The organism is Clostridium akagii DSM 12554 (genome assembly GCF_000686725.1).
GTDB lineage: Bacteria > Bacillota > Clostridia > Clostridiales > Clostridiaceae > Clostridium_I > Clostridium_I akagii.
The window spans coordinates 1-57,671 of sequence record NZ_JMLK01000020.1 but is presented as its reverse complement, the minus strand read 5'-3'; the positions used below and the strand labels follow the sequence as shown (position 1 = coordinate 57,671).

Here is a 57,671-nt window from a genome sequence, read left to right as displayed (position 1 = left end):
TATTGTGAGGTTATATTTAAAAGATATAAAGATAAAGTAAAGTATTGGTTGACCTTTAATGAAATTAACTGCCTAACACTACCATTTGGAACATTTATGGCTGGTGGAATAATAGCAGAGAAAGATGAAAATACAGACAAAATAAGATTTCAAGCTTTACATCATCAATTTATTGCCAGTGCAGAAGCAGTGAAACTAGGTCATGAGATCAATCCAAATTTTAAAATAGGATGTATGATTGCATATATGTGTTCCTATCCAAATACATGTAATCCAGATGACATATTATTAGCACAGAATAAAGATCAAATAAGTAATATGTTATGTGGTGATGTTCAGGTAAGAGGATACTACCCCAAATTTGCAGCACGTTATTTTGATGAGAAGAAGATTAAAATTGTAATGGAAGAAGGGGACACAGAGATACTAAAAGAAGGATGTGTAGACTTTTATTCATTCAGTTATTATATGTCTTCAGTTGTAAGCTCAGATCCTAATGTAGAAGAGGGTGAAGGTAATATATTTGGGGGAGTTAAAAATCCATATTTAAAAGTTTCTGACTGGGGATGGGCAATCGACCCTAAGGGGTTAAGATGGACCTTAAATAATATTTATGACAGATATCAAATTCCAGTTATGGTAGTTGAAAATGGATTAGGCGCTGCAGATATAGTTAACAAAGATGGAACAATAAGTGATGATTATCGCATAGATTACCTAAGAGATCATATAGTTCAAATGGAGGAAGCCGTTAAAGATGGTGTTGAACTTATGGGATATACTATGTGGGGATGTATAGATTTAGTAAGTGCTTCCACAGGGGAAATGAAGAAGCGTTATGGATTTATATATGTGGATAAAGACAATGATGGTAACGGAGATCTTAGCAGAACACCGAAGAAGAGCTTTTATTGGTACAAAAAAGTTATTGCAACAAATGGAGAAAATTTAGAATAAATACTTAAATAAAAAAGAAGATTTAAAAGAAAGGCACTGATAAGGTTAGCTTTCTCAACAATATTTTAAAATATGAAACAAAATGGAAGAAATATTTAATTCCTTAATTAAAGTAGCGCCATTAATTAAGGAACTTTTTGAAGAGGATACAGCTATTACTGTTGAAGATAATAAAGAGTTTTTGTATATTTTGCGTGGTAAAGATTTGGATATGCCACATAAGGTTAGAGATAAAAGTGAAGACAATGTATCTAGAGATACAATTAGAAAGAATAAAAAGACAGTTAAGATAGTTAATTTCTTCTTGATTCATATTTATAGGCATTCCCATTTCCACCCATTCATCTTTACTTTTAATATTATTCATAGCTGGGGTCTCACTAGCTAAAGCGACAAAACCCACGCTAAGGATATAGGAAGAACTAATTAAGAAAACAGAAGCTTTTATTAATGATTGGGTGAAGTGCTAATTTTTGCAGTAAGAAAAAAATAAAGGGTGAATTGGATAGTAAGGAGCAAGCCATATTTTTTGCATAAAAAAGATGTACTTAATAGCACATCTAATAAATAAGGAGTATTTAAGTATTCATATCTACACCATTCTAATATTATACGCTTTCAAATATAATAATAAAAAATTGAATATTATTCAGATAAACCGTCTACAGCAAGTGCAGTAATAGTGGCATTCGTTATCGTTACGCCAATACCAGCTGTCAAAGTAGTTGGTGCAAGTTGAACTGTGTAAGTACAACATCTTTCACAACAACCAAAATCGCATAACTGAAAATCAAAAGATACAGATTCAATTACTCCAACAGCCAATGAATAAGTGTACGTACCTCCAATTTGTTGAGGTGCACCTCCATCACAGGATTTAATTATAGTAAAGTTTAATGTAACAGCTACAGCTACAGGAATATTAATTTGAGAAGTAAAAATCAATCTTACTGCAGGATTGCATAATTTTGCAGTGTCCACAGTAACACTCACTATAGGTATAGGCGCTGTTAAACTGCCTAATGTAATAAGGGGTAAAGGTCCAGCACCACCTGTTGCACATTTTAGAATAGCTTTACCTGGTTCCGTATGTGAACAACATATTTTGGATCTGTCAGTGCAATTGTAATCATTTATTGAATTCATAAAATTAATTCATCCTCCTATGAGCATCAAAAATAAAATCTGTAAAATGCTCATACCTTATCATATGCTTATACATATTGAATGTGATATTTTGCAATAGATAATGTTTGTCAAACACATACTATGATTACTTTTTCATTCCTATTATTATATATTACGATTTAACTAGTCTGACTCCTAAATTAAATGATTTTTGCAAATTCTCAGCTGCTATTTTTTCGACGCGATTTGATTTTTCTTCTATATCCGGCATCTCATAAACGTACTTTGAATAATCGTCAAACATAACGGTATTAGTCAAATTTAGTAATTCACAATTACCCAATGTATGACTAAATATTTCTGTTAAAACATTTAAAGTATCTTTAACACCTCTCTCAATACAATCCTCATCACTCCCATTCATTGTTGTTATCAGCGCTGTTTTAAAGTTTTTGGGTTTAGGACCTGTACCTCTAGCCCCATAATCAAGATATTGGAAAAGCAATCTATCTGTAAATGAACGCATTTGGCCTGATAGATTTCCATAATAAATAGGGGAGCCAATAACAATTGCATCTGATTGTTCAATACGTTCAAATAAGGGCTTAAGTTCATCATTTTGCATACAATGTCCATAAGATTTACTGTTTTTCAATTTACAAGCATAACAACTGGTACAGCCTTTGTAGTTAAGATCAAAAAGATTTACAAATTCAGTTTCAGCTCCTACTGATTTTGCGCCTTCAATTACTTGATGTAACATTTTTGAGGTATTACCTTGTTTTCTTGCACTACCACATATAGCTATAAGTTTCATAAATTATATCCTTCTCTCTATACTTTATTTAATAACTAAATTATATTCCTTTTTTGTTTCCTAGTCAACAATATATATTGCTAAAGCTAACAGTTTGATTCTTCAGCTTTTATAGTTAGTTTCGATATAAGAGGATTACCTCCATATGGTTTTAATATGTGATTTGCTCCATCATTTGCTACTTCATCAATTTTAAGCCTTCTCCATCAAAAGCATCAATCTGAGAAAAACTATCTTTTACTTCATATCTATTTTCATTCAAAATTTCTTATTTTAAATACGTTAAAAATCAAGTTTATACGTATTTTTAACACAAAGCATATATAAAGTTTACATTAACATAATATAATATAAGCGAAGTACTATATTTTTTAGAATTCCAATATATTAATTTAATATTAAAGGGGGTGAGTCTTTATTAAGCTTGTTTTAATATTTTAAGGCTTAATGGAGATACTAAAATGATTAAAAATTATATAATTGACACTAACGTTATGGTGCACGATCCTAATTTCGTATATAATTTTCAAGATAATAATATAATCATTCCAATAATATGTATTGAAGAGCTGGATAATCTCAAAAAAAGAGAAGGTATTGTTGGTTATCATGCACGAATTGCTGCAAGAGAACTAAACAATATAAGAAAACTAGGTAATCTACATGAAGGCGTAAAATTGCCGTCAGGAGGAACCTTAAAAATAGAATTGAATCATAGTGATACTACTTGCTTACCTAATGGCTTTGAATTTTCCAAAAATGATACTAAGATACTAGCAATAGCAAAAAATATAGCTTCCGATGATGATAAAATCCAGACGATTTTGGTTACCAAGGATCTATATATGGCCATTAAAAGTGATGCATTAGGAATAATAACTCAGGATTATGAAAATGATAAAATTAACATAGATGAATTATATAAAGGCAATACTGAAATGATTTTAAGTGAAGAAGAAATATCTGAAATATATTCAGGCGGATTGTTTCTACCTAAAGATATGACTAATTCAATATACCCCAATGAATTTATTACAATAAAAACAAAGGATGATTCAGAATTAGATGTTTTGGCTAAATTCGATGGAAAGAAAATAATTCCCTTAAAATATGAGAATGACCTTGCATGGGGACTTAGACCTATAAATAAAGAGCAAAGAATGGCATTTGAATTACTCATGGACCCAGATATAAACTTTGTGACTATTTCTGGCGGAGCAGGTTCAGGAAAAACAATTCTTTCAACTGCGGTTGCACTACAAAGTGTAATTGAACAAGGATTATACAGAAGAATTATTTTTGTAAAACCAGTTGTACCTGCTGGTGATGATATTGGATATTTACCTGGAACTGAAGAGGAAAAATTGCGTCCGTGGATGGGTAGTTTTTATGATGCAATTGAAAGTTTAATGGATTTTAAAGATTTTAATAAAAAAGAAAAAACAAAGACTAAAAAGCCTAAAAAAAGTGATAATATTGAATTAAATAAACCTGAAATTTCAGTGGATGATTTTATTGACCAATTCAAGAAAAGTGGTGTTATTGAAACTAAAACTTTTACCTATATGAGAGGAAGAACGTTAACAGATGCTTTAGTTATTGTAGATGAAGCTCAGCAAACTACTCCTCATTTAGCAAAACTTATGCTTACAAGAGCGGGTTTTGGGTCTAAATTTGTTTTTATTGGTGATCCAACGGATAATCAGATTGATAACATTCTTGTAGACGAGAAATCAAATGGATTGGTATATGCTATTGAAAAAATGAAACCATTTGATATAACTGGACACGTTACATTAGAACAAGTAGAGAGAAGTCCTCTTGCTGAAATTGCCGAAAAGAATATGTAATCAGTAGGGAGAGTTTAGATTCTTTGTAAGAGTAAAAATAAATGTAGAGATATCAAGGCATAATGGCCTTGGCATCTCTACATTTTTTTCATTAACAAAAATATTATTACACTTTATAAGAGTATCTCTATTTTTCATATAAATCATGGTCCATTTAAGTCAAAAATTTATTTGATCACATCCTAAAATTTAGTTGACAAAGTTAAAGTTATTAATTACAATATAAACATACCAAACGTAGAGGAATACTTTGAATATGCTATTTAGGAGGTTATATGGAGATAAACAATACTTTTGATCTAGTTGGTATATTTGCAAAAGCCTCATTGATAACAATAGAGGTGGCATTTATATCTATTATAATAGCTTTTATTATAGGACTTACATGTAGCACTGCCTTATTTTATAAAATACCTGTTGTAAAAACCATTATCTATATTTATGTTGAATTTTTTAGGAATACACCTTCATTAATACAAGCTTACTTTATTTTTTACGGATTACCTAAAATATTTGTGCAGTTAGATAGTTTTGCTTGTTCAGTAATAGTACTTTCTCTCTTAGGAGGAGCATACATGTGTGAAGCTATTTATTCTGGTATGAAAGCAATTTCAAAAAATGAAAAAGAACTGGCAATGGCAATAGGGTTATCAAGATTTGATACAATAAGATATCTTATTTTTCCTCAATCCATCTCCATTTCAATCGCCGCTATAAACAACAATTCTATATTTTTAACTAAAGAAGTTTCTACTATGAAAATAATTTTGCTACCAGAAATAGTTTATCAAGCTTTTGACATTATAAGTTTACGTGCAGACCTTATTGTTCCTGTTATTATACTGATGACTATTTCCTATTTAGTTATTTTAATACCAATGACACATGTATTTTCTATGTTAGAAAGGAAGGTGCGCTTTGCAGAATTCGGGCATTGATTACATAATAAAAGCCTTTCCGATGCTAATGGATGGTTATGCAATAACTATAAAAATATCCATTATTGCGTTGATATTATCTATCTTTTTAGGATTTATAATTGGTGTAATGATGACTTCTAAAAATAAATTAATAAATGTTCCATTAAAAATATTATTAGAAGCATTTAGATTAATCCATCCCCTAATTTGGTTGTTTGTATTCTTTTTCGGAGTGTCTTATATATTTAATATACAAACTGATAATATAGTTATATCAATTGTAGTTTTCACATTATGGGGTACATTTGAAATAGCTGATTTAGTAAGAAGTTATTTGCAGAGTTTACCAAAAAGTCAGTATGAATCAAGTGCAGCTTTAGGACTTACAAAAATACAAATGTACATATATGTACTTTTGCCGCAAATAATAATAAGGATTACACCATCTATAGTTAATTTGGCAACTCGTCTTATAAAAACTACTACCTTGGTTTTTTTAATAGGTGTGCCAGAAGTATTAAAAGTATCGCAAAATATTATACAGGTTGTATATAACAGCAACCCTAATAGTTATATATCTTTAACTATGTACCTTTTCCTTCTAGTTATATATTTTATTACTTGTTATCCTTTATCATTACTTTCAAAATATTTAGAGAAAAAAGTTTCAGTATTATAAAAAATATTCACACCAGGGGGGAAGATATGCTGCTAAGTGTAAAAAATCTAAAAAAATCATTTAAAGAGAATCTTGTACTTGATGACATTAGCTATGATGTAGAAAAAGGCGAAGTAATTGCTATATTAGGTCGTTCTGGTTGTGGAAAATCAACACTTTTAAGATGTATTAACGGATTAGAACAAATTCAAGGTGGAGAAATTTATTTAAATGAAACCTTAATTACAAAACCTAATGCTAAATATAAGCATTGGAGTGAGGTAAGAAAAAAAATAGGAATGGTATTTCAAAGCTACGATTTGTTTCCACATATGAATGTTTTAAATAATATCATTTTAGGTCCTATGAAAGTAGAAAAAAAAAGCAAAGAGGATGCCACAAAAGAGGCTTTAAAACTTTTAGAAAGAGTAAGTCTATTAGAAAAGAAATTAGCTTATCCCCGGGAACTATCTGGTGGACAAAAACAAAGAGTAGCTATTTGTAGAGCTCTTTCCATGAATCCCGAAATAATCTTGTTTGATGAAGTTACTGCTGCATTAGATCCGGAAATGGTAAGAGAAGTTCTAGACGTAATTAAAGGAGTAAAAGAAGAAGGGCTTACTATGATTGTGGTTACACATGAAATGGCATTTGCAGAAAAAGTAGCTGATAAAATAATATTTATGGAAAAAGGAAAAATTCTAGAAATAAATACGCCAGATAAATTTTTCCATTCGCCAAGAACTATAGAAGCAAGAAGATTTCTAAATTTAGATGATACTGATGCTTATGTACTATAATAAAATGTTTTAAATATTTTTATATAAATTTATAATAGGGGAGACTAAAAAATGAAAAAATTTATTATGGCAATTTCACTTATAATGCTGGTAGGATTTACAGGATGTTCTTCAAATACAAGCAAAACAACAAATGATGCACCTAGTTCATTATCGGCAATTAAGAAAGCAGGTACAATAAAAATAGGTATTTTTTCAGACGATGCACCTTTTTGCTATCAAGATGCTGATGGAAGTTTTAAAGGCTATGATGTAGACCTTGGTAAAAGAATTGCAAAAGAATTGCTTGGCAGTGAAAGTAAAATCACATGGGTATCTATGACCCCAGCTAACAGAGTACCATATTTGCAAACAGGCAAAGTAGACTTAATGCTTGCAGATTTTACAGTTACAGATGAAAGAGCTAAAAATGTAGATTTTACATTACCTTATGAAAAAGTTTCTCTAGGCGTGGTTTCAAGTGAAAAAGCACCTATAAATTCTGTGGATGATTTAAAGGGTAAAACATTAGCTGTTAATACAGGAACTACGGGGGATACATATTTCTCCAAAAATGCACCAGATGTAAAATTGGTAAAAATAGATGCTATTACAGATGGTTATCAAGCTTTAATTTCTGGTAGAACCGCTGCCTTTGCACAAGATAATACATTACTACTTTCATGGGCAAAAAAGAATCCTGGTTATGTAGTTGGTATAAAAGAATTAGGTAGCAAAGATTATATAGCTGGTGCTGTTAAAAAGGGTAATAAAGAATTATTAAGCTATGTAAATGGATTAATTAAAGGTAAATTAAATGATGAACAATTCTTCCATAAAGATTTTAATGATACATTAAAGTCAAGTTTCCCAGCAAATGTTACCGCTGATCAAATTGTAATTGAAGGCGGAAAAACAAAATAATACAAACCTTGTTTTTAGATGCTATAGAAAAAATTGCATAAATCACATTAAAGTACTTTTTATCATAAAAATTTGGAAATTTAATACCAAATTATTATGATAAGAAGTTTTTTTATTTAATATATAAAGCTACATTTCCAATCTGTTCAGTATATGTTTTAGAAAATACGTGCTGGTTAGTCTTGCTATTCAGCACATAATAAAGATAATCAGTTTTTGCAGGATAGATGGCAGCATTTATTGACTTAGTTCCTGGATTGCATATTGGTGATGGTGGCAATCCTTTATTTATATAGGTGTTATATGGGGATTTTATTGTTAAGTCTTTATTATAAAGTTTAGCCTTATGGCCAATTACATAAAGGATAGTTGCATCTATTTGTAATGGCATTTTTTTAGCTAGTCTATTATAAATAACACTTGCTATCTTTGGTCTATCCACATCCTTTGAGGCTTCTTTCTCTATCAAAGAAGCTGTGACTACAATACTTCTTATATTTAGGTTATTCTTAATTATATAATTTTTATCGGGTTGTATATTTGAGTCAAAAGCTTTGAGCATTTCATTTATAATCATTTTACTAGATTCATTTTTTGAAAAAGAATAGGTAGCAGGATATAAGAAACCATCCAATTTGTGTGTGTCATTGGGCACACCATTTAGAAACCAGTAATTATTGTTTGTCCAGCTAGTAACTTCTTTCATAAAATCTTTTTCTGTAACTAATCCTGATTTTTGTAAAGCTTGACCAATTTGTTCACTAGTATATCCCTCAGGTATTGTAATCTTAACGGTAGCACTATTATTTATTGATGAAGGATTCAATTGGTGAAACATTCCAAATAATATTAAAGCTATAACAATAATTATAAATATGATTTTTTTTAATTTCATAATAATAAGGTTCATATTTATACTAACTTATTAGTTTCATAAGAACCAATTTCAACTCCTTTTTATTGCTAAATGTATTTAATGTATATTTAATGTTATATTAATGTTATTAGATTAAAATAACATTAAAGTTTTTATGAATGGATTACTTTGCTTAAAAATATAAGAATAGATTGCTTATTTTATTTATGCAATATAAAGTACTGTAACTTTCAGTATAAATAACATAATAATAACATAATTATTTCATAACTATTTAACATTTGTTTGATATTATATAAATATAGCAATTTAGAAGGAAAGGGATGAAATATATGACTATGATTAAGAATGTGTATAATACATTTTTAAATAATCCAAAACATAAACGTATTATAAGGTTTGGATGTGTTGGATGCTTAAATACTATGTTTGACTTTGGAATATTCTCTTTGCTAAATAGTTTACTCGGAATTAATTATATTATAAGTCAGATAGTATCCTATTCCAGCGGTACTTTAAATAGTTTCCTTTTTAATAAATTTTGGACTTTTGATGATGCGAAAACTGGTAAAAAAACAACAATGGAAATGGTTCAATTTATTGTTGTGAATTCATTGTCACTTGGAGTCAGTTTAATAGGTTTACGAATATTCATGAAAGATAATGCTATGAATGCTTTTTTTGCGAAAATTATCTCAATGGTATTAGCCCAAGTAGTTAATTTTGTAGGATACAGATTTTGGGTCTTTGGTGGAGTTGTAAAATCAGTAGAGGGTAAGAAAAACATAGCTTGAAACTCACAAAACATGACAAAATGTATAAAAAATACAAGAATAAGACAAAATGATAGGTAAACTTAATAAATGATTTGTTTAGCGAAAAATTCAAACACCTAGGTGTTTTTATATTATAGTTATATATCCAAGTTTATTCCATGAAAATCATGGATAGTTACCATGGAGGTTGTAAATTGAAAGAAAAAATAAGGTTTACAAGAGAGAAACTTTTACTAACACTAATTTTAATTTTATCTGCCATATTAAATTTTGCTAATATAGGTATAGAAGGCTATGCAAATACCTTTTATGCTGCTGGTGTAAAAAGCATGATGATGAACTTTAAAAATTTCTTTTTTGCATCATTTGACCCAACGGGATTTGTAACTATTGATAAACCACCGTTGGGTTTTTGGATACAAACTATATTTGCAAAAATATTTGGATTTAATGGATGGAGCCTAATACTTCCACAGGCTCTGGCAGGAGTATTATCGGTTTGGATACTATATTATCTTGTGAAAAGGTCTTTTGGGGGTTATGCAGGACTAATTGCGGCACTATGTCTTGCGGTAACACCTATATTTGTAGCAGCAAGCAGAAATAATACAATTGATAATTTACTGGTGTTATCCTTATTACTCGCTTGTTGGTCACTTTTTATTGCAGCAGAAAAAGGGAAATTCAAATACCTGGTATTAAGCCTCGTAATTGTAGGTATAGGGTTTAATATTAAAATGGTAGAAGCATATATGGTAGCACCTGCTATATATATTACATACCTCATGTCATCAGCTCTGCCTTTGAAAAAAAGGATAAAACATCTTATTTTAGGAACAATTGTTCTTCTCGTTGTATCACTATCCTGGGCTTTAATTGCTGATGCTGTACCATCAGAAGATAGACCGTTTATAGGAAGTAGTACGAACAATACAGTGATAGAACTCATAATAGGTCACAATGGACTGGATAGAATTGGCCTAGGTTCAAAAAATAATGGTAGAGATCAAGGCAAGCAAGGAAAACTTAAAAACTCAGGGAATAGAACTAATTCCCAAAAACCACAGATGGGTACAGTCAATAAGGGAGTTACTAACGGAAAGCTAGTGCAATATGGCACTGCAGGTCAGAGTTCAAATGCTAGTATACTGAGATTATTCTCTAAAAATAATATGTCAGATCAAATATCTTGGCTTCTTCCACTTGCTCTAATAGGATTCATTGTAGCAGCAATGGAGGAAAAATTCAGATTACCCTTTGATAATAAAAGAAAAGTATCTTTATTACTATGGTTCATGTGGCTATTACCTGAATTTATATATTTTAGTTTTTCCAAAAGTATAACTCATACATACTATTTAACTACAATGGCACCATCTATTGCAGCTTTGGTTGGAATAGGATTAACGGCTATGTGGAAGGTCTTTAAAGAAAATGGGTGGAAAAAATGGATTCTAATAGCTGCATTTATTGTAAATGGGATGGCTCAGATCCTTATTTTATCCTATAACTATAGCGCCTCAAATGGATATAAGATTCTAATTTTAATAATAGGAATTCTAGTCATTTTGTTTTCAATAATATTAGGTATAGCTAATATTAATAGAAGTGTAGAAAATCATGGGGATACAAAATTAAATAAAATATTAATTAGTATTGTAGCGGTAGGGCTTTTAGTAGCTCCAACGGTTTGGTCATTTACACCTATTTTCCACAAAATGAATGGAGGTAGTCCTTCTGCTGGATTAGAACTTTTCTCAAAAAAACAGCAAGTGTCAGGAGCTACAACTGTAACTAATAGTTCGAAACTTATAAAATTTTTAAAAGCTAACAGGAAAGATGAAAAATATCTTGTTGAAGTTCCTTCAGCCACCACTTATGGCTCCGATTTAATACTTAAAACTGGTGAACCTGTATTGACACTTGGAGGGTTTAGCGGATCAGATCCAATCCTTACATTAGATCAGTTCAAGCAGTTAGTTAACAAGGGTGAAATAAGATACGCCATGGCAAGCGTAAGTAATAGTAAGGGAATGATGGGTTCTGGAGCAAGGGTAGGAGGTAATGCAAACAGTGCTATTATGAACTGGATTAAAGCAAATGGTAAGTTAGTCCCATATAGTAAATGGAATGCTTCTAAAGCTCCCCAAAAACATAGTTCAAATAAAAAGAGTTCAAATAAAGCATTTTCAGGTGGGGAAAATTCTACTGAATTATATGATTTAAAAGCTCAATAGAGATAAAACCTAAGAAGATATCACTTCTTAGGTTTTAAATATTCCATTGAATCTAAAACGTCTTTAAGTTTAAATTGTGCATATGCCATGGAATCATCAGATACTCCATAATACATGTGAATAACACCATGGTTAACAATTGTACCACAAGAAAAAACAACGTTACCAAAAAATCCTTTTGTTTCATATTCCATAATAGGTTCCAAAATAGGTTCACTGCTTCTTGCGAGGATTTTAGACGGATCGTTTATATCCAAAAGTAAGGCACCCATGCAATATCTATCATTGTCATCCACACCATGGTAAAATTCAAGCCATCCTAAATCAGTTTTTAAAGGAGGCGAACCTGCACCTATTTTTTTACAATCCCATTTTCCATCTCTTGTTTCAATAAGGACCTTATGATTGCCCCAATGCAGAAGATTTGTAGACTCAGAAATCCATATCACAGCATTGCCTATACTTGGGGAAATTGGTCTGTTTAATGCATAATAATTCTCGTTTATTTTTTCTGGAAAAAGGGCAACATCTTTATTTTCCGTTGCAAATATCGCACCTAAATTATTGAATGTTTTAAAATCATCAGTGCTGGAAAGCATAACAACAATTCCAAATTTTGAAACAGCACTGTAAGTAATATAGTAAGAATCATCTATCTTCGTAACTCTTGGATCCTCAATTCCAAAGGATTCATACTTGTTAGCTGGAAATATAAATGGTTTTTCATCAACTTTAAAGTGCTCCCCGTCCGTACTTCTTGCAAGTCTGAAATGAGATATAGAAGTCAAATATTCAAAAGCGGCAACATTTCCTTTTTTATGTATAGCTCTTGAATCACCAAAATCATAATTTTCGTCATTTTTATTAAAAGTTTTTACCTTTAAATTAAGGTTATCATCTAAAAATGGAACCTTGATACTTTTATCATCGCTGTTAATAGGACGTTCAGCTACTCTAAGAATCAGAATGGTTTCACCATTGAATACAGTTACGCCTGCATTAAAGGCACCTATAACCTGAAAATCTTTTCTTGAGGCTAGGACAGTTCCAGGAGTTATTATTGGGTTATCACAATATCTGTTAATATTCATTATAAACTTCCTTTCATACAATTTTTAGTAAAATCAATAAATGGATTGTTTATTTCAATAATTTGTGATTCTGCATCACTTACACCCGTATAAAGAAAAGCTTTTTCGTCATTAAGTATCATACCACCACTAAATATAACGTCATTAAGGTCAGGTCTTTTGCTTTCTCCTGGTAAGAAGTCACTCCTTTCTGCCAATATTTTAACATCTGAATATTTAGACGTTTCAGTGTCAAAAATAAATGACATGGAATAATAGTGACGGTTGTTATTTTCATCTGAGCAGGCTATGTGACCGAGAACACCAACATAATTATCAAATAGAGGATATATTGCATTAGCGCCTCCCCACTCAGAGTCTTCAAATAAGTCGTTAAGAAGAGATGCATTATTTATGATTCCAATACTTAAATGATCAATGGTATCAACCTTTGTAAAACCAATTTTACCTTTTCCACCTTTAATACCTTGAGGTCTTGAAAAAATACCAATTTCACCACTGTTTAGCTCTACTATCCTTAAATCTTTCATGTCATCAGGTCCTATAAAAAACAATTTTAGATTAAAGATATCTTTACCTTTATACATAACGGTTCTCCAAGATTCTATTTTACCATTGATATTATTTGGGAAAATCTGCACACCGCCAATAATAAGGTCACCTTTAATTTTTGTAAAGAAAGGGTCTTGGAGATTAAAAACAGGAGAATTTACTACATGGCACCAATTATTATCATGTCTTTGAAAAAACATTACCTTAGAAAGTTCGCTGTTTCTGTCTTCAACTCTACCTGCTAGAGTTTCAATATCATTATCAAAAAATGGAGCAGTTATATTATATATATCTTTAATGGATACGCCTTTGAATGCAAGTTTTTTAGGGATTTTTTCATAATTATTTTCCCTATAATTTTTAAGAAGTTCTTTACAAGATAAAGCCATTACAATTACACCTCATAATTTTAATTTTATTCATGGTTCATTGTCCCATTAACTATAGTTTAAGTCAACCAAATAATGTAATTATTTTTAAAAATAATTATATTTAATATTGCTAAAAATAATAAGTGAAATAATGTAATCCTTAGCAATAACAAATTTATATCTATATATTATTATAAATGTAGAGAAACGCTTTTTTATTGCCACATTACAATGAAAGATTATAATCTTGTGTAAACTCATGAATATATTATAATGAGATTGTAACCAAAAGAAATATATTAATATTAAAGGGAGAATGATGGTACAACTATGCTGAATAAACGTTGTTCAAAGTTATTATATGAAATTATGAATGCCGACGGGTATATAAGTATTTTACAGTTATCCAAAGTCTTTGGGGTGAGTAATAGAACCATTAGGTACGACCTTGATAGGATAGATGATTTCTTAGAAAGTAGTAATTTGCCACAATTAATAAGAAAACCAAATGAAGGAATAGCTTATGAATGTAGTGAAGTAGAAAAAAGCAAAGTTTTAGATTTGCTTGGTGAAATCGATTTAAATCAATATGTATTATCACAGGATGAAAGAATCACTATGATTCTTACTGAATTACTGGAAAGTAGAAATTATATAACAATGGAAAGGCTCGCAGAAATCATACTTGTAAGCAGAAGTACAATTATAAAAGATATGGAAAAGGTAAAGCAATGGCTTATAAATAGAAATTTGGAACTTAAAGCATGTAAAAATCATGGAGTAAGAATTATTGGAGAAGAAAAATATCTAAGGAAAGCAGCACTTGTTTTACTTACAGACAATGTAGACGTTTATAAGGCACTTAGTCTGATTAAGGCTTCTAAAATTTCAAAATCAGAATATGGGCTAGATAAGTATAAAAAACAGTTTTTTAAAGATATTGATCTTTCTTATATTGAAAATTGTTTGCATATTGCAGAAAAACAATTGGAAACAAAATTCACAGATGAGGCGTATTCAGGATTAGTTATACACATAGCTATTGCTATAAAAAGGATAAAAGAAAATAAAGATATTGTAATGGAAGAAAATGAACTGAAAGCTCTTGAAATCACAAATGAGTTTGTTGTTGCATCAAGTATCGCAAAAATACTTGAAAATAGGTTCCAAGTTGTTATACCAATTGATGAAATAGGATATATGGCAATTCATTTATTAGGAAGTAATGTTTCAATATCAAATAATAATGACGTGGATTGGGGGAGTATTGAATTTATTACTAATAATTTTATCAATAATGTTGGTTCAATTCTTGGCGTTGATTTATTTGATGATAAGCAATTATTTGATGGTTTAATCCAGCACATAAGGCCTACAATATATAGGCTAAAACATGATCTTACATTAAAAAATCCTTTGTTAAGGGAAATAAAAGAATCATATGAAAAAGTATTTTGTGCCATTAAAGGATCAAATTTTGGCATAGAAGAATATGCTGGCAATAAATTAAGTGATGAGGAAATAGGATATCTAACTTTACATTTTGCCGCAGCAATAGAGAGAAAGAAGGGTACTAATAAGAAAATTGTAAACGTTATAGTAGTATGTGCTACAGGAATAGGAACATCAAAACTTGTATCATCAAAAATACAATCCCTTTTTAATATAAATATAATTGATACTATAGCATACCACCACGTAGATGATGTGCTTAAAAATGGGAATGTTGATTTAATCATTACAACGGTACCAATTAAATCAGATACTAACAATATTCCGTGTATTGAGGTAAATCCTTTTTTAACAGAAAAAAATATAAATGATATTAGTACAGCCTTAAGAAAATACAATGGGGGATATGCAAGTAAACGTAATGTTTCATTAGAAAAAATAATTCAAATAATAGGTCATAGTTGCACAATTTTAAATAGTGAAACATTATCACAGGAATTAGCAAGCTATCTTTCAATAGCTAATGACATTAAGAAGGGAGTGTTTGAACCAATGCTAGATGATTTATTGACAAATAAGTTTATAAGATTAAATGTAGATGCAGAAAATTGGGAACAAGCAGTAAGAGTTGGAGGAGAGATTTTAAAAAATAATGATGTAATAGAACAAAAGTATATTGAAGGGATGATTAATAGCGTTAAAACTTTAGGGCCATATATTGTAATTGCTCCGGGAATCGCAATGCCTCATGCAAGACCAGATGAAAGCGTTAAAAAAATAGGTATGAGTCTTATAACTTTGAATAAACCAATTAACTTTGGTAACAAAGATAATGATCCAGTTACTATAGTAGTATGTTTATGTGCAGTAGATCATTCAAGTCATTTGAAGGCATTATCTGAGTTAGTTACATTTTTGGGAGATGAAAAGTTTATAACTATTGTTTCAAATGCAAAGGATTCTAGTGAAATAATAAATTATATTAAAAACAAAGGGGATATGTAAAAATGAATATTGTAACGGTTTGTGGGATGGGAATGGGAACAAGCTTAATACTTAAAATGAATATGGATGATATATTGAAGAAAAATGGAATAAAGGGCGAGGTTGAAGCATGTGATTTAGGATCTTTGGTTGGAAAAGTTGCAGATTTAGTTGTAACAACTTATGAACTAAAATCTCAAATTGAAGATAAAGGATACAATACTGTTTATGTCAAAAATGTTATTGACAAAAAGGCCATAGAGGAAAAAGTTATGGAAGCAATTAATAATTTAAATAAATAACAGGGTTTATCAAATTTAAAGTATACATTTAACAAAAAACGAGGGGGAAAAAAGATGAATTTTATTATTAGTTTTTTCAATGAACCTGCAATTATTGTAGGGATTATGGCACTAATAGGTCTAATTGCACTAAAAAAGCCAGTATCTAAGATAGTTACTGGAACATTTAAAACTATTATTGGTTTTATAATATTCCAAATTGGGTCAAGTGCAATTGCAGATGCTCTTGGAATATTAGGACCAGCGTTTGAAAGCGCATTTCATATGCAAGGAGTTGTCCCAACTAATGAGGCGGTTATTGCATTAGTCCAGAAAAATTTTGGAATGCAAATGGCTTTAATCATGGCATTGGGATTTGTTGTTAACCTTGTAATAGCTAGATTCACATCGTTAAAGTATGTATTTTTGACAGGACATCATATGTTATTTATGGCAGGATTATTAGCAGCTATATTAACAGTGATAGGTTTTAGCGGTCCTGAGCTTATAGTAGTAGGAGCTTTACTTTTAGGAGCCACTATGGTTATAACACCGGCACTTGTTCAGCCTTATTACAGAAAGGTAACAGGAAGTGATTCTGTTGCAATGGGTCATTTTAATGCCCTAACTTATGTTATAGCAGCTGAAGTATCCAAACGAACAGGTAACAAGAAACACTCAACTGAAGATATAAATGTTCCAGAAGGTTTAAGCTTTTTTAAAGACAATGTAATATCTACAGCTATAGTTATGTTGATATTATTTATTGTGACATTACAACTTGCTGAACCTAAAGTTGTAATAAAGCTAGCTGCAGGAGAAAATCTTATAGTATTTTCAATTATGGAAGCATTAAAATTCACCGCAGGATTTGTAATTGTGTTGCAAGGTGTTAGAATGATGCTTGCTGAAATAGTTCCAGCATTTAAGGGAATTTCGGAGCATATAGTTCCAAATGCAATCCCAGCACTTGATTGTCCTGTAATATTCCCATTTGCACCAAACGCTGTAATAATAGGCTTTTTATCATCATTAGCAGGAGCTATAGCAATGTTCGCTATACTACCATTTACTGGACTTGCAGTTATGATTCCCGGATTAATTCCAGCCTTCTTCGTTGGAGCGGCAGCAGGTGTTCTGGCTAATGCCCAGGGTGGATTAAGAGGAACAATAATAGGATGTTTTGTAAATGGGGCGATTTTAAATCTTTTACCGGCGTTTTTACTCCCACTACTTGGAAGTTTAGGATATGCAAATTCAACATTTGGAGATTCTGATTTTGTATTTGACGGGATAGTAGTTGGACACATTGGAAAAGCATTTTCTAAGGGCGGTATTTATGGTCTATTAATTGTAATAACACTAGTGTTCATTGGGCTCACTATAAAATCAAAAGGTAAAAATTCAAAAGAATCCAACGCATAAATTAAATATAAATGGCCAAGTTTTCTTGGTCATTTATATTTTTAAAAAGAATAATCAAAGGAGCGGTTGTTATGAAAATATTTATTGATACAGCAAATGTAGAGGAAATAAAAAAAGCAGCAGAACTAGGAGTTATCGATGGTGTTACTACCAATCCATCACTTATAGCTAGAGAGGGAAGAAACGTTAAAGAAGTAATAAATGAAATATGTGCCATAGTGGACGGACCAATAAGCGGAGAAGTTATAAGCACTGATTCACAGGGGATGATTAAAGAGGGAACAGAGCTTTCAAAAATAAATAAAAATATAATAGTTAAAATACCAATGTGCTTAGAGGGATTAAAAGCTGTATCACAACTTCATAAAAGTGGTATAAAAACTAATGTAACTTTAATCTTTTCTGCGCAACAAGCACTACTTGCGGCTAAAGCAGGGGCAAGTTATGTCAGTCCTTTTGTAGGAAGACTGGATGATGTAGGTAATGGTGGAATAGAAGTTGTAGCTGATATAGCCGAAATATTTAAAATATATGGCATTAAAACAGAAATAATTGCAGCAAGTATAAGAAATCCTATGCAGGTACTACAGGTAGCAAAAGTAGGTTCAGATATAGCTACAATACCGTATAAATTAATAATACAAATGACTAAACATCCATTGACAGATAGTGGCATGGAGAAATTCATGGATGATTATAATAATTCTATAAAATAAATGGTTTAGGTGGGATTTAAAAAATGAATATAGATGAATTAGCGATAAATACCATTAGAATGCTGTCTATAGAAGGTGTAGAAATAGCAAACTCTGGACATCCTGGTACTCCAATGGGAGCAGCTCCTGCTGCTTTTGAATTGTGGGCAAATAATCTAAAACATAATCCAAAAAACCCTAATTGGATAGACCGAGACAGATTCATTTTGTCCTCAGGTCATGCGTCAATGCTTTTATATGCACTGCTAAATGTTTTTGGTTATGACTTATCCATAGAAGATATAAAAAATTATAGACAGTGGGGAAGTAAAACTCCAGGACATCCTGAGCACGAAGTTACTACAGGAGTTGAGGTAAGTACAGGTCCACTAGGACAAGGTGTTGCAAATGGGGTTGGAATGGCAATAGCAGAAGCTTATCTTTCAGAAAAATTTAATAGACCCCAATATAATATAGTAGATCATTATACTTATGTTTTAGCAGGGGATGGGTGCATGATGGAAGGAATCTCCAGCGAAGCAGCATCTCTAGCTGGGACACTAGGACTCGAAAAACTTATACTTCTTTATGATTCAAATAATATATCAATAGAAGGAAGTACAGATATAGCTTTTAGAGAAAATGTTACAGCTAGATTTAAAGCTTATGGATGGCAAACCATTGAAGTTGAAGATGGTAATGATATTGAAGAAATTAATAGTGCTATTCATAAAGCAAAACTTGAAAAGAGTAAACCAAGCCTCATAAAAATTAATACTATTATAGGTTATGGGGCACCAAAGGCTGGAACTTCAGCAGTCCACGGAGAACCCTTAGGTAAAGAAGGAATAAAAAGCACAAAAAAGAATTTAGATTGGGATTACAAAGAAAAGTTTTATGTTCCTTCACAAGTAAAAGAACACATAAATGCTATTCAGGTAAGATTACAAGAAGAAGAAAATAATTGGAATGAGCTGAGAAAGGCTTATGACATGGATTATCCTGAACTTTCAAAGGAATTTAATATGTGGATGAGTGGTAAAATCTCAGAAAAGCCAATCAATATTGAAAGATTAAAGGAATTTGAAAAGCCCATAGCCACAAGAATGGCATCTTATATAACAATAAACAAACTGGCGAAACTAATACCCAATATTATAGGTGGTTCTGCAGATTTATCTCCATCAAATAAAACATATATGGAGGGAGAAGGAGATTTTTCTAAAGAAAATCACGGTGGGAAAAACTTTCATTTTGGAGTAAGAGAACATGCTATGGCGGCTATTGCTAATGGAATCAGTATTCACGGTGGACTTAAAATATTTGTATCTACGTTCTTTGTTTTTAGTGATTATATGAAAGGTGCAATGAGGATGTCAGCTATTATGGGATTACCGGTAATTTATGTTTTGACCCATGACAGTATAGGTGTTGGAGAAGATGGACCTACCCATGAACCTGTTGAACAGTTAGCTTCACTTAGGAGTATCCCCAATTTAATGGTTATAAGACCAGCTGATGCTAAGGAAACTGCAGAAGCTTGGATGTACGCACTTGCTAAAGATGATGGACCCACAGCATTAATTCTTTCAAGACAAACATTACCTTTATATAAGGAAACAGGAGATCAATTAAATAAAGGGGCATATATATTAAAAGACACAGATAAAAGCGAACCGGATCTACTTTTAATGGCATCAGGTTCCGAGGTTGAATTAATATATAAAGCAGCAAGTGAACTTGATAAAATTGGCATTAAGGCTAGAGTTATTAATGTTCCATGTTTTGAAATATTTGATGCACAGAGTGATGAGTATAAAGAAAGTGTAATGCCTAGCAACGTGAGAAAAAGAATTGCTGTTGAAGCGGGTAGTTCATTTGGATGGCATAAATACTCTGGAATTGATGGTAAAGTTATAAGTATAGATCATTTTGGTGCATCTGCACCAGGAAAAATTCTGTTTGAAAAATTTGGGTTTACAGTTGATAATATAGTGGAGAAATCAAAACTGTTATTGAAAAAATAGCAGGTGTTAAAGGGTATATGACAATATTAGTTTTCTTGCATTTATATTTTTATAAAACATATAATGTACTAATATAATGCATTGACTACATTTATTTATAATGGTTTACATATAAATGAGTAGGAGTGGATATTGTGATTGCCCTAAAAAACATAAATAAAAGCTATGCAATAGGACGTGAAAAATTTTATGCATTAAAAGATATAAACTTAAAGTTATATTCAGGTGAATTTGTAGCCATAATTGGTCCTTCAGGTTCAGGGAAAACCACCTTAATGAATATAATTGGTTGTCTTGATACTCCAGATAGTGGAGAATATTACATTGATGATGAAAATGTGGCGAAGTTAAATGATAGTAGATTAGCAGAAATCAGGAACTGTAAAATAGGATTTGTATTTCAACGATTTAACTTGCTACCAAGACTTACAGCTTTTGAAAATGTGGAGCTTCCATTAGTGTATAGAGGTTTAAATAACAATGAGAGATACGAAAAAACTATGAAATCTATTGAGATGGTTGGTATCATAGAAAGAATGAAACATAAACCTAGTGAGATGTCAGGAGGTCAGCAACAAAGAACTGCGATTGCAAGAGCAATCGCTGGAGAACCTGAAATAATACTTGCAGATGAGCCCACTGGAAACCTGGACAGTAAGTCTGGAAAAGAGATAATGAATATCTTAACAAGATTAAATAATCAAGGTAAAACGTTGATGCTAATAACTCACGATAAAGAAATGGCAAAATATGCACAACGAATAATAAGAATTAGTGATGGGAAGATTAATTAATATATGAGTTTTACCAAGGAAAAGACTAGCATTATGCTAGTCTTTTTTGAAATGCGTAAAATAACTTTAAAAAACTATTGTTTTATATTATTATAATAGTATAATAATGACTATAAAGCGATATTGTACTGACTGGTCATTATTGTTTTAGGCAAATGGGTTTTGCTATTAGAATAGATGAAATTTAAGAACTACAGTTCAAATTATATGGAGTGATATTATGAACAAAACAAAAAATGCCATTTTTGAAGCTGCAATAAAGATTTTTTCAAATAGGGGTTATACAGGTGCTACCATGGATGAAATTGCCATAAGTGCTGGTGTGGCTAAAGGTACCTTATATTATCATTTTAAAAGTAAAGAAGAGATTTTCAAATATATTGTTTCAGAAGGAATGAATATTATAAGGGAACAAATAGATACAGTTACAAAAGTTGAAGAGGGTCCTGTTGAAAAATTAAGAGCTATCTGCAAAGTTCAACTTGGGATGGTATATAACAATAGAGATTTTTTTAAGGTTGTAATGAGCCAACTGTGGGGCCAAGAACTTAGGCAGTCAGAGCTTAGAGCGGCTATAAGAGATTATATCAATCATATAGAGAATTATCTTAAAGAGGCTATTAAAGTAGGCTATATAAAGGAAGCAGAAACTTCCTTTATGGCATATACATTTTTTGGAACCATGTGCTCTGCTGCCGTATTTGAGTTAATAAACGGTGAGAACAGTGACGTAGATGAAGTTATCGAGAAAGTAATGTCGTATATTTTACATGGTTTAAGTGTTTAATGTAAACATTTAGATACAATAAAAAGTTATAACTGATGATGCCTAAAGCAAACATGCATATATAATTAGAATACATTTCAAACAGGTCTTTTCTGTGAGTGTATATCAATTATGTGCATGTTTTTTTTATATAAATACAAAAATTACAAATATGATATACAAACTATTGACATATAGTTAAAAAAGAGTTTTAATATAACTGACCAGTCAGTTTATATTTCTTATAATATCAATTTCATTGTTTTTGTATGACTAAAAATAATTATAGAGGTGGATTTATGAATTTTCTTAGAATAGCTTGGAGAGATTTTAAGAGCATGTTAACTAACAGAATTGTTAGAGTATCTGTTATAGGTATTATTGTGATACCCCTGCTGTATAGTTTGCTTTACCTTGCAGCGTTTTGGGATCCATACAGCAGACTACAGGATATGCCTGTAGCGGTAGTAAATCTTGATAAAGGCGGTGAAAAAGACGCCGAATCAGTGAATTATGGGAAAAACTTAGTTAATAAGCTTAAGGAAGATAAGCAATTAGGTTGGAGATTTGTAACTAAGGATGAAGCTGACAAAGGTGTTAAGGGAAGTAAATATTATGCAGAATTTATCATCCCAGAAAATTTTTCCAATGAAGTACTAAGTGCAAAAAATGGGAAACCAGTGCAAGCTAATATTACCTTTTCTGCTAATGAAAAAAGGAATTTTTTAGCAGCACAGATTAATGGAAAAGTTGAGGTACAATTAAAAGCAACTATAGTAAAAACTATTACTAACGAATATGCAACTCAAACATTTGATAGTCTTTATGAAGTTAAAGATGGATTTACTAAGGCAGCAAAAGGAAGTAGTGATCTTAAAGATGGACTAGGTTCTGCTAAAGATGGAGGAGATCAACTTAAAGATGGTATTGGTCAAATCAAAAATAAAATTCCAGATTTAGCAAATGGGATTCAAAAATTATCTGATGGATCAGTTGCTTTAGAAAATGGGGTGGATACCACTGCTGTTGATTCAACTGGTAGTCCTACAGGATTAAAGAGTGGAGTTAATCAACTTAATTCGGGTATTGGAACTATTAATAGTGGGCTTGCGGGTCTAAACACAGCGGTAAATGTGGGAACTAATGGACAACCAAGTTTAAATAGTGGAATAACTTCTTTGTACAATGGAATAACAAAGCAGTTAGCACCAGGAGTGTCTACACTAAACACAGCGGTAAATGCGGGCACTAATGGACAAGCGAGTTTAGTTGCTGGGATAACATTATTAAATAATGGAATAACACAACAATTAGCACCAGGAGTGTCTACACTAAACACAGCGGTAAATGTGGGAACTAATGGACAACCAAGTTTAGTTGCAGGTATAACATCAGTAGATGCCGCAGTAAGTGGAGGAACAAATAATATTTCCAATACATTAGAAAGTGATGCTTCGCTAACAAATAAATTAAAGTCTTTGCAAGAAGAGTATGTAAGTACTACGGATGCAACTCAAAAGAATAATGATTTAACACAAATAATGGCACTAATACCGAGCGTTGATGCAATGACAACAGGTTTAAACAACGCAGTAAACGTAAATACTGATGCTACTCATCCTAGCTTAAAAACGGCTATAGCTTCAATAGATAATGGAATAACAAATTCCAAAACAGGCTTAGCTGTGGGCGTAGGAACATTAAATGCGTCAGTAAATGCAGGAACAACTAAACAGCCAAGTTTAGTTTCAGGAGTTACATCAATATTTAAGGGAATAACAGATTCTAAAACGGGCTTAGCTGTAGGTGTAGGAACATTAAATGCATCAGTAAATGCAGGAACAACTAAACAGCCAAGTTTAGTTTCAGGAGTAACTTCCATATATAATGGAATAACAAATCCAGATCCTAATAAAGGATTAGCAGCAGGAATTACAGCATTAAAGGCTGGTGGAAGTAAGCTTTATAGTGGGTCAAATAGTTTAGTTTCAGGTGTAAATACCTTATCAGATGGTACTGTGCAATTAAAGAATGGGTTAGGTACTTTGAACGGTAGTGTACCTCAGTTAGCTGATGGAACAAATAAATTGTATGATGGTTCAAGTACACTGTCTGACGGTATGAACAAGCTGTATGATGGTTCAGGTACACTTTATACTGGCTTAAACGATGGTTCAGTAAAATTAAATAAAAATCTTATAAACAGTAGCAAAGCCATGGGTGCATTTATTTCAGATCCATTAAGTATAAAGGAACAACCTGTAAATCCAGTTAAAAATTACGGTACAGGTTTTGCACCATACTTTATACCACTTTCATTATGGGTAGGAGCTCTTATGATGTTCTTTGTTATAACTGATAAAGTGGATGATGATATAAGTGCAAGCTCATTATCATTAGTTGCAGGGAAGTATATATCCTATGGTTTTATAGGTACACTACAAGCACTACTTGTAAGTACAGTAGTTTTAACCTTGGGATTACATCCTACTAATATAGTGCTATATTATGTATTTAACATATTTATGTCCTTTACTTTTATAGCCATAATTCAATGTCTTGTATTCTTGCTAGGGCAAGTAGGAAGGGCACTGGCAATAGTGCTATTAATTCTTCAATTAACTGCATGTGCAGGTACATTCCCATTAGAGGTTGTACCAAAGTTATTTAAAGTTCTAAATCCATTTATGCCATTTACCTATTGTGTATCTGCACTTAGAGAAGTAATCTCAGCAACATCAGTAGATTATGGATTACTAGCTAAAGACTTAACAGTTCTAGGGTGTATTTTAGCAGCAGCTTTAGTTATATCTGTATTGTTCAAGGGCCATGCAGATAAAGTGAAAGCAGCAATACATTCAAATAATGAAATGTAAAATATTTTCTATATAAAATATGGCTGCAATTAGTTTGTGTAAACCAATCTATTTGCAGCCATATTTTTATTGGATTTTCTGTTTAGGTAGAAGATGGTCATTAACTTTTCACTGGCTAGGTGCAGTGTTCATAAATAAATATTGCCATTGAAAAAATCATTCTAGAATAATGACTTTTAAAGTTTATATTGCAGAGTTCACTTATTTTGTCTAGTCTATTTTTTAATGTATGTCTATGTATAAATAATTTGCTACAAGTCTCAGCAGTGCTACATTCATTAATTAAATAGAGATTAAGTGTTTCAAGGTAAGAGCTTTTATGTAAAGCATCATAGTCCAGAACAGGACCTAATGTTTCATAGGCAAATTTAAGATCCTGGTCACTGTGATGCAATATCTCAAACATTTTAAACAACTCTATATCTTCAAATGAGCAAATGCCCTTCAAGCCACCAAGTTTCATTAATATTTGCTGGCTCGCCAGTGCATCATTAAACGAAACTATTAAGTTATTAACGCTAATTAAAACACTGGTACCGATTAAAAAAGTCATATTAAATTCTTTAGATAAGTTTGTAAGTATTTTTGAAAGATCAAAATATAGATTTTTAAGGGAAAAATCATGATTTAAGGAAACTATATATAATATCTTTTTACCTGACAATTCTATTTTTGTGGTGCAGTTTATACTAGAAAAATAAGCTTTTATTTTATCTACGCTTTTTACAACAATATCATTTGTCACTATATTTTTATCATTAGAGGAAATGGTAAGTAAAAAAAGGTGCATTGGATAAAGTGTTTCGGTATTTAGCATTTTATTTGTACCATTAGAAATATCTTTCAAAATTACCTCGAGTTTGTTTTTAAGGTTTACAAAATCCGAATCACCATTTAGGTTAAGTTGTAGATTTATGTTATCAATCAAAGTTCGGGTTATGTATGAAAAAGTGAGAGTTTGTGGCAAATTAATTACAGGGAAATTATATTTATTTGCAGCATCTATAATATATTTTGGGATTTCAGATATGTAGTATCCAGTTTGTATAGCAAGTCCAGCAAGGCCCTTGGCTTTAAGTCTTAAAATTATATCTTTATAAAGTTTTTCATTATCCATTTCATAACCAGTTGTGATTAAAAGTTCTCCTTTTTGAAGAGAATCTAAAGCGTCTAATATTTCCATTAGATTTATCCACAACAGCTCATTATCACTGCCATCTATTCCAGCTACAATTGTTGCACCTTCAAGAAGGTTATTTTCTATAATATTTCGAACAAGAAAGGCCAAGGTATTATCCCCCTTAATTAAGGCATATGAAAGAAAATAGACTAGCATACTGACTAGCTATTTTTTTGAAGATGCCTATAGTGATTACTGATATTATATATTAATTATACAAAAAAATAAAGGGAGGCACCGCTCCCTAGAAATGTCTATTAACCATTTCAGTAACTGCAAAAGTTGCCACATCATCTGCAAATTTCCCAGGACCAAAACCAGCATCATATCCAAGTTCTTTTGCTAGCCTTTGAGTTATTCTTGCGCCTCCACATATAAGGACAAATTTATCTCTCAGGTTTTCAGCTTCAAGAAGCTCAACTAAATTTGTTAGGTTTTTAATGTGAACATCTTTTTGAGTTACTGTTTGAGAAACTAAAAGTACATCTGCGTTTAATTCAAGAGCTTTTTTTATAAAGTCTTCATTTTCAACTTGGCTTCCAAGATTATAGGCTTCAATCATAGCATAACGTTCAATTCCATAATGACCAGCATAACCCTTCATGTTCATTATTGCATCTATACCAACAGTATGGGCATCTGTTCCCGTGCTTGCACCAACTATAATGACTTTCCGTTTTATATTAGTTCTAATATACTCATCTGTTTCAGCCATGGTCATAGCACTGGCATCTTGAGTCTTGATATTTATAGAAGTATAATCTACGCTGCAATTAAGGCTTCCATACACAATATAAAAAGTGAAATCTTTATCTAGTTTCTTGTGGCAAACTACATCTGGAGACGTAAGGCCCATTTTTTCCCCTAGAAGTCTAGCTGCTTCTGTAGATCTCTCAGAATCTTCTAGGGGAAGTGTAAAACTAACTTGCACTTTGCCATCATTCATAGTGTCACCATAAGGTTTAACAGATTTTAATTGGAGTGTTTTATCAAATTCTTTTTTTTCCAGAGAATATAATCCACCGCTCATAATAACCTTCCTTTCTATTTGTTATTTCTTAGATGATTCCTTCATTAATTCTAAAAATGGATTAAAATATTCATCATCTTTTACAATAACGCCATCAAGACCTTTACCCATATCTCTTGATCTTTTAATTCCTCCAAAAGCTCCTTTTTCAAGCGTATTAAATAGCCCATCTCTCTCAATATCCATTAAAAGGTTATAGGCTTCATTTAGTACAAAATCTGCTCTCTTTTGGATTAAACCATTCTCTTTAAACTCTATTTCATCACCTAGGTTTTTCATTGAGTTAAACACATAAGAAGCATTTTCAATAGAGAGTGCCCTGTCAGACATAAAAGGGGTATGAAGTGCTTCAGTAAGCATGCCTAAAAGGTGAATCTTTTGGTTTGTCATAACTGATACCATGTTAAATAAGGTGTCTTGGACCTGTCCTTTAAATATATTTCCTGTCATGTATTTTGTTGGAGGCATATATTTTAAAGGAGCCTTAGGAAAGATTTCTCTAGCCATTTGGGCCTGGGATAATTCGTAAACAAAAGCATTTTCCATGTCTGGGTCCATTTCAAATGCATGACCAAGACCCATTTGTTCTTCTTTAAGACCAGCCATAAGTGCAAATTGCTCATTTATAAATTGAGAAGCAAGTACAGTATGAGCTTCTTCAAAGGCGTCAGAAGTAGTCAGATAATTGTCTTCACCTGTGTTTATTATCACTCCTGCATAGCCATTTATAACTCTTGAAAAATATTGATCAACTAAGGTCCTTTTCATGTTTATATCTCTGAAAAGTATACCGTATAGGGCATCATTAAGCATTACATCAAGTCTTTCAAAAGCTCCCATAGCTGCGATTTCACTCATACATAGACCGGAGCAATAATTACAAAGCCTTATATATCTTTTTAGCTTATGACCTACGTCGTCTAGTGCGCTTCTCATTAGTCTAAAATTCTCTTGGGTAGCATAGGTTCCACCAAAGCCTTCAGTAGTGGCGCCATAGGGAACATAATCAAGAAGACTTTGTCCTGTGGTTCTTATTACGGCGATAATATCTGCACCTTGTTTTGCAGCGGCAACAGCTTGGGTTATATCCTCATATATGTTTCCAGTTGCTACAATTACGTATAAATAAGGACCTTCTTTGTCGCCATAAAGTTCTAAAGTCTTATCCCTAATTTCTTTATTATCCTTTATTATTTTTATTGCATTATCAGCTGTTTTTATTGCATTCTGAATTGTATCTATCTCATCTATTGATTTAAACTCAGTAAGATCTATGCGTCCCATGGAAACTTCTTTAGCTATTTCTTCTGGGGTAAGTCCAGTAATTAGCATAGCATTACTTAAATAATAGGCTATACCTTTTGATAGAGCATTTTTACTATAAACATTGTCTACAACAATGTTTGGAAGAGGAACACCGTTTTTATCTACTCCATCAATGCCAAATAGTCTACATATGGTTCTTTCAACTGAAACAGTGGTATGTTTATCTATAAAATTTTGAACTTCTAAAGATATATTATGAGCACAAGCTCTTGCCCTATTTGCTATTTCAAAATTAAGATTCAGTTTGCTTTTCATTTTTTTGCCTCCCTGTATACATTTTCTCAGCAATTTTTATAATTTCGCTATCAATGCCTATAAGTGAACATATATTAAGTGCATCTCTAGGAACTACAGCATTTTTATCCATTTTCTCTAAAGTGTAATCCATAAGGTTATTTATAATTTTAAGATAATTTTCATCCGATGTATAAGAAATTTTAAGGGCAGTAAAATCTATATTTTTAAGCCCTTTTACTTGATAATGTTTTTTTGCAAGGGTGCAAACTCCATCGTAGTGAGTTGTTAACACGGATACCGAAGAAAATTTGTTTAAGTAAGAGACCAAAGCTTTAGTCAAATTACTGCCTTCCACTGGATTAGTCCCTCTTGCAAACTCATCAATTAGTAAGATTCCATTTTCATATTTAAGCTTTTCAAGTGCTTTCTTTACCTGAACTATTTCACTACCAAAACTGCTAAGACCCGTTTGAGGTGAGACAGAATCTTCATATAAAAAATAGATAAAGTCAAAAGGAAAAAATTCAAAAGTTTCAGCAAATGAGAAAAATCCTAGGCTAGCCAGAATGCAATTAAGGGCAATGACGCTTAGAATTACAGTTTTACCACCCATATTTGCACCAGTAATTACAGAACTGCCAAGAGAGACTTCAATGGAGATGGGATAAAAAATCCCGCCACGTTTTGTAACCTCATTTTTTATAATTGGATGAACTCCATTTTTCATCCTTATTGTATTTTTACTCCTAGCAATTGGGCGGCACATGTCATAGTCTATGGCAAGCTTAGCTTTGGAAAATAGAATATCCAGTTTTCCTATGTTTGAAGTGAAATCCAATAATTTCTCTGTATATTTTAAAATTTCCGATGATAACATTTTCCTTATTTTAAATTCTTCTGATTTTTCTTCATTTATCATAGATGCTCTTTCTCTCAAAAGTTCCTTTTGTTTATTTAAATCCTTTTCTTTAAAAAGTAATTTATCTATGGAAGCTTTTTTGATTCGCACTTTTATGAGAAACTGAGAATAGTCATTATAAATATAAAAACTGTTCGTTTCACTTTTATGAGGATTAAGTTTTTTATAAACAGCTGAAAGATCAAATAAAGTAATGCCCGTAAGTAAAAGGTTACTGTTTTCATATATTTGTTTTAATTCCATGGATAGTAAGGTGAAATTTTTGATTTCATAAAGTTCAACCTCATCCAGCACTTCTCCTAGGCTACATTTTGTAAATGTATTTCTAATGTCTCTAAATCTCCCCAATAGATCAGTGAAATTATTATAAAATTTATCATTTCTAACCTTTGTAATACATTTTTCTACGTTATCATATTCAGTGCTAAGGGTATTTATATCTGTAATTTGTTTTAGGTTATAGATTAGGCTATGTCCGAAAACAGTAGAAATACACATGCTATCCAATACATTAAAGAAACCAATCTTTTCTAAACTTTTTTTATCTAAATCTATCATATAAATCACATCCTATTGCTGATTTAAAACATTAAAAACAGGGATATTTATGCTACGTTTTAATCTAGATTCAATAGCTTTATAGTCTAAGGAATATCCAGAGATAGACTTTGGATTTATGCTTATACCAATTATATTTATTTTCTTTAAGCACTGAAATTGTCCACCCTTATCTAGAAATCTAGAATAACTGCCCATATCTAAAAATAATTTTGTACCATCCTCAATTATAAATATCACATTACTCACATTGAACTGTGAATTTAATATATCTATGAAAAGTGAATTTGTAATAGCGCCTTTTATAAAAACATATCTTAAGTCATCACTGAAATTGGATATGATTTCCTTTGAAGAACCTAGGTTGGTTTTTGCTTTACTCTTTATTATTTTATTTTTATATACAAAGAGGAGCCTGGCTTGCTCCATATTATTTTTATAAAGCTCTTTGGTTTTATCCTCAGCTTCTGGTAGAGAATAGAAACATATTAATTTTAAAGTTTCGTTTACAAGAGTATTAGTGTTCTCAGAGAATGCAGCTCCAATGCATAAGATTGAGGCATCAGTAATAAGTGGATCTGCAAAGGTTTTTCGTGAAAGAGCACCATCCACAAGGCTTAAATTAGCACCATATTTCTCCATGGCACATATAACTTTTTTTGTTCCATTTTTAGTGGAAGCACCAGATATCTGTGCAAAACCTGGGCTTACACTCTTTGCAATTATTATGGAGCCAAGAGGCGTATTTATATCTAATACTTCTAGTATTTCAAAAGTGACATCACTTAGAAGTAGGCTAGTTTTTGCCGAAGCAACTAGGGTTCCTTTATCAATGTATATCTTTGGTTTATTAGTTCCATATATAGTATCCTTATCTTCACCATCCATGCCTATAGAGGTAATGCCAAGGGTTATATTTTTTAAAGTTCTTATAAGGAAGTTTAGAGTAGTTGTTTTACCAGTATTTTTTTCAAGTCCTATAATGGATAAAGTATTATAGCTATATACTTTGTTAATAAGATCAGTTAATACTTTAGACATCGTCATGCTTTTACGGTTTTAGGATTAAGCTCAGGCTCGCCAGAAAAACATTTTTCTCTAGATTTTCTTTCAGAATTTCCAGATTCAATAGTAATATTTTCTCCATTTAAAAGGCCAGAAACTCCAATTTTGTGAACCTTTTTTCGTCCAGTACATACATCACAGTGACAATCTGGATTATAATTTTTAGGTTCTTGGTATGAGGTTATAACTCCTTCAAAGTTCCTAAGGATGATTTTATCATTACTTTGACTTATTACGTAATTTGGCATTATAGGTATTTTTCCACCACCACCGGGAGCATCCACTACAAAGGTTGGAACACAGTATCCTGACGTATGACCACGAAGACCTTCAATAATTTCTACGCCTTTAGATACAGAAGTTCTAAAATGACTAAGTCCCATGGAAAGATCACATTGATATATATAATATGGTCTAACTCTTATCATAACTAGTTCGTTTACTAATTTTTTCATTACATGGACGCAATCATTAACACCTTTTAACAAAACGGATTGATTTCCAAGGGGAATGCCAGCATCAGCTAATTTTTCGCAGGCTTTTTTTGATTCTTCTGTGATTTCATTTGGGTGATTAAAATGTGTGTTTAACCAAATTGGATGATATTTTTTTAGCATATTTACAAGATCATCAGTTATTCTTTGAGGCATAACAACAGGAACTCTTGAACCTATTCGAATTATTTCTACATGGGGAATTTCTCTCAGCCTTTTTATTATATATTCCAAGTTTTCGTCGCTAATTAAAAGGGCGTCGCCTCCAGAGAGAAGAACATCACGTATAGAAGGATTTAAGGCAATATATTCAATACATTTTTCAATTTGAGCCATGGGAAGACATTTATCTTTGGTGCCTGCAAATCTTCTACGAGTACAATGTCTACAATACATTGCACATTGATCAGTTATAAGTAATAATACTCTGTCAGGATATCTGTGAGTTAAACCAGGTACAGGGGAATCACCATCTTCGTGAAGGGGATCTAAAAGATCTGCACTGGATATATTTAATTCATCTATGGTAGGAACCGCCTGCTTTCTTATAGGATCATGTTTATCATTAGCATCTATTAATGATAAATAATATGGGGTTATGGCCATTCTGAACTTGCCAAGACATTTTTTTGCACCATCCTCTTCTTCTTTTGTAAGATTTAGATATTTTTTAAGCTGGTCGATATCTTCTATTCTGTTTTTTAGTTGCCATTTCCAATCGTTCCAATCGCTTAACGGTACATCTTTAAATAGTTCATAACGCTTGCCACTAATCATTACAATAATCTCCTTTCACAAAAAATTGGGTTAAGCATATCTTGTTTCAAAAATCTTTCGAAGTATGCTGGATTCACGAAGTTCATCCAGGGCAATTTGTGCATGACCCTTTGTATAGCCATTTCCAATATAGAGTTTTATATCTTTACTAACACCTTCAGCACCAAGAGCAGCTCTAGTAAAACTTGTAGCCATTGAGAAAAAATAAGCGATGCCCTCATCTCTTACAGGTAGAATAGTGGACATTTCAGTATTAGTAACATTTACGCAATTAATTGCAATATCGTATTCTTTTCCACCACTAGCAAAAAGAGCACTATCTAAGACTTTTATGGAATTTGTAGCATCGGCTAAAATAACTTCATCACAAAATCCTGTTTTAATTAGATCTTCTTTGTCTTTTTCAAAGGCAACAAGTCCAACAACTTTCCCAGTTTTGCCAGCTCTTTTTTTAGCTTCATAGGAGCATAAAATTCCAGATTTACCGAAGGCTCCTAGAATAAGCACATTGTCACCTTCAGTTACAAGCTTTGATACCTGAGCTGGTGCACCAGCCACATCTAGTACTGCAAGAGCAAGATTTTCACTTAAATCGCTAGGAAGTTTAATGCATTTACCGCTTTCAAAGAGAATAGCTTTTCCTTCTATTTCTACTCTGTCAATGTCCTTATAAATAGCGGTGATTTTTTCTATTTTTAAAGGAGTTAGTGACAATGATACTAAGGTAGCTATTTTGTCTCCAACTTTAAGATCACTTCTTCCTATTAAATCCGAACCAATTTCTTCTATTGTTCCAATAAGCATTCCACCTGAACCTGTAACGGGATTTTGCATTTTACCACTTTTATTTACAATATCCATAATAGTAGTCTTAATTATTTCTAAATCCCCATGAGCAGCTTTTTCCATTTGTGAAAAGCTTGCAGAATCTATATTAAGAGCTTGAACCTTAATTAGAATTTCATTGCTAGTTATATTCATATCATTTGATATTTTAAGAGCAGCCTGTGGAAGTGTACCTTTAGGTACTATAACTCTATGAATACCATATTTAGATGATTTCATCAGTTTTCCTCCTTGATATTTAAAATTTTTCTTGCCTCATTTGGAGTAGCAATATTTCTTCCAAGAATATTTGCAATATGAACAACTTTTTTAACCATATCAGCATTTGAACTTGCCAGAATACCTCGCTTTATATAAAGATTATCTTCAAAACCTACACGCACGTGTCCGCCACTAGCTATAGCAATTGTTGCCATATTAAACTGGTGCCTGCCTATACCAGTTACAGTATAAACTGAATCAAAAGGGATACTTCCAACTAAGAAAGCTAAATCTCTTAGGCTTGCATTTATTCCACCAGGTACCCCTAAAACAAAATTAAATTTAAGAGGTGATTTTAAAGTTCCATTTTTGAGAAGCCTTAAAGCAGTATCAATCATTCCCTTATCAAAAACTTCTATTTCAGGTTTTATATTTAGTTGCTGCATTTTTTCAGCAAAATATATAATGGTGTTTTGTGTATTTAAAAATATTTCATCTTTTCCAAAATTTAATGTTCCGCAATCCAGAGTTGCAATTTCAGGTTTTAATTTTAGAGGGCTTAATCTTTCATCATTACTCATGCCTACAGCACCACCGGTAGATGGCTGAATAATTACATCTTTGCAACACTCTTTAATACCATCAATACATTTTTTAAATATATGATAATCCTGGGTAGGAGTGCCATCATTTTCTCTTACGTGTAGATGGATTATGCTGGCACCTGCTTTATAGGCTAGATTAGCCTCATTTATAATTTCATCCACGGTATAAGGAACATTTGGATTTTGATTCTTAGTTACCTCGGCACCACATATTGCTGCTGTAATAATTAAATTTTCCACATTTTTGGCCTCCAAGATTATTTTTTTCTTTGTTTATCTTTTGGGACAACACAAGTGCCTTTTGCTTTACAAACAACAATAGCCTTATTTAAAAGATCAGCAGCAGAATCGTTAATGTCAGGTCTTGGTGATACGATTTTTCTTGCCTCAAATGTCATGGTTCGAGAAGTATTTCCTGATTTTACGATTTGTCCACTAGCTTCTATGAAATCACCAGCAAAAACAGGTGCTATGAATTCAATACTTTCATAAGCTTTAAAAAGCCCCTCATCTCCATCATATTCAATTAAAAGCTCTGTTGCTATATCACCGAATAGAGCAAGTATTCTTGCTCCATCTACTAAATTTCCACCATAGTGAGCATCACTAGAACTCATTCTTAGCCTTATAATCGATTGGTACAAATTTAAAACCCCCTATAATTTAAATAAAATCAATATATATGTATAATATGATAAAAAAACAGAATGTTTATTATCATATTAATAAATAATCGCTATTTTAATTATAATTTATTTCAAAATTTCATTCAATGAACCAAATGTACGTAATTAACAGATAAATATGGACATAGTGTCCATATTGAAAGGAATTATATAAAAGTGTAGATGAGACAGTAGGAGAAATCGCTTTTAAGCAGTAAAAGAGCAACACAATAAGTCCTATAATAAACAGTAATTATAAGATTAAATAAAAAGGATATATATCAATACGTAAATATTCGTTGAAAACTGGTATATTGAGGAATATAATGTATTTATAATTAGGATTTACGAGGGGATGAATTTTATATGGAGGATAATGTACATAAAACAATATATGAAACGTATATAGATAAGATAAATGAACACATAGAAGACAAAGAAATTTATGAAAGTGCGATTTATCAATGTAATGCACTTGAAAAAACAATGTCATTAAGTCAACAACTATTGTTTCTAGAACTAGAAAAATCTGTTGAAACTATTAAGAATATTCAGTTAGAACATATATATAAAATTGGATTTGAAGATGGTAAAAATGCTAAATAATATTTACTTATTTGTTTAGTATTTTTTTTATGTGGCTATCAAGGGCACCAACTAATATTTGCCTATGAGATTTATCAAGATCTTCAAAGCTTTCATCATTTTTGAAGTAACCTTCATTTGCTAAATCTAATATTATTTTATCCAATAGATTCACGTTATCTAAAGATTTAATTTCGTAGTTCTCGTCTCCAATAAGGTTACTTACTGTAGTATGGTAAAGTTTAGCTAATCTTTCAATTATAACCAGATTAACAGAACGAATATTATTTTCCCAGTGCCCAATGGCTCCTTTGCTAACGCCAATTTCATCTGCAACTTGTTGCTGTGTAACGCCGGATTTCTCTCTATATTCTCTTAGATTTTTACCTATATTAATCATTAATAACATCCTTTCTAAGTAGGTTTATACTACTAATTGTAGACTAAATTTAAATCAAATAAAAGCGAACAGTATGCGAACACAGGAAAAAAATTATATTTTTTTTAATATTATTGACTTTATATATTGCAATGTATACATAACGTATACTATAATGTATATAAAGATACATTATGTATATATTAAATAATAAATATAAAGGGTGATTGTATATGGAGTATATTAATGAAGCTAGTAAATATTTAAGTATATATTTAGATTTAAAAGTGGCGCAGGAAAATCTAGAGGATGAAATAGATACAACTAAATCTGAATTAAGCATATTTAGAAAAGAAGAGAGTATGCATAATAGTGATTTTATATTTAACAAAGTTTTTAAAATAAAAAGGATGGAGATTAATCTGAGTAGTACAAAGAAAACTATGATGGAAATCTCCAATGCACTCAATGATTTAAGTGCGTATGAGAAAAATATATTGATTCTTTATTATATTAATGATTTAAGAAATGATTTAATATATAAAAAATTAAAGTGTAGTGAGCGAAAATTTTATGAAGACAAGGCAAGAGTAATCAGGAAATTTGCAATTAATTTATTTCATATAAGGATTGCAGTGTAATACTTAAATGCAGAAATAGTGCAGTGAATTTGATTTCAAGCGTGATATAATTAGTTATAACGTAATAAGAAATATTCAAGGCGCTGAGATGAGAATCAGTGCCTTTATTGTTTGGAGGGGTAATATGGATTATGTAAGGGAAGCAAGCGAGTATTTAAAGAGTTATTCAGATTTAAAAATATCAGAGAGAAATTTAAAAGAAGAAATAGAGGAAATAGAAGAGGAACTACTAAATGTTAAGGAAGTTCATTATTCGGACATGCCAACTGGTTCTAATAAAAATAGACCTGATGATGAACTAGTTAACAAAATTTTTATTCTGGATAAATATAAAAATAAATTGCAAAAAACAATAGAATCGACAGGGCAAATAGTTTTAGCTCTAGGTAAGCTTCCACAGTATGAAAGGGAATTGTTAACTTATTATTACATAGATGGACTCAGAGACTTTTGTGTTTATGAAAAGTTAAATTGTAGTGAGAGGAAATTTTATTCTGATAAATCAAAAGCAATAAGAAAGTTTGCAATTCAGTTGTTTGGAATTGAAGTTATATATTAAAATTTGCATAAAGTGTGCAGTGAATTTGATTTACAACCTGATATAATATAGCTATAGCGAAAGAAAAACAGTTAGAGCACTGGCAATTGTCAGTGCTCTAACTATTTTTAAGAAACCAGCATGAAAATGCAGGTTTTATTTTTTTCTTAAAAAGAGGGTGCAAAAATGATTAGAGTGTGGTTAGGAGGTAAAGAAATTTATTTAAAGCAAAAAACAAGTTTAGAAAAGTTAATAGAAGTAATAGGTTCCAATGATCAGGTTGTAATAAAACTTATTGATATGAGTGCAGCTAGTTTTGTAATTGGAAATTTTTATGGTGGTAAATATGATTATAATATAAAAGTTTATTATCATAAAAAATGTATTGATAAGTTAAGGGTAAGGGGTTTTGTACAGGATGTGTCAGCTCTGATATTAAATTATTCAGAGATTAAAAGGCTAAAAACATTAGAATTTCAAATAGACAAGATAAGGGCAGGAAGGGGGGAAGTAGCATGTGCGAAGTAAAGTTAAAATCTACTGATGGAATAATATATGAGGGATTTTTAGAAAGTTTTAGCCACGATTGTATTTCACTAACAAACGTAAAAATACAAGATGGAAACAATTTATATACTGTAATGAGTGAAGTCAAATTCTTTAAAAATACTATAGTATGGTTTTATATTATAGAACCATAAATAAAATTGTTTTAGGAGGTGATAATCATGATAATTCGGATTAGAAGTCCATCTTAAAATCAAAGTAATTCTATTGGGTTTAAGAAAAAAATATAAAAAAATAAGGAGTGAGTTTTAATGAGTAATTTTATTAATGTAGACAATTTGTATTATGCAGTATTATCAGGTGATGATAAGAGTGGGGTGCAGTATGCTGCACCAAAACCAATACCAGGAGTAGTTAAATTAAGTGTTGACGCAACAACAGGAAGGGCTTCATTTTATGCAGATGGTATAATTCAGGAATATTCACAGGTATTAGGTGAAGTTAAAGTTTCTTTAGGAGTAAGCACGTTACCACTATCAGTTGTAACAGATCTATTAGGACATAAACTAAACAATGGTGAAATTGTGTATGAATCTAATGATAGAGCACCTTATGTAGCTCTTATGTATAAACGTGAAAAGAGTAATGGAAAGGCTAGATATATAAAAATATTAAAATGCCTATTTGGAGATAGCAAAGATGAGGCAGAGAGTTCAGCTGCAACTCCAAAATTCCAGAGTGACACATTAGATGGAGTAGCTATGCCAAGAGCCTTTGATAAACAGTGGAAAAGAATGGCAGATGAAGAGGAAACCGGATATGTAGATGTTTCAGCAACTTGGTTTACTTCTGTAGAAGATTTAACTTCAACCGCAAAAGCTTAAATAAAGAAAGGGTGATACTAGTATGTTAAAAATAGATTTAGTGATAGATGGAGAGAGCAAAACTTTTTTAGCACCATTTATTAGTGCTAGAATACTAAAAAATACTATAAAACAATTTGGGGATTCAGATGTAAAAACAGATGAAGGTACAATTGATGATATGGTAAATTATATTGTAGATATATTTGGAAAACAATTCACCTATGATCAGTTTTTAGATGGGACTTCAGGAGATACGCTTGTACCTAAGTTTACAGAATGTATACAAGCTGTTACTGGAAACTTAAATGATAAGATGAATCAAATTGCAGATGAAAGCCCAAACGTATAAACGGAGATAATGATAATTTATCTCCGTATGATTTTATATTAGATTTATACTCAAGTCTTATGGAGTCTGGGTTTAGTCTTAGTGAAGTGGATGAATGGGATATATTCTTTTTCTTTGATATCCTATTATATAGAGAAAAGAAGAAAAATTCAGAAAATATAGCTGAATTTGATAACATGGGCTATTAATGAAAATGTGAATGGGACTACTTTATATGAGTGGTCTTTTTTATGTTTATTGTACGAGGAGGTGATTAAATGATAAATGAATTATCATCAATTCAAAGTATTAATTTTAATCCTTTAAAAGAAGCCATTAATTCAATAAAGGAATCTATTTCAATGGTAAATTCAGCCATGGCGTCAACAAAGGAACCAATAGCAAATTTCAAAAGCTCTATTAAGAGTATTGATGATACTACAGGTAAGGTAAAAACAACTTTTAATTCAACAAAAGAATCTATTGGTAATTTTAAAACTTCATTTAGTTCTGCAGGAGAAACTGTATCTAAAACAGGTAATATGTTTAAATCTGGTAATATCTCAATAAAAAACTTAAAAGAAATACTTACTTCTGTAAAAGGGGACATAACAAATTTTAAAGTTGCTTTTAGTTCAGCAAGTTCAGCCATTGGAGACTTTAAGAAAGCCATAAGTGCAATTAAGGATACCATAGACAAACTTAAGACAACATTCAGTTCAATAAAAAAATCAATTGGTGAATTTAAGAAGGCATTTGATTCAATAAAAGCAACTTTTGACAAGGTTAAAACTGCTTTTAGTTCACTTGGAACGACAATGGGCAAATTAAATCCTGTACTTAGCAATTTAGGTAATGTTATAGGAAAAATCAATTTACCTATAGCGTTATGTATAGCGGCAGTGACACTTCTTGCAGTTGCATATACAAAAAATTGGTTTGGAATAAGGGATAAAACCAAGGAAGTTATAAACTTTATTAAGCCATATATAGTCAATGGATTTTCGGCTATAGTAGATTGGGTTAAAGTTAACTGGCCCAAAATTCAAGCAGTATTCCAAATGGTATTTACACAATTACAAAGTATATACAACAAAGTTTTAAAGCCAGTATTAAGTTTTATGGTCAGTGAATTTTCAGTGGTAGTAAATTGGGTTAAAACAAATTGGCCTTTGATTCAAAATACAATAACAATAGTCATGAATACGATAAACTCAATCATTAAAACTGTTCTTACAGCTATAACAGCTTTTTGGCAGGCACATGGTCAAACAATAATGAAAGTTGTAAGTTCAGCCTTTAATATAATAAAAACAGTAGTTGATACGACTATACACAATGTATTAAATATAATAACGCTTGTAATGCAGATTATAAATGGAAATTGGTCTGGAGCTTGGAATACTTTAAAAGATATAGTAAGTACTAGTTTAAATGCAGTAATTTCTATTGTTAGAAGCATAGTAGGTGCAATTGGAAGTGTGTTTGGTGATTTAGCAAGAACAGCTGGTAGTTGGGGAATTAATATGATTAATGGGTTTATTGGTGGAATTAAAAGCATGGCAGGTAAAGCAGCCGATGCAGCTCATAACGTTGTTAAGTCAGTTGCAAACTTTTTAGGATTCCATTCACCAAGTAAAAAAGGTGAAGGACAAAACATAGTTAACTGGGGTTCTAATATGATTAGCGGGTTTATGGATGGTATTAATAAACAATTGCCTCAGCTTGATTCTCTTATGAATTCAGCTATTAAGTCACCAAAGTTTAACAGTAGCCTAAAAGTAGCATACTCGGGTGCTATAGCTAGTAATGCTGGAAATACTGCCGGTTCTGTAATCAATTTTAATGGAAATTACTCTTTTAAGGATAAGAAAGACGTAGATTATATGCTAAATCAAGCTGCATTAGTAACACAAAGAAGGAGGGGGTAGTGAATGCTAGTAAATAACATTGATGTTGCTACCTTTGGGGTTTTGTCTGTAGACAGGGATATACAGCTTTCAGAGGTGACAACTTATGAGGATTGGCTAAGAAAGGGACTTTCTCCTGTGATAAATTATCAGAAGGAGTACTTTAAAAAGATAAAGTGTAAGTTTTTCCTACGAGGTAAAAGTCATGAAGATGTGCTAAGTAATATTAGTAACTTTAGCAGTGAATTAAAGAGATGCACGCTAAAATTTGATGATCTAGATTTTTATTATGATTGTACACTGGAAACTTCAAATATAGTACACCATAATATTTTAGAAAAAACACTAGAGATAGAATTTAAGTGTGCATATACTTATAAAACTGCAATTACTGAAAATATGGATAAGCAGAATACAAAGGTGATTAATTCACCAGGTAATCTTCCATCAGCAGCCATTGTTAGCATTGTTGTGCCTATAGATACAATAAGTTATACAATAAATGGGTTTGAAGATATCATAGTGGTAAACAATCTTCATGCTAATATTCCAGTTTTAATTGATGGAGAAAAATGTATGGTAATTGAAAATGGACAAAATAAATTTGCTGATGTTGATATGTGGAGTTTTCCTGTGGTAAAACCTGGAGAAAACAATATTTCAACTGATAATTCAAATAGCATAGTAACTATTCAATATAAACCTAAATGGTTATAAATATAAAAAAGGGAGAGATATATAATGGTAAATGAAACAACAAGTTTTAATGGAGATATAACACTTAAAAATAGTAATGGGGTGGACACTTTAGTAGCGTATTTAAGTGCAACACTAGATGAAAAAAATGAAAATTTAAATATTAATATGAATGTAGTAAATAAAGAATTATTGAACGCTGATGCTACAGATGCGAAAAATCAATACGCGGAATTTGAAACAGCAGTAAAAAGTAGAGCTAAAGACTTAGGATACGTAATATTTTAATAGGGGGAAACTAAAATGGTAAATGAAAATATAGTAAAAGAGCAAGGAAAAATAATTGAAGCGGAAGGGGTTAAGGAAGTAAATGATGTGAATCCCGGAATTGATAAGAGCAACTATTTAGTTCAGATAATTTCCGATGGGAATGTGATAAAAGAGGTTATAGCAATAAATAGTACTGTAAATATTATTCATATAGGAAACCAATCAGTTGCCGCTGATATTAAATAATCCTTCATAAGGGGGGAATTAAATGCTAATATTTTATGATAAGAATCATAACAAAATAGCTGGTTTAACAAATTATAGGGAATACAATGTAGAGAGGGAATTCAATTCAGAGGATACCCTCTCTTTTCAATACCCAAGTAATGATGTTTACCAGGATTTGATACAAGAAGAATGTTATATTAGAACAAGAGAAAACGAGTATATAGTAAAGGAAGTTAACTATAATGATGATGATTGGGTGGACTATGTATGCAAAATAAACATAGAAAACATAAAAGGACAAAATGTAGATCATTTTGAAATAAAAACTGAAAGTTGCTTTGATGCTGTAAATTTAGCACTTGCTGGAACAGGGTGGACAGTTGGAAGTTGTGATGTATCAAAGATTAGGCCAGTAAGCAAAAGTACATGCACTGCTTATGATGTACTTCAAGAAATACAGAGCTCTTATGATTGTGAAATGAGTTATGATTCAATAAATAAAAAAGTTTATGTTTACAATGAGATGGGAGAGGACAAAGGAGCATACTTTGCAGAACAATTAAACCTGAAAAAATTAGAGGTTCAGGGAAATTCTTACGACTATGTTACAAAACTTGTGCCAATAGGAAAAGATGGGCTGGATATCACTACTGTAAACAATGGAATAAATTATATAGAAAATCATCAGTATAGCAATAAGAGTTTAATTGGTTACTGGGAGGATAATAGATATACGGACCCTACAGCACTTATGGAGGATGCGATAATTCAATTGAATTATCAAAGCAAGCCATTAAAATCCTATAAAGTGGATCTTGTAGATTTAGCAAAAGCTATAGATTCAGAAAATTATGCTGTATATAATCTAATTGATTATAGTCTTGGAGATACAGTTACAATTTTAAGTAGGGAAAAAAATATAAAAGAAAAACAAAGAATAGCAAAGATGACCATATATCCAGAAGAACCAGAAAGAAACGAGATTGAACTTTCAAATAAAAGTCCATCATTGGAATATCTACAGATAAAATTTCAAGATACTTCAGATGTTGTGGATGCTGTTACTACTTCTGATGGAACCATTGACGGGAGCAAGGTTGACAACATTGATTGGGATAATATTCAGCATGTTCATATTGAAATAGCTGACGTAGATAGTCTTAATGCCACCATAGCTAATATAGGAAAATTAAATGCTACAGAAGGTGACTTAACAATTTTAAACGCTGTAAATGGAAACATTAACAGTTTAGTAGCTAACAAAGCTACTATTGATGATTTATCTGTGACAAATGCTAAAATTAAAAATTTAATTTCGGATACTGGGGATATAGATACACTATTAGCTGGGAATATCACAAGTGAAAATATGGCAACTGGTGCTATTCAAGCAGGCGATGCAACTATCGCAAATGGCGCAATAGCATCTGCACAAATTATTGACTTAGATGTAGCAAAGCTGAATGCTGGGAATATATCTACCAATAAATTTGTTGTAACTTCAGATAGTGGTAACTTGAAAATTCAAGGAAATGTAATGAAGGTATGGGATACAACAGGGAAGGAACGTGTTTCCCTAGGGTTAAATGGAACTGACTATAATTTACTTGTAAGAGGTTCAGATGGAAACACTGTTTTATTTGGAACTGATGGAGTAACTCACGAAGGAATAACACAGGGTGCTGTTGATGATAGCAAAATAGATGTAAATGCTAATATCAATGGTAGCAAGCTTAATATAGACTCTGTGTTTGGTTCCATGAATGGTTCAACATCAACTCTATCAACTAGCAAGGTGAAATTTGATGATACTGGACAGACACTACAAGTTGCTTTTACTAATTTATCCAATACAGTGATAGGCACATCACAAACAGTAAGTAGTCAAGGCACTTCTATATCAGTTATACAAGGAAATATTACTAATAAAATATGGCAAACGGATATAAATACAGCTATAAATAATGTTCAAATAGGTGGAAGAAATTTAATAAATAATGCTATATTTAGTGGAACCCAAACTACTGACCCTTATGGGGGTAACAATGCACGTTATATGAATATTAGTGTTGGGCTATGGAGAATTAACAACTGGACTGTACATGATATTGATACTTATTCCTTGGGATTTTGGGCTAAGTCAACTACAGCTGGAAATCTTGAAGTAGATATATGTGACAATACAAACCATATATTTTCAGTTACTACCACATGGCAGTTTTTTAAGATAGAGGGAGAGTATGAATATGCTTCTTATTTAAGTTCATCATCCTATGGTGGTTTTATAGACTTTAATGGAAATTCACTTGGTACTTTATATTTAGCCTTTGTGAAACTTGAGAAGGGTAGCAAATGTACAGATTGGACATCTGCACCAGAGGACACTCAATCACAGATTACTACAATAAATAGTAATTACTCAACAGTAACACAAACACTAAACAGTTTAACCAGTAGTATTGGTAGCCTAAATTCTAAAACAGATACTACAAATGGCAATGTAACTTCTGTAAATAGTCAAGTAAACACATTAAGCCAAACGTTGAATGGCCTAAGTTCTACTGTAGGTAGTGTGCAAACTTCAGTAAGCCAAAAGGCTACTCCATCAGATATAGCTACAGCGGTTAATAATATTCAAGTAGGTGGAGTTAACTACCTTACTCAAGCTTCAATGAAAAATATTCAACAAATTGGAGGAAATTCCATAGCTACTTATAATGGTGGAATTGCTATGGATGGAACACAAACAGCCCTTAGCATAGCCAGTGGAACTAACCCTCAGCGAATGAGATTCAATAGTGTTTTACCATCTATAAATGGGAACTATAATATTTCATTTTGGGCTAAAACTACCGGTGCAGTTAATGTTAATGGAGCAGTTGCATTTACTGACCTTGGTACACATGGTATTTTAATTACACCAAATTGGACTAAAATAAGTATAACTATTAATGTAACCAATCTGCCCTATGATACTAACTTTTTTGAAATTACTGTAACTACTCCAAGTGTAACAGCTTTATTTGATAAGATAATGATAGAAAGTGGTAATAAAGCTTCAGATTGGGTTCCAGCAGTTGCAGACAGTAATGCACAAATCTATAATATATCTTTTAATAATCTAATAGGGTGTGCCATTAGCAATAACACTATTACTAAAACAAGTAACACTTCTGCTTGGGATGCAGGTTGTGGTTCTCCCGAACCCATATCAAATGGAAAATATATAGAGGAGACTATTTCAACTACAAGTTCTTACCATATGATAGGGTTAAGTCATACAAACCCAGATGCTAATTACATCAATATTCAATATGCATGGTATACCTCTAGTTCCAGTAATGATTTACAAGTATATGAAAGTGGTACAAATAAAGGCACTTTTGGCACATGGGCTGTTGGTGATGTCCTTAGAATATCTATGGAAAACAATAACATACTCTACTATAAAAATGGTGTACTGCTGTATACAAGTGCTACAATTCCTACATTATTGCCACTATATTTAGATACTTCTTTATACACATATAATTCAACAATTAATAATATAAATATAGGCACGATGCTAAGTGGAATAGCTACAAGGATTTCTACTGCGGAAAGTTCTATTATACAACTAAATAGTAGTATAAATTTAGATGTAACTACAACAACTTATAATGCTGGGATAGCAGGAGCTAGTACCGATGCAACTAATAAGGCAAATACTGCAGTAATAAGTGCTAAAACCTACACTGACTCACAAATAAGCATAACTGAAGGTCACATTGCTTTACATGTAGCTAAAGACAGCATTATAGCATCAATTAACCTTTCATCTGAAGGCATAGCTATCAAAGCTAATAAAATAGACTTAACTGGTTATGCAACGTTTAATAGTCTAAGTTCACCAGGAAGCACTACTATAAATGGCAATAATATCACAACAGGTAAAATTAGCGCAAGTGTTATTGATACTACTAATCTTACAGCACAAAAGATTAGCACACCAGGCTCCTCTGTTTATGGGATAATTGGGAGTTGGGCTAGTGGAGCATATACAGCTACGGGATTAAAGCTATGTAATACAAGTAATGTTGATTTGTTTAGAGTGGCAAGTGGCAATATTGGAGATGATGGAAATCCAGCAACGCATATAGATGTTAATGGTGCTTTAAGTATTACAAGTAATATAGGTACGACAAATGGAGCCAGTATAACATTGTTTGACCAACTTGACGTCCAAACACAAAGAGTAAATAATCTTGATGCACTTATGATACTTGATTCTACGTCTTTTGCGGTGCAATTTGCAGACCATTCTAATGGCACTAACAAATATTGGAATTATAGCCTGGTAAAGAATACTATAGATACAGCAGGAGCAAACTATTATTTGTTATCTTCAAGAAATATAACTGATTTTATATATGATGGTGGGTCAAATTTAGGAGTTCATGTTCATAATGGAACTAACACTAACACCTATTGGATATATAATATGGCTGGATCAGATGTAAGATTAAAATATGATATTAAAGATACAAGTATAAACGCCTTGGATATCATAAATAGGATAAAACTACATCAATATACTTGGAAGGATGGAACTGGACATGTAGATATGGGGGTAATTGCACAGGAATTGGAAGAAATCAATCCCCTATTTCAAAAAATTTGGTATACAGATGAATGCGGCGTTGATTATTATGCGCCAGATTATAATAATTTAATGCCTTACTTGATAGGGTCTCTACAGGAGCAAAATGATAAAATAACAAGCTTAGAAAATGAAATAACAGAATTAAAAAATAGGGCATCTACTGTTTAGTAAGTGCCTTTTTCAGTCTATGGAATATTTTTATAAACATGATGAAAATTTAACAAAACTCAAGGCGAATATGGAGTTATAATCATGAATATAGATAGTGATTAAAGTTGATGTAAATCATATTAGGAGGTGATTTTATGCAAATAGGTGATATAGGTTTGGATAAAGGAATTGGGTGGATTTCAAAAACTATTGAAGATTTTGAACATAGTCAATATTCTCATGCAACTGCATATGTAGGGGATGGGATATTAATTGAAGCAGATGGATTTGATCCAACTGGGGATGCTCCAATTACAAAATATAAAAACCAATTAGACATATATACCTGTGAAAGTTTGACTGAGGTTCAAAGAGAAGGGATTAAGGATTTTCTTCAAGGGCAAGTAGGTACTAGATATGACTTCCTACTTTTAATAGTTGAAGCAATAAGATATAGCATGCATATAGTGCTTCCATACAAAGAGCCTTTTAAAAGTCATATTTGTAGCACTTTGGTAGCAGATGCTTATAAAGCCGTGGGGGTTGATTTATGTCAAGGAATTAAATATCCAAGTCCAGCGGATTTGAGCCAAAGTAAATTATTAAAGAAAATAGAGAGCTTATAGTGGGGAGGTTCAATGTGGAAAATGAGGTGTTTAAAATGGCAATGCAGCAGGGAATATGGGCAGCACTGTTTGTAGTACTACTTTTTTATATTCTCAAAAAGCAGGAAGAGAGGGATGGAAAAGCAGAAGAAAGAGAAACAAAATATCAGGAGATTATAGGAAAATTAACAGATAAATTTAGCATACTTGAAGATGTTAAAAAAGATATTGAAGAAGTAAAAATAAAAATTTTTAAGTAGGAAGGAGTAGGAATATTAAATTGAAAGGAATAGATATTTATTCAGGGACAATTATTACGGATTGGAATGCAGTTAAAAATGATGGTGTTGATATTGTTTATATTAAACTTACAGATGGATTAACTTATATAAATCCTAAAGCTAGTCAGCAGCACGAAGCCGCAAAGAATTCAGGGCTAAAAGTGGGTGCTTACCACTTCGCAGAACAAAACAATCCAATTGATGAGTACAGTCACTTTATTGGCGAGGTAGCAAAATATAAGTGGGATTTAAAACCTGTTTTAGATTATGAGATAGTGGCGCCTGATTTCAATTTCGTAACTCAGTTTATGAGTAAAAATGCTAACTTATTATATTATGGTTCACATTCAACAGCTGATAGGTCTGGGATAGCAAAAAATAGAATATGGATTGCAGAACCAGCAGATATTCCATATTCAAATTATTCCTTACCATCAACTACAGGTGAATATGCTGGTATTCAGTATGCATGGCATGGAAAAATCAATGGACTTCAAGGGGACGCTGATTTGAATTTGTTTTCAGATTCAGTGCTTAAATGTTCTACAACTGCAGCAACTTTAGAATTTAATCAAGTACAAAATGGCGATTCTACTGTAAGAACAATTCAAATGCAATTAAATACTCTTCTTAAAAAAGGGTTAGCAGTTGATGGAATAATTGGCCCGGCAACTACAGCAGCAATAAAAGAATTCCAGATAACTATGGGTTTAGTAGTAGATGGTATTTGGGGATCAAAAACAACGGCCGCAGTTAATGAAATATTATCAAGGCCGACTGACGGAGTAACATACAAACATTATGAATATGCAACTAGGTATATCCAATATAGGGTAGGCGGTTCAATAGATGGGATATTTGGTAATGCTACAAAGGTTAATGTTCAAAACTGGCAGGCAAGTCATGGATTAATACAAGATGGTGTTGTGGGGCAAGCTACATGGTTAAAAATGTTAGATTAAAATTGCTAGGACTATAGGAAACTATAGTTCTATTTTAATTTAGAAATGAATTTATGGAGGTAATGGTATGACACAATCATTTATTAATAGTATTTTAATTCCTATAGTTGTAACTGGAATAGGTATGATTTTGGATATAGGAAGAATGCAAGTAAAATGTTAACGTTTCCAATTATCTATTGTATTTTTAAGAGCACGTGTTATAATAAAAATATGAAGCAGGGGAAAGGCTAATAATATAGCTAAATAAGTAAAAAAAATTATGGAATAAAGTTATAGGTTAAAATTTGTTCACGTGTTCATTAATAAGAAAAATAAAAATTAGTTTGGAGGAAAACAAATGAAATTAAATAAAGAAACTTATAAAGAGTATAAGAAATATCCTGAAAGGATTTTACAATTTGGAGAAGGTAATTTTTTAAGAGCCTTTGCAGATTGGCAAATAGATATAATGAATAAAAAGGCTAATTTTAACACAGGTATAGTTGTGATTCAACCTTTAGCAACAGGCAGAGTAATTCCTAAATTAATAGAACAAGATGGATTATTCACGGTCTGTTTGCAAGGGATTAAAGGAGGCAAACCTATTAAAGAACATTCAGTTGTTAATTGTATAAGCCGATGTATTAATCCCTATGAACAATATGATGAATATTTAAATGTTGCTAAAAATCCTGAATTAAGATTTGTAATTTCTAATACTACTGAGGCAGGAATTGCATTTGATGAAAACGATAAGCTTGGAGATGTGTGTCAAAAAAGTTATCCTGGGAAGCTTACAGCATTATTACATGAAAGATTTAAATTTTTCAATGGACAAAAGGATAAGGGGCTTGTGGTTATTCCATGTGAACTTATTGATAGGAATGGAGAAAAACTTAAGGAAATAATAAAAAAATATGCTGAGATATGGAATTTAGGTGAAAAGTTTGTTTCTTGGATAGATGAAGCAAACACATTCTGCAATACACTTGTAGATAGAATTGTTCCGGGGTACCCAAAGGATAATATTAAAGAAGTCACGGAAGAACTTGGATATGAAGATAAGTTAGTAGCCATAGGTGAACAATTTTATTTATGGGTAATTGAAGGACCAAGTTTTCTTGCAAATGAACTCCCTACAGAGATTGCAGGCCTAAATGTGAAACTAGTTAATGATGTTACGCCATATAGAACAAGAAAGGTGAGAATACTTAATGGAGCACATTCCGCATTAGTTCCAGTAGCGTATCTTTATGGACTCGAAACAGTAGGAGAAGCAGCGGAACATGAAGTTATAGGGAAGTTCATAAGAGAAATTATATATGATGAAATTATTCCATCACTAGTAAATCCCGATATCTCACAAGATGAATTAAAGCATTTTGCAGATTCAGTAATTGATAGATTTAAAAATCCATTTGTGCATCACTATTTAATGAGCATTGCATTAAACTCAATGTCAAAATTTGAAACTAGGGATTTGCCTTCATTACTAAAATACACAGAAATTAAAGGTGAGTTACCTAAAAAATTAGTATTTTCACTTTCATCTCTAATATATTTTTATAAAGGAATAAGAGGCGAAGAACAAATAAAACTTTCAGACGATGATTATATCTTAGAGTTTTATAAAAATTTATGGGAAAACTGTGATGGAACTGTAGAAGGCATAAGAAAATTGGTTGAGGAAGTTTTAGGGTATGAAAATATTTGGAAAATGAATCTAAATAGAATTGAAGGATTAACAGAATCTATAACTAAAAATATATTTAACATTGAAAAATTAGGAATCAAAGAAGCATTAAAATTGATATAAAATTTAAATTAAGTAAGTCCTTATTTTATAATAAGGACTTACTTAATTTAAAGTGAAGCAGTAGATTTACGAACAACAAGCTTAGGTTCATATAGTATAGAGTCACTGTCATCGAATTTGTTATCATTATTAATTAATTTAATAATTAATTTAGCGGCATCTATACCCATTTTTTCTTTTGGATGTGTTACAGAAGTTAATTTGGGATCCATGACTCTTGAGAGTGTTGAGTCATCAAAACCAATAATAGAAAGATCTTGTGGAATCTTTAAATTCAATTTATGCGCAATGTGTAATGTCATGTACGCAATTTCATCATTGTAGCAAAAGATGCCTGTAGGACGTTGTTCTGATTTTAATATAACTTCTATTCTATTAGGTAATATAGCTTCAACTTCTTCAGAAAGATAAGTTAAAATTTGATTTGGAGAAGATGAAATTTCATGTTTTTCACACTGCGTTATAAATCCATTCATTCTGTTAATACCTTGAGAATCATCAACTTTAAAAATACCCATTATATTTTTATGTCCCAAAGAAATAAGGTGTTCAGTGGCTATTTTGCCGCCACTAAAGTCATCAACACGTAAACTTGGAGCTTTAATGTCAGAATATGAGGCGTTTATCATAACAAAAGGGATATTTTGAGACATTATATTATTTAAATAGCCTATATTTTGGCTTTGATAGGCACTTTTTGTTGGTTCTAAAATAAGACCATCTATTTTATGTGCTAACAAATTTTTTAGATTACTATTTTCAAACATTACATTATTGTTAGTTGAAGATAACAAAAGAGAATAAGATTCATCATAAAGAGTATTTTCAACACCTCGAATTATATCTGGGAATATATAGTTAGATATATGAGTTGTAAGTACGCCTACGTTTTTGTTCATCTTTAAATGTAAATCACTTTGTTTCCAATCGGACAGATATATTCCACTGCCTTGTATCCGGTATACATATTGCTGAGTATCTAAATCACTTATGGCTCTTCTTATTGTATGTCTGCTCACGTTAAAAATAGACATTAGCTCGGATTCTGTGGGTATTTTTTCATGAGGTTTATATTTTTCCTCAATTGCCCAATCTATAATTTTTTCTTTAACTTCTTCATATTTATGCTTCATGTCTTTCTCCTATAATAAAACTTATTTAATATTAATATTATAGCAGAGCATAAGGGTTTTAACAATAATTCAAGAAATTTATACGTACAAATTATAAAAATGTATTGACATTGATGCGAATAAATATTATTATTTGTATTGAAAGCGATTACTTAATAGGGAGGTTATTAAAATGACAATGGAATATACAGTGAGAATTGATTTTGGATTATTATCCTCAAGAGCTGTGGTTGTTAATTTAAAAAATGGTGAAGTTATCGTATCGCATCTTATGTAAAGGATTACTCTAATAAAGTAATCTAAGGATCATTAACTAAAACTGAAATGAAATTGGGAATTGCAATAAAATAAGTACGTACTTTTAAAGTATTTTATTAGCATATACGTGTAAAATAGTAATATCTATTATCAAAAAACGTTTGCAACTATTTAAGAGGAGGTTTTTCTATTGGATATAAAAGAGAAAATCGTAGAAGAAATTGAAAATGGTAAAACATCACTAGGAATAGAGTTTGGGTCCACTCGTATTAAAGCTGTTCTTGTTGGAAGTGATTTTCTACCAATAGCTAGTGGCAACTTTGAATGGGAAACAAACCTAGAGGATGGCATTTGGACTTATTCCCTAGAAGAGATTTGGAAGGGATTACAATACAGTTATCAAAAACTTTTTGCGGAGGTAAAAGGAAAATATGGAGTTACAATTTCAAAAATAGGTTCCATTGGCTTTTCAGCAATGATGCATGGATATATGGCATTTGATAAAGAAGGAAATCTTCTTGTCCCTTTTAGGACATGGCGTAATACCATGACAGGAGAAGCAGCAATAAAGTTAACTGAAATTTTTGAATTCAATATTCCTCAGAGATGGAGCATAGCTCATTTATATCAAGCTATTCTCTGTAATGAACCACATATTGAAAAACTTGATTTTCTAACTACTTTAGCTGGTTATGTTCATTGGCAACTAACAGGTGAAAAGGTTCTCGGCATTGGTGATGCATCAGGAATGTTTCCAATTGATATGAAGACACATAATTATGATGAGAATATGTTAAATAAATTCAATCAGCTACCTGAAGTTACAAAACATTCATTAAATGTTGGAGAGATACTACCAAAAGTATTGCTAGCTGGTGAAAATGCGGGCACGTTAACTAAAGAAGGAGCAAAAAAACTTGATGTGAGTGGAAATCTTCAAGCTGGGATTCCAATATGTCCACCTGAAGGAGATGCAGGGACAGGTATGGTTGCGACAAATTCAGTTTCACCGCGAACGGGAAATGTCTCGGCAGGTACATCAATTTTTGCCATGGTCGTTCTTGAGAAGCCACTTACTAAGGTCCATACAGAGATTGATGTGGTAACTACACCTTCAGGAGACTTAGTGGGAATGGTTCATGCAAACAATGGGTATTCTGATATAGAAGCATGGGTAAACATTTTCCAGCAATTTACCGAAGCGATAAATGTGAAGATTCCAACAGATCTTCTTTATATGGGGCTCTATAGTCAAGCACTTCTAGGTGATCCTGATTGTGGAGGAATTCTTATTTATAACTATCTTTCAGGTGAAAATATCACGGGTGTTTCGGAAGGTAGACCTCTAGTTGTAAGGAAACCAAAAAGTAAATTTAACTTACCAAACTTTATGCGAGCACATCTCTTCACTTCGCTAGGTGCATTGAAAATAGGAATGGACATTCTCCTAAAGGATGAGAATGTGAAACTTGATAAATTACTTGGTCATGGTGGATTGTTTAAGACACCTATCGTTGGACAAGAAGCAGTTGCAGCTGCTGTAAACACACCAGTATCGGTTATGAAAACTGCAGGGGAAGGTGGCGCATGGGGAATTGCACTATTAGCCAGCTACTTAAAAAATAAGGAGGCTACTTCCACCTTAGAAGAATTTTTATCAAAAAAGGTCTTCGCTGGTTATGTAGCTGAAGAAGTAAAGCCTGAACCAAAAGATGTTGCTGGTTTTGAGCAATTTATGAATCGTTATAAAAATGGAATTCCTATTGAGCAAGCTGCAGTGGAGCATTTAATATAGGTAAATGATAGATGTATAGCAAGAGATAATTAATGTTTTATAGAATTGAAACGATGATAGTTTACTTGAATAAATATTATTATTTAACTAATTATTAAGGGGGAAGATTAAAATGAAGAAAAAAGTATCACCAACGTTAATTTACTTCTTTGGAGCTTTTGGAGGCTTCATGTTTGGGTATGATATTGGAATAATTAATGGTGCTTTACCTGGAATTAGTGCAACTTGGCATATTAATTCATGGCTTGAAGGGTTTATTACTTCAGGATTGTTTGTTGGAGCCATGGTTGGAGCTTCATTAATGGCTTCATTAGCGGATCATTTTGGTCGTCGCAAAATGATTATGTGGAGTGCCATTGTATTTGGAATTGGTGCATTAGGGTCAGCTTTTTCTAGTAATATCAGCTTTTTGATTATTTCTCGTATTATTCTAGGGGTAGCTGTAGGCGGTGCTTCTGCCTTGGTTCCAATGTATATGGGAGAAATTAGTCCCGCTGAAACACGGGGAAAAATATCAGGTCTGAACCAATTAATGATAACTGTAGGAATGCTTTCTGCATACGGCGTAAATTATGCATTCTTACATGTATTTGAAGGATGGCGCTGGATGCTTGGTGGTGCAATGGTACCAGCAGTTGTATTGCTACTAGGAACATTAGTGTTACCAGAATCACCACGATTCTTAGTTAAAATTGGAAAAAATGAATTGGCACGAAAAGTGTTACAATCATTGCGTTCCCCTGAAGAAGCTCAAAGTGAATATGATGAAATTGTTAATTCAAAGCATTCTAATTCAGGATCATTTAAGGATTTGTTTGCAAAACAAGCTCTACCTGCTATAATTGCAGGTTGTGGGTTAACGCTATTACAACAACTTCAAGGAGCAAATACAATATTTTATTATTCATCACAAATTCTAGCAAAGGTTTTTGGTTCAGCAATTGGTGGAGTTGTTAGTACAGTTGGTATTGGTGTTGTCTTTGTGTTAGCAACGATTGTAACCTTACTGATTGTAGATAAATTCAAACGTCGTACTCTATTTATGTCTGGTTCAATTGGAATGGGAACATGTCTATTATTGGTTGGATTAATTTATCCTGCAGCTAGAGCCAATCATGCATGGGCAACGTGGGCTGTATTTTTCTTTATCTGCGTATATGTTATCTTTTATGCATACTCTTGGGCTGCTGTTACTTGGATTGTAGTTGGAGAATTGTTTCCAAGTAATATTCGAGGTCTTGCTACGGGTATTGCATCAACAGTTAACTGGTTTGGAAATATTTTAGTTGCATTGTTTTTCCCAGTATTACTTGAAAAAATCGGTTTATCTATAATCTTCTTTGGTTTTGCTGGAATTTGTATTATAGGATTTTTATTCGCAAAATATGTTCTTTATGAAACAAAAGGAAAATCATTGGAAGAAATCGAAACGTATCTGTACAATCGTTCTATTGGAAAAATAAGTGGATTAAAGAAGGTAGAGTGAAAGAAGGAAGAGTGAAAGAAGGTTAAATCATGTTAGAAGAATTAAAACAAAAAGTACTTGAAGCCAATTTATTATTACCTGAGTATGGACTTGTAACTTTTACCTGGGGAAATGTTAGTGGAATTGATAGGGAAAAAGGTTTAATTGTTATAAAACCTAGTGGCGTTGATTATAAAACAATGAAAGCTAGCGATATGGTTATTGTTGATATGGATGGAAAGGTAATAGAGGGAAAACTCAATCCTTCAAGCGATACACCCACACATATAGTTTTATACAAAAAATTCCCAAATATTCAAGGTGTGGTTCATACCCATTCGCCTTGGGCTGTCTCTTTTGCTCAGGCAGGAGTATCCATCCCAGCCGCTGGTACAACACACGGTGATTATTTCTACGGTGAAATACCTGTAACACGTGCTATGACTGAGGAAGAAATAATTAAAGACTACGAGAAACAAACAGGTGATGTTATAGTTGAAACTTTTAATAAAAATAATATTAATCCAGACTATGTTCCAGGAGTACTCGTAAATGATCATGGACCATTTACCTGGGGCACAAGTCCAGAAAATGCAGTTCATAATTCAGTTGTATTAGAAGAAGTTGCAAAAATGGCGTATCACTCTTTACAATTGAATGCACATAAAATTACAATGGATCAAGTTTTGTTAGATAAACATTTTAATCGCAAACATGGAAAAAATGCATATTATGGTCAAATTAAAAAATAGAACAGGGGGAATATATTATGTTGAAAAATAAAAAGATGAAATTTTGGTTTATAGTAGGAAGTCAGAACCTATATGGTGAAGAAGCTCTAGCACAAGTAAAGAAGGATTCAGAAGAGATTGCAAAGGCTTTAAATGAAAGCGGAAAATTACCATACCCTATAGAATTTAAATCATTAGCAACATCACCAGATCAAATTACACAATTGATGAAAGATGTAAACTACAATGATGATGTAGCTGGTGTTATTACTTGGATGCATACATTCTCACCTGCTAAAATGTGGATTGCAGGTACAAAATTATTACAGAAACCTCTATTACATTTAGCTACACAATTTTATGAAAACATTCCATGGAAGACAATGGATATGGATTATATGAACTTACATCAAAGTGCTCACGGTGATAGAGAATATGGCTTCATTAACGCAAGATTAAATAAACACAATAAGGTAGTTGTAGGACACTGGAAAAAAGATGAAGTTAAAAAGGAAATTGCTGATTGGATGAACGTAGCTGCTGGATACATTGCAAGCCAACACATTAAGGTTGCACGTTTTGGTGATAATATGAGAAATGTTGCTGTTACTGAAGGAGATAAAATAGAAGCTCAAATTCAATTCGGATGGACAGTCGATTACTTTGCTGTTGGGGATTTAGTGGCACAAATAGCTAAGGTTTCGCAAAAAGAAATTGATTCTACCTACGAAGGGTTTAAGAAAATTTATAATATGGACATAGGAGAAAATGATCCTAAGTTCTATGAAGAACATGTAAAAGAACAAATTAAAATGGAAATTGCATTAAGAACTTTTCTAGAGGCAGGAAATTACACAGCATTTACTACAAATTTTGAAGATTTATATGGCATGAAACAATTACCAGGACTTGCAGTTCAGCGTTTAAATGCTGAAGGATATGGTTTTGCTGGTGAAGGAGACTGGAAGACTGCAGCTCTTAGTAGACTAATTAAAGTTATGACTAGTAATGAAAAGACAGGGTTTATGGAAGATTACACCTATGAATTAAGCACTGGTAATGAAAGAGTTTTAGGTGCACATATGCTTGAAGTTGATCCAACATTTGCATCTGATAAACCTACAGTAATTGTTAAACCACTAGGCATTGGGGATAAAGAAGATCCAGCTCGTTTAACTTTTAATGGTTCAGTTGGAAGCGGAGTTGCTATATCTATGCTTGATTTAGGAACACATTATCGTTTAATTATTAATGAATTAACAGCTGTTGCACCTAATGAAGATATGCCTAACTTACCAGTAGCTAAAATGGTATGGATACCACAACCAAATTTCATTGATGGTGTTAAAGCATGGATTTATGCTGGTGGTGGACATCATACAGTAGTTACTTTAAATTTATCAGTTGATCAAGTTTATGATTGGAGCCGTATGGTGGGCCTAGAAACAGTTATAATAGATCACAACACGAATTTAAGAGACATTATAAGAGATACAACAAAATAAAATTCAACTAACACTTTGCGAATGGGCAAAAATAATATAAAATGATATAGAGGACTTTAAATAACTATAATTTAAAGCCTTCTATTAGGAGGATAAAAGTATGAAATTATTTATTGATACAGCAAATGTAGAAGAAATAAAAGAAGCTAATGATATGGGAGTAATATGTGGAGTTACAACCAATCCATCCCTAATAGCAAGAGAGGGAAGGGACTTTAATGAGGTAATAAAAGAAATTGCGTCTATTGTGGATGGACC

54 protein-coding genes (1 of these 54 running past the window's edge) are annotated in these 57,671 nt (G+C 31.9%); 38 read left to right on the top strand and 16 right to left on the bottom strand.

The window, feature by feature from the left end; translation table 11 throughout:
• A protein-coding gene (locus tag BR66_RS0111685) for a glycoside hydrolase family 1 protein (RefSeq protein ID WP_026883103.1) crosses the window boundary here: on the top strand, positions 1-957 show its 3' portion. It extends 462 nt beyond the left edge of the window; only the last 957 of its 1,419 coding nucleotides appear in the window; the start codon falls outside the window, past its left edge; its stop codon occupies positions 955-957.
• 82 nt (positions 958-1,039) lie between these two features.
• The gene (locus BR66_RS0111680; protein WP_026883102.1) at positions 1,040-1,345 is read left to right on the top strand and encodes a hypothetical protein; all 306 of its coding nucleotides are present in this window, start codon (positions 1,040-1,042) and stop codon (positions 1,343-1,345) included.
• Positions 1,346-1,602: 257 nt separating this feature from the next.
• Here BR66_RS0111680 and BR66_RS23715 read toward each other — a convergent pair whose 3' ends face one another.
• On the bottom strand, positions 1,603-2,103 hold the full coding sequence (locus BR66_RS23715) for a DUF4489 domain-containing protein (protein WP_051624209.1): 501 nt from the start codon (positions 2,101-2,103) through the stop codon (positions 1,603-1,605).
• 154 nt (positions 2,104-2,257) lie between these two features.
• Complete coding sequence (locus BR66_RS0111670; protein WP_026883101.1) at positions 2,258-2,902, bottom strand: flavodoxin family protein; 645 nt, start codon at positions 2,900-2,902, stop codon at positions 2,258-2,260.
• 461 nt (positions 2,903-3,363) lie between these two features.
• On the opposite strand from BR66_RS0111670, the gene BR66_RS0111665 reads away from it, so the two are divergent.
• The 5 genes from BR66_RS0111665 (at position 3,364) to BR66_RS0111645 (ending at position 8,033) form a co-directional block, all read left to right on the top strand.
• The gene (locus tag BR66_RS0111665; RefSeq protein WP_026883100.1) at positions 3,364-4,752 is read left to right on the top strand and encodes a PhoH family protein; all 1,389 of its coding nucleotides are present in this window, start codon (positions 3,364-3,366) and stop codon (positions 4,750-4,752) included.
• Between the two features lie 275 nt (positions 4,753-5,027).
• Complete coding sequence (locus BR66_RS0111660; RefSeq protein ID WP_026883099.1) at positions 5,028-5,690, top strand: amino acid ABC transporter permease; 663 nt, start codon at positions 5,028-5,030, stop codon at positions 5,688-5,690.
• Positions 5,671-6,351 (top strand): amino acid ABC transporter permease, encoded by a 681-nt coding sequence (locus BR66_RS0111655; RefSeq protein ID WP_026883098.1) that lies wholly within the window; start codon positions 5,671-5,673, stop codon positions 6,349-6,351. The genes BR66_RS0111660 and BR66_RS0111655 overlap by 20 nt, the downstream gene beginning before the upstream one ends.
• A gap of 26 nt (positions 6,352-6,377) precedes the next feature.
• The gene (locus BR66_RS0111650) at positions 6,378-7,130 is read left to right on the top strand and encodes an amino acid ABC transporter ATP-binding protein (protein WP_026883097.1); all 753 of its coding nucleotides are present in this window, start codon (positions 6,378-6,380) and stop codon (positions 7,128-7,130) included.
• A gap of 51 nt (positions 7,131-7,181) precedes the next feature.
• Positions 7,182-8,033, top strand: coding sequence for a transporter substrate-binding domain-containing protein (locus tag BR66_RS0111645; protein ID WP_026883096.1), 852 nt, complete (start codon positions 7,182-7,184; stop codon positions 8,031-8,033).
• Positions 8,034-8,145: 112 nt separating this feature from the next.
• Here BR66_RS0111645 and mltG read toward each other — a convergent pair whose 3' ends face one another.
• Positions 8,146-8,928, bottom strand: a complete 783-nt coding sequence (gene mltG / locus BR66_RS0111640) for an endolytic transglycosylase MltG (RefSeq protein WP_242841153.1) — start codon at positions 8,926-8,928, stop codon at positions 8,146-8,148.
• A 314-nt stretch (positions 8,929-9,242) separates the two neighbouring features.
• Here mltG and BR66_RS0111635 point away from each other — a divergent pair, with 314 nt between their 5' ends.
• A complete protein-coding gene (locus BR66_RS0111635) occupies positions 9,243-9,704 on the top strand; it encodes a GtrA family protein (protein WP_026883094.1) in 462 nt (153 codons plus the stop codon).
• 176 nt (positions 9,705-9,880) lie between these two features.
• Complete coding sequence (locus BR66_RS0111630; protein WP_026883093.1) at positions 9,881-11,923, top strand: ArnT family glycosyltransferase; 2,043 nt, start codon at positions 9,881-9,883, stop codon at positions 11,921-11,923.
• 20 nt (positions 11,924-11,943) lie between these two features.
• Here BR66_RS0111630 and BR66_RS0111625 read toward each other — a convergent pair whose 3' ends face one another.
• Together BR66_RS0111625 and BR66_RS23710 are read right to left on the bottom strand one after the other, a co-directional pair.
• Positions 11,944-13,014 (bottom strand): glycoside hydrolase family 130 protein, encoded by a 1,071-nt coding sequence (locus BR66_RS0111625; protein ID WP_026883092.1) that lies wholly within the window; start codon positions 13,012-13,014, stop codon positions 11,944-11,946.
• Positions 13,014-13,955 carry a DUF1861 family protein gene (locus tag BR66_RS23710; protein WP_035796102.1) on the bottom strand — a complete coding sequence of 314 codons (942 nt, stop codon included), beginning with the start codon at positions 13,953-13,955 and terminating at the stop codon, positions 13,014-13,016. The genes BR66_RS0111625 and BR66_RS23710 overlap by 1 nt, the downstream gene beginning before the upstream one ends.
• A 312-nt stretch (positions 13,956-14,267) precedes the next feature.
• Between BR66_RS23710 and BR66_RS0111615 the strand changes: the two genes are divergently transcribed.
• The 8 genes from BR66_RS0111615 (at position 14,268) to BR66_RS23705 (ending at position 25,237) form a co-directional block, all read left to right on the top strand.
• On the top strand, positions 14,268-16,394 hold the full coding sequence (locus BR66_RS0111615; RefSeq protein ID WP_026883091.1) for a BglG family transcription antiterminator: 2,127 nt from the start codon (positions 14,268-14,270) through the stop codon (positions 16,392-16,394).
• Between the two features lie 2 nt (positions 16,395-16,396).
• Complete coding sequence (locus tag BR66_RS0111610) at positions 16,397-16,675, top strand: PTS sugar transporter subunit IIB (protein WP_026883090.1); 279 nt, start codon at positions 16,397-16,399, stop codon at positions 16,673-16,675.
• A gap of 54 nt (positions 16,676-16,729) precedes the next feature.
• Positions 16,730-18,079 (top strand): PTS ascorbate transporter subunit IIC, encoded by a 1,350-nt coding sequence (locus tag BR66_RS0111605; RefSeq protein ID WP_026883089.1) that lies wholly within the window; start codon positions 16,730-16,732, stop codon positions 18,077-18,079.
• A 71-nt stretch (positions 18,080-18,150) separates the two neighbouring features.
• Complete coding sequence (gene fsa, locus BR66_RS0111600) at positions 18,151-18,795, top strand: fructose-6-phosphate aldolase (protein WP_026883088.1); 645 nt, start codon at positions 18,151-18,153, stop codon at positions 18,793-18,795.
• Positions 18,796-18,818: 23 nt separating this feature from the next.
• Positions 18,819-20,801, top strand: a complete 1,983-nt coding sequence (gene tkt, locus BR66_RS0111595) for a transketolase (protein ID WP_026883087.1) — start codon at positions 18,819-18,821, stop codon at positions 20,799-20,801.
• Between the two features lie 134 nt (positions 20,802-20,935).
• Positions 20,936-21,595 (top strand): ABC transporter ATP-binding protein, encoded by a 660-nt coding sequence (locus BR66_RS0111590; RefSeq protein ID WP_026883086.1) that lies wholly within the window; start codon positions 20,936-20,938, stop codon positions 21,593-21,595.
• A gap of 220 nt (positions 21,596-21,815) precedes the next feature.
• Positions 21,816-22,382, top strand: coding sequence for a TetR/AcrR family transcriptional regulator (locus tag BR66_RS0111585; RefSeq protein WP_026883085.1), 567 nt, complete (start codon positions 21,816-21,818; stop codon positions 22,380-22,382).
• Between the two features lie 278 nt (positions 22,383-22,660).
• Positions 22,661-25,237 (top strand): YhgE/Pip domain-containing protein, encoded by a 2,577-nt coding sequence (locus BR66_RS23705; protein WP_051624208.1) that lies wholly within the window; start codon positions 22,661-22,663, stop codon positions 25,235-25,237.
• A gap of 115 nt (positions 25,238-25,352) precedes the next feature.
• On the opposite strand, the gene BR66_RS0111575 is transcribed toward BR66_RS23705, so the two are convergent.
• The 9 genes from BR66_RS0111575 to kal all read right to left on the bottom strand — a co-directional run bounded on the left by BR66_RS0111575 (position 25,353) and on the right by kal (position 35,119).
• On the bottom strand, positions 25,353-26,525 hold the full coding sequence (locus tag BR66_RS0111575) for a PucR family transcriptional regulator (protein WP_026883084.1): 1,173 nt from the start codon (positions 26,523-26,525) through the stop codon (positions 25,353-25,355).
• Between the two features lie 136 nt (positions 26,526-26,661).
• The gene (gene kamE / locus BR66_RS0111570) at positions 26,662-27,447 is read right to left on the bottom strand and encodes a lysine 5,6-aminomutase subunit beta (protein ID WP_026883083.1); all 786 of its coding nucleotides are present in this window, start codon (positions 27,445-27,447) and stop codon (positions 26,662-26,664) included.
• A 21-nt stretch (positions 27,448-27,468) separates the two neighbouring features.
• A complete protein-coding gene (kamD, locus tag BR66_RS0111565) occupies positions 27,469-29,028 on the bottom strand; it encodes a lysine 5,6-aminomutase subunit alpha (RefSeq protein ID WP_026883082.1) in 1,560 nt (519 codons plus the stop codon).
• On the bottom strand, positions 29,006-30,487 hold the full coding sequence (gene kamC, locus BR66_RS0111560; RefSeq protein WP_026883081.1) for a lysine 5,6-aminomutase reactivase ATPase KamC: 1,482 nt from the start codon (positions 30,485-30,487) through the stop codon (positions 29,006-29,008). Before kamC ends, kamD begins: the two co-directional genes overlap by 23 nt.
• A gap of 12 nt (positions 30,488-30,499) precedes the next feature.
• On the bottom strand, positions 30,500-31,528 hold the full coding sequence (gene kamB / locus BR66_RS0111555) for a lysine 5,6-aminomutase reactivase subunit KamB (protein ID WP_035796097.1): 1,029 nt from the start codon (positions 31,526-31,528) through the stop codon (positions 30,500-30,502).
• Positions 31,529-31,530: 2 nt separating this feature from the next.
• Positions 31,531-32,823, bottom strand: coding sequence for a lysine 2,3-aminomutase (kamA, locus tag BR66_RS23700; RefSeq protein WP_035796093.1), 1,293 nt, complete (start codon positions 32,821-32,823; stop codon positions 31,531-31,533).
• 30 nt (positions 32,824-32,853) lie between these two features.
• On the bottom strand, positions 32,854-33,888 hold the full coding sequence (gene kdd, locus BR66_RS0111545) for an L-erythro-3,5-diaminohexanoate dehydrogenase (protein WP_278246813.1): 1,035 nt from the start codon (positions 33,886-33,888) through the stop codon (positions 32,854-32,856).
• Positions 33,888-34,715, bottom strand: a complete 828-nt coding sequence (kce, locus tag BR66_RS0111540; RefSeq protein WP_026883078.1) for a 3-keto-5-aminohexanoate cleavage enzyme — start codon at positions 34,713-34,715, stop codon at positions 33,888-33,890. The genes kdd and kce overlap by 1 nt, the downstream gene beginning before the upstream one ends.
• A 17-nt stretch (positions 34,716-34,732) precedes the next feature.
• Complete coding sequence (gene kal / locus BR66_RS0111535; RefSeq protein ID WP_026883077.1) at positions 34,733-35,119, bottom strand: 3-aminobutyryl-CoA ammonia lyase; 387 nt, start codon at positions 35,117-35,119, stop codon at positions 34,733-34,735.
• 387 nt (positions 35,120-35,506) lie between these two features.
• On the opposite strand from kal, the gene BR66_RS0111530 reads away from it, so the two are divergent.
• The gene (locus tag BR66_RS0111530) at positions 35,507-35,746 is read left to right on the top strand and encodes a hypothetical protein (RefSeq protein WP_026883076.1); all 240 of its coding nucleotides are present in this window, start codon (positions 35,507-35,509) and stop codon (positions 35,744-35,746) included.
• Positions 35,747-35,753: 7 nt separating this feature from the next.
• On the opposite strand, the gene BR66_RS24830 is transcribed toward BR66_RS0111530, so the two are convergent.
• Positions 35,754-36,125, bottom strand: coding sequence for a helix-turn-helix domain-containing protein (locus BR66_RS24830; protein ID WP_051624207.1), 372 nt, complete (start codon positions 36,123-36,125; stop codon positions 35,754-35,756).
• A 212-nt stretch (positions 36,126-36,337) separates the two neighbouring features.
• On the opposite strand from BR66_RS24830, the gene BR66_RS0111520 reads away from it, so the two are divergent.
• The 15 genes from BR66_RS0111520 (at position 36,338) to BR66_RS0111445 (ending at position 50,526) form a co-directional block, all read left to right on the top strand.
• Positions 36,338-36,745, top strand: a complete 408-nt coding sequence (locus BR66_RS0111520; protein ID WP_026883075.1) for a hypothetical protein — start codon at positions 36,338-36,340, stop codon at positions 36,743-36,745.
• Between the two features lie 124 nt (positions 36,746-36,869).
• Complete coding sequence (locus BR66_RS0111515) at positions 36,870-37,304, top strand: DUF1492 domain-containing protein (protein ID WP_026883074.1); 435 nt, start codon at positions 36,870-36,872, stop codon at positions 37,302-37,304.
• Positions 37,305-37,469: 165 nt separating this feature from the next.
• The gene (locus BR66_RS0111510) at positions 37,470-37,811 is read left to right on the top strand and encodes a hypothetical protein (RefSeq protein WP_026883073.1); all 342 of its coding nucleotides are present in this window, start codon (positions 37,470-37,472) and stop codon (positions 37,809-37,811) included.
• A complete protein-coding gene (locus BR66_RS0111505; protein ID WP_026883072.1) occupies positions 37,799-37,984 on the top strand; it encodes a hypothetical protein in 186 nt (61 codons plus the stop codon). The genes BR66_RS0111510 and BR66_RS0111505 overlap by 13 nt, the downstream gene beginning before the upstream one ends.
• 117 nt (positions 37,985-38,101) lie before the next feature.
• Positions 38,102-38,674 carry a major tail protein gene (locus BR66_RS0111500; protein WP_026883071.1) on the top strand — a complete coding sequence of 191 codons (573 nt, stop codon included), beginning with the start codon at positions 38,102-38,104 and terminating at the stop codon, positions 38,672-38,674.
• A 22-nt stretch (positions 38,675-38,696) separates the two neighbouring features.
• Positions 38,697-39,005 carry a phage tail assembly chaperone G gene (gene gpG / locus BR66_RS0111495; RefSeq protein ID WP_026883070.1) on the top strand — a complete coding sequence of 103 codons (309 nt, stop codon included), beginning with the start codon at positions 38,697-38,699 and terminating at the stop codon, positions 39,003-39,005.
• A 257-nt stretch (positions 39,006-39,262) separates the two neighbouring features.
• Positions 39,263-40,915: a phage tail protein gene (locus BR66_RS0111490; protein ID WP_026883069.1), complete on the top strand. Its 1,653-nt coding sequence runs from the start codon at positions 39,263-39,265 to the stop codon at positions 40,913-40,915.
• Between the two features lie 3 nt (positions 40,916-40,918).
• Positions 40,919-41,611, top strand: a complete 693-nt coding sequence (locus tag BR66_RS0111485) for a phage distal tail protein (RefSeq protein ID WP_026883068.1) — start codon at positions 40,919-40,921, stop codon at positions 41,609-41,611.
• A gap of 24 nt (positions 41,612-41,635) precedes the next feature.
• The gene (locus tag BR66_RS0111480; RefSeq protein ID WP_051624206.1) at positions 41,636-41,878 is read left to right on the top strand and encodes a hypothetical protein; all 243 of its coding nucleotides are present in this window, start codon (positions 41,636-41,638) and stop codon (positions 41,876-41,878) included.
• A 15-nt stretch (positions 41,879-41,893) separates the two neighbouring features.
• A complete protein-coding gene (locus BR66_RS0111475) occupies positions 41,894-42,106 on the top strand; it encodes a hypothetical protein (protein WP_026883066.1) in 213 nt (70 codons plus the stop codon).
• Positions 42,107-42,128: 22 nt separating this feature from the next.
• Positions 42,129-46,898 carry a phage tail spike protein gene (locus BR66_RS24825; protein WP_026883065.1) on the top strand — a complete coding sequence of 1,590 codons (4,770 nt, stop codon included), beginning with the start codon at positions 42,129-42,131 and terminating at the stop codon, positions 46,896-46,898.
• A 137-nt stretch (positions 46,899-47,035) separates the two neighbouring features.
• Positions 47,036-47,506, top strand: coding sequence for a C40 family peptidase (locus BR66_RS0111465; protein ID WP_026883064.1), 471 nt, complete (start codon positions 47,036-47,038; stop codon positions 47,504-47,506).
• A gap of 14 nt (positions 47,507-47,520) precedes the next feature.
• The gene (locus BR66_RS0111460; RefSeq protein WP_026883063.1) at positions 47,521-47,745 is read left to right on the top strand and encodes a BhlA/UviB family holin-like peptide; all 225 of its coding nucleotides are present in this window, start codon (positions 47,521-47,523) and stop codon (positions 47,743-47,745) included.
• Between the two features lie 20 nt (positions 47,746-47,765).
• Entirely contained in the window at positions 47,766-48,728 is a 963-nt protein-coding gene (locus BR66_RS0111455; RefSeq protein ID WP_026883062.1) for a peptidoglycan-binding protein, read from the top strand.
• Positions 48,729-49,068: 340 nt separating this feature from the next.
• Positions 49,069-50,526, top strand: a complete 1,458-nt coding sequence (locus tag BR66_RS0111445) for a tagaturonate reductase (protein ID WP_026883061.1) — start codon at positions 49,069-49,071, stop codon at positions 50,524-50,526.
• 47 nt (positions 50,527-50,573) lie between these two features.
• Here the strand turns inward: BR66_RS0111445 and BR66_RS0111440 are convergent, their stop codons facing one another.
• Complete coding sequence (locus BR66_RS0111440) at positions 50,574-51,659, bottom strand: GntR family transcriptional regulator (protein WP_026883060.1); 1,086 nt, start codon at positions 51,657-51,659, stop codon at positions 50,574-50,576.
• Positions 51,660-52,107: 448 nt separating this feature from the next.
• Here BR66_RS0111440 and BR66_RS0111430 point away from each other — a divergent pair, with 448 nt between their 5' ends.
• From BR66_RS0111430 to BR66_RS23685, 5 genes are all read left to right on the top strand, one after another.
• Positions 52,108-53,712: a xylulokinase gene (locus BR66_RS0111430; protein WP_026883059.1), complete on the top strand. Its 1,605-nt coding sequence runs from the start codon at positions 52,108-52,110 to the stop codon at positions 53,710-53,712.
• A 112-nt stretch (positions 53,713-53,824) separates the two neighbouring features.
• On the top strand, positions 53,825-55,198 hold the full coding sequence (locus BR66_RS0111425) for a sugar porter family MFS transporter (protein ID WP_026883058.1): 1,374 nt from the start codon (positions 53,825-53,827) through the stop codon (positions 55,196-55,198).
• 29 nt (positions 55,199-55,227) lie between these two features.
• Positions 55,228-55,929, top strand: a complete 702-nt coding sequence (locus BR66_RS0111420) for an L-ribulose-5-phosphate 4-epimerase (RefSeq protein ID WP_026883057.1) — start codon at positions 55,228-55,230, stop codon at positions 55,927-55,929.
• A 17-nt stretch (positions 55,930-55,946) separates the two neighbouring features.
• Positions 55,947-57,413: an L-arabinose isomerase gene (araA, locus tag BR66_RS0111415; RefSeq protein WP_026883056.1), complete on the top strand. Its 1,467-nt coding sequence runs from the start codon at positions 55,947-55,949 to the stop codon at positions 57,411-57,413.
• A 100-nt stretch (positions 57,414-57,513) separates the two neighbouring features.
• Positions 57,514-57,671, top strand: a 158-nt coding sequence (locus tag BR66_RS23685; protein WP_035796089.1) for a transaldolase family protein, incomplete at its 3' end; no start/stop codon positions are given.

Bases quoted from the DNA above. Each gene is read 5' to 3' on its own strand.
- fsa (WP_026883088.1), top strand. From the start codon at position 18,151: ATGAAAATATTTATTGATACAGCAAATGTAGAGGAAATAAAAAAAGCA.
- BR66_RS23710 (WP_035796102.1), bottom strand. From the start codon at position 13,955: ATGGCTTTATCTTGTAAAGAACTTCTTAAAAATTATAGGGAAAATAAT.
- kdd (WP_278246813.1), bottom strand. From the start codon at position 33,888: ATGAAATCATCTAAATATGGTATTCATAGAGTTATAGTACCTAAAGGT.
- BR66_RS0111605 (WP_026883089.1), top strand. From the start codon at position 16,730: ATGAATTTTATTATTAGTTTTTTCAATGAACCTGCAATTATTGTAGGG.
- BR66_RS0111625 (WP_026883092.1), bottom strand. From the start codon at position 13,014: ATGAATATTAACAGATATTGTGATAACCCAATAATAACTCCTGGAACT.
- gpG (WP_026883070.1), top strand. From the start codon at position 38,697: ATGTTAAAAATAGATTTAGTGATAGATGGAGAGAGCAAAACTTTTTTA.
- BR66_RS0111530 (WP_026883076.1), top strand. From the start codon at position 35,507: ATGGAGGATAATGTACATAAAACAATATATGAAACGTATATAGATAAG.
- BR66_RS0111515 (WP_026883074.1), top strand. From the start codon at position 36,870: ATGGATTATGTAAGGGAAGCAAGCGAGTATTTAAAGAGTTATTCAGAT.
- kamC (WP_026883081.1), bottom strand. From the start codon at position 30,487: ATGATAGATTTAGATAAAAAAAGTTTAGAAAAGATTGGTTTCTTTAAT.
- BR66_RS0111510 (WP_026883073.1), top strand. From the start codon at position 37,470: ATGATTAGAGTGTGGTTAGGAGGTAAAGAAATTTATTTAAAGCAAAAA.
- BR66_RS0111480 (WP_051624206.1), top strand. From the start codon at position 41,636: ATGGTAAATGAAACAACAAGTTTTAATGGAGATATAACACTTAAAAAT.
- BR66_RS23705 (WP_051624208.1), top strand. From the start codon at position 22,661: ATGAATTTTCTTAGAATAGCTTGGAGAGATTTTAAGAGCATGTTAACT.
- BR66_RS0111485 (WP_026883068.1), top strand. From the start codon at position 40,919: ATGCTAGTAAATAACATTGATGTTGCTACCTTTGGGGTTTTGTCTGTA.
- BR66_RS0111500 (WP_026883071.1), top strand. From the start codon at position 38,102: ATGAGTAATTTTATTAATGTAGACAATTTGTATTATGCAGTATTATCA.
- BR66_RS24830 (WP_051624207.1), bottom strand. From the start codon at position 36,125: ATGATTAATATAGGTAAAAATCTAAGAGAATATAGAGAGAAATCCGGC.
- BR66_RS0111585 (WP_026883085.1), top strand. From the start codon at position 21,816: ATGAACAAAACAAAAAATGCCATTTTTGAAGCTGCAATAAAGATTTTT.
- BR66_RS0111465 (WP_026883064.1), top strand. From the start codon at position 47,036: ATGCAAATAGGTGATATAGGTTTGGATAAAGGAATTGGGTGGATTTCA.
- BR66_RS0111520 (WP_026883075.1), top strand. From the start codon at position 36,338: ATGGAGTATATTAATGAAGCTAGTAAATATTTAAGTATATATTTAGAT.
- BR66_RS24825 (WP_026883065.1), top strand. From the start codon at position 42,129: ATGCTAATATTTTATGATAAGAATCATAACAAAATAGCTGGTTTAACA.
- BR66_RS0111425 (WP_026883058.1), top strand. From the start codon at position 53,825: ATGAAGAAAAAAGTATCACCAACGTTAATTTACTTCTTTGGAGCTTTT.
- kamA (WP_035796093.1), bottom strand. From the start codon at position 32,823: ATGATTAGTGGCAAGCGTTATGAACTATTTAAAGATGTACCGTTAAGC.
- BR66_RS0111645 (WP_026883096.1), top strand. From the start codon at position 7,182: ATGAAAAAATTTATTATGGCAATTTCACTTATAATGCTGGTAGGATTT.
- BR66_RS0111615 (WP_026883091.1), top strand. From the start codon at position 14,268: ATGCTGAATAAACGTTGTTCAAAGTTATTATATGAAATTATGAATGCC.
- araA (WP_026883056.1), top strand. From the start codon at position 55,947: ATGTTGAAAAATAAAAAGATGAAATTTTGGTTTATAGTAGGAAGTCAG.
- BR66_RS0111440 (WP_026883060.1), bottom strand. From the start codon at position 51,659: ATGAAGCATAAATATGAAGAAGTTAAAGAAAAAATTATAGATTGGGCA.
- BR66_RS23715 (WP_051624209.1), bottom strand. From the start codon at position 2,103: ATGAATTCAATAAATGATTACAATTGCACTGACAGATCCAAAATATGT.
- kamB (WP_035796097.1), bottom strand. From the start codon at position 31,528: ATGTCTAAAGTATTAACTGATCTTATTAACAAAGTATATAGCTATAAT.
- BR66_RS0111610 (WP_026883090.1), top strand. From the start codon at position 16,397: ATGAATATTGTAACGGTTTGTGGGATGGGAATGGGAACAAGCTTAATA.
- tkt (WP_026883087.1), top strand. From the start codon at position 18,819: ATGAATATAGATGAATTAGCGATAAATACCATTAGAATGCTGTCTATA.
- BR66_RS0111475 (WP_026883066.1), top strand. From the start codon at position 41,894: ATGGTAAATGAAAATATAGTAAAAGAGCAAGGAAAAATAATTGAAGCG.
- BR66_RS0111665 (WP_026883100.1), top strand. From the start codon at position 3,364: ATGATTAAAAATTATATAATTGACACTAACGTTATGGTGCACGATCCT.
- BR66_RS0111635 (WP_026883094.1), top strand. From the start codon at position 9,243: ATGACTATGATTAAGAATGTGTATAATACATTTTTAAATAATCCAAAA.
- BR66_RS0111680 (WP_026883102.1), top strand. From the start codon at position 1,040: ATGGAAGAAATATTTAATTCCTTAATTAAAGTAGCGCCATTAATTAAG.
- BR66_RS0111660 (WP_026883099.1), top strand. From the start codon at position 5,028: ATGGAGATAAACAATACTTTTGATCTAGTTGGTATATTTGCAAAAGCC.
- BR66_RS0111505 (WP_026883072.1), top strand. From the start codon at position 37,799: ATGTGCGAAGTAAAGTTAAAATCTACTGATGGAATAATATATGAGGGA.
- kamD (WP_026883082.1), bottom strand. From the start codon at position 29,028: ATGAAAAGCAAACTGAATCTTAATTTTGAAATAGCAAATAGGGCAAGA.
- BR66_RS0111650 (WP_026883097.1), top strand. From the start codon at position 6,378: ATGCTGCTAAGTGTAAAAAATCTAAAAAAATCATTTAAAGAGAATCTT.
- BR66_RS0111670 (WP_026883101.1), bottom strand. From the start codon at position 2,902: ATGAAACTTATAGCTATATGTGGTAGTGCAAGAAAACAAGGTAATACC.
- kamE (WP_026883083.1), bottom strand. From the start codon at position 27,447: ATGAGCGGTGGATTATATTCTCTGGAAAAAAAAGAATTTGATAAAACA.
- BR66_RS0111420 (WP_026883057.1), top strand. From the start codon at position 55,228: ATGTTAGAAGAATTAAAACAAAAAGTACTTGAAGCCAATTTATTATTA.
- mltG (WP_242841153.1), bottom strand. From the start codon at position 8,928: ATGAAATTAAAAAAAATCATATTTATAATTATTGTTATAGCTTTAATA.
- BR66_RS0111490 (WP_026883069.1), top strand. From the start codon at position 39,263: ATGATAAATGAATTATCATCAATTCAAAGTATTAATTTTAATCCTTTA.
- BR66_RS0111445 (WP_026883061.1), top strand. From the start codon at position 49,069: ATGAAATTAAATAAAGAAACTTATAAAGAGTATAAGAAATATCCTGAA.